The following is a 40547-nucleotide window of genomic DNA, read 5'->3' as shown; positions in this document are numbered from 1 at the left end:
AACACGGCAAAACAAGAATCTGGAGTGCCGGTTTTGATTCAATCAAAACCGAACGCACTCTAGCCGAGCGCTGCCTGCTTCTCTTCGGCGATCCGGTCGAGTTCGGCGCGCGTCGGCTTGGTCGCGGCGCTCTTCAGCTGTCCGCACGCCGCCATGATGTCGCGCCCGCGCGGGGTGCGGATCGGCGCCGAGATACCGGCTTCGAAGATCAGATTGCTGAACCGCCGCACCCGCTCGGGCGTCGAACATTCATAGGGGGCGCCGGGCCAGGGGTTGAAGGGGATCAGGTTCACCTTCGCGGGCAGCTTGTACTGCTTGATCAGCCGGACGAGCTCGCGCGCATCCTCGTCGCTGTCGTTCTTGTCCTTCAGCATCACATATTCAAAGGTGATGCGCCGAGCATTGTTCGCCCCCGGATAGTCGGCGCAGGCCTGCAGCAGCTCCTCGATGCCGTATTTGCGGTTCAGCGGCACGATCTCGTCCCGGATTTCCTTGTTCACGGCGTGCAGCGAGACCGCGAGGTTCACCCCGATCTCTTCGCCCGCGCGCGCCATCATCGGCACGACGCCGCTGGTCGACAGGGTGATGCGCCGCTTCGACAGCGCGAGGCCGTCGCCGTCCATCACGATCTTCAGCGCGCCCTTGACCTCGTCGAAATTATAGAGCGGCTCGCCCATGCCCATCATCACGATGTTGGTCAGCATCCGCCCGTCGGCGGTATAGTGCCCCGCCTCGTCGTCCTCGTCGTCGGCATCGGGCGCCGACGCCATCGTCCCCTTCGGCCATTCGCCGAGCGCGTCGCGCGCCAGCAGCACCTGCCCGACGATCTCGCCCGCGGCGAGGTTGCGGACGAGGCGCATCGTCCCCGTGTGGCAGAAGCGGCAGTTCAATGTGCATCCCACCTGGCTCGACACGCAGAGCGTCCCGCGGTCGGCATCGGGAATGAACACCATTTCATATTCCTGCCCGTCGGCGGCGGCGAGCAGCCATTTGCGCGTCCCGTCGTTCGACACCTGCGCCTCGCGCACCGTCGGGCGGCCGATGATATAACGGTCGGTCAGCCAGGGGCGCATCGATTTCGCGATATCGGTCATCGCCTCGAAATCGGTGACGCCGCGGTGGTAGATCCAGTGCCAGATCTGCTTGGCGCGCAGCTTCGCCGCCTTTGCGTCCAATCCGGCCTCGACCAGTTGGGCGCGGATCGCGTCGCGGGTCAGTCCGACAAGGTCGATACGGTTGCCGCCGCGCAAGGGAACGGTGCCCGTCGTGACGGGGTCGATATGGCCGGGAATCTGCATGATGCGCGGCCATATAGTGGCGAAGCCAGGTTTTCGCAATCCAATCCCCTCCCGCAAGCGGGAGGGGCAGCGAGGCTTGCGAGCTTGCTCGCTAGTCGCAGCGGGGTGGGCCATCTCGACGCCGCTGGCCCACCCCCGGCCCCTCCCGCAAGCGGGAGGGGAGATATTTACAGTGCCGCGAGCATCCCCAGCACCGCGTCGACATTGCCGTTCGCTTCGGCATTGCGCAGCGGCAGCACATTCTGCACCAGGATTTCGGGCGGGGTCGGTTCCTGCGCGAAGAGCGCCATCACCTCGTCGGCAAAGTCGTCCAGCGGCATATAACCCTCGCGCGTCGACTGGCCGGGGGTCAGGTCGGTGCGGACCGCTGGCGGCGCCAGCTCGATCAGTTCGACCTTGCCCTCCAGCTGGACGCGCAGCGCCTGGGTATAGCTGTGCAGTGCCGCCTTGGTCGCCGAATAGGTCGGCGCCTTGGGCAGCGGTACGAAGGCGAGGCCCGAGGTCACATTCACGATCGCGCTGTCCGCCTGCGCCGCCAGATGGTCGACGAGCGCATCGATCAGCCGGATCGGGCCGAGCAGGTTGGTGACGACCGTGTCTTCGGCGGACGAAAGGTCGCGCGCCGCGGTCGCATCCTCATAGCCCATGATCCCCGCATTGTTGACGAGCACGTTGAGCGCCGGGAACTTCGCCACAATGGCGGCGGCGAAGGCTTTGATCGCACCGGGGTCGGTGACGTCGAGCGGCGCCGCGTGCATGTTCGTGCGTCCCGCGACGGCGCTTTCGAGCTTCGCCGCATTGCGCCCGGTTATGATGACGGTGTTGCCCGCGTCGTGCCAGCGCTGCGCGAGTGCGAGTCCGATGCCCGAGCCGCCGCCGCTGACGAGAATGGTGTTGCCGCTGGTCTTCATGATTTCTCTCCTGAGGGGGTAGTGAGAAGGCCAAGATATCCCTATACTCTCCAAAAGGAAGAAGGCACCCGAAAGTGCTATAGTTACTGCAAAGAGAGTTTTGGATTTTCCGCCATGTCGACCCAGGAAAAAATCGTCCACGATCCGAACGCGCCGGTCGATCCGCGCGTCGAAATGCTCGTCAACGACCTGATCGGCCGAGTCGCCGACAAATGGACCCTGCTCGTTCTCGAGGAGTTGGAGGACAATGGGGTGCTGCGCTTCACCGAACTGGCGCGAATGGTTCCGGGGATCAGCCAGAAGATGCTCACCCAGACGCTCCGCGCAATGGAGCGCGACGGTCTGGTCGAACGGACCGTTCATCCGGTGATCCCGCCGAAGGTCGAATATCGCCTGACCGATCTCGGGCACAGCCTTGGCGAGGCCTTTTGCGGCGTCTGGCACTGGGCGGGCGACAATCTCGACCGCGTCGAGGCGGCGCGCAAGGCGTTCGACGACCGCGGCTGACGAATGAAAATCGGGGCCGCGATCCGGATCGGATCGCAGCCCCGAAAGGTGTCGGCGGAGTGCCTGCCGATCGGGTCTAATTCAGTTGCGGATTGACGCGACGCGCAGCGGTTCGCCCTGCGATGCGCCCGCGATCGCGAGGTCGGCCTTGGCCGAGGCGACCTGCATCGTGTCGCGGCGGCACTGGCGGATGTCGTTCTTTCCGACGATGTCGGCGTCCGACGCCGTGCCGCACACGGCGACGACGGCGCGCCACACGCGGTGCTGCAGCGTCCTGGCGCCGGCAGCGGTGTTGAGGTCGAGGTCGCTGTGCTGGACGACCACGGTCTGGGTCACGGGTTCGGCGAAAGCGGGCTGGCCCAGCGAGGTTGCGGCCAGCGCGGCGAGGATCAGAGTCTTTGTCATCTTCTATCTCCATCGGCCGGCTGAAGGAGGGGAGGAAGCCGGTGGAGAACCAGATAATCCATCGCCGCGCGCAATTGGAGCAACGATGTTGCGCGGGCATTCTGCATAATTGCAGAATGCGGCCGCCAGCGTTATTTTGCACAAGGCATCATGTTCGACTGGAACGATCTCAAATCCTTTCTCGCGGTCGCAGAGAGCGGCAGCACGCTCTCGGCGGCGCAGGCGCTTCGCGTCAGCCAAACCACCGTCGCGCGCCGCATCGCCGCGCTCGAGGAGGCGACCGGCCTTGAACTCTTCGAGCGTCGGCAGGCGGGCTATGCGCTGACTCAGGTGGGCGAAGCGATGCTGACGAGCGCGATGGCCGTCCGCGAGGCCGCCGACCGGTTCGAAGATGCGGCGGGCGCACGGTCGCGCGACGCGGGCGGCACGGTCAGCCTATCGACGATGGAAATCTTCGCTGTGACCGTGCTGCCGCCGATCCTCCGCGACCTTCGCGCCGCGCATCCCGGCATCCATATCCATCTCGACACGTCGGATGAGCCGCGCGACCTTTCCGCGGGCGCCGCCGACATCGCGATCCGCAGCACCAAGCAGCCGAGCGGCGCCGGGCTCGTCGGGCGGCGCATCGCCGACAATCCGTGGACCGTCTATTGCAGCCGTGACTATGCCGACCGCCACGGTATCCCGCACACGCGCGAGGAATTGGCGGCGCATCCCTTCATCGGCGGCGGGGGCTATGTCTGGGAGCCCTATCGGGCGTGGCTGAAGCAATATGCGCTCGAGGAGTCGGTGGTGATGCAATATGACACCGCCTCGGGCCTGCTCGCCGGCGTGCGCGCGGGAATGGGGCTCACCATCCTGCCCGCCTTCCTTGCCGATCGCGAACCCGGGCTCATCCGGTGCATCCCGCCCAAGCGTGAAGACACGACCGGCCTCTGGCTGCTGACGCACGAGCGCCTCCGCCACGTGCCGCGCGTGCGGCTGGTGCTCGATTTCCTCGCGGCGGAGCTGACGAAGCTGGGGCGAGCCTAGGAGCCTAACGCCCGTTCCACAGCCGCATCGACGTGCAGCGCCAGCGTGTCGAACAGCGGCACGGCACTGTCGGCCTCTCCGACCAGCAGCATGATTTCGGTGCAACCGAGGATGATCGCCTCGGCGCCGCGGTCGACGAGCGCTGCGATGACTTGCCGATACGCGCCGCGCGATTCCTCGCGGATCACACCCTGCACAAGCTCGTCGTAGATGATCCGGTGGACCGCCGCGCGGCCGGCTTCGTCGGGGACGATCACGTCGAGCCCGGCCTCCGCCATCCGCCCCCTGTAGAAATCCTGTTCCATCGTGAAGGCGGTGCCGAGCAGGCCGACGCGTCGCATCCGCGCCGCCTTGATTGCGGCAGTCACCGGGTCGGCGATGTGGATCAGCGGCAGGGCCGACGCGGCCTCGATCGCGCCCGCGCAGCGGTGCATCGTGTTCGAGCAGATCAGCAGCAGATCGGCGCCGCTGCGTTCCAGAGCAGCGGCGGCTTCGACCATCGCGCGGTCGAGCGCGGGCCAGTCGCCTTCCGCTTGCAGGACGGCGATCGGTGCGAAGTCGAGCGAGTGCAGGACGATATTCGCGGCGTGCAGTCCGCCAAGACGGTCGCGGACTGCCCGATTGAGCAGGCGATAATATTCGGCCGAGCTTTCCCAGCTCAGGCCGCCGATCAGGCCGATGGTTTTCATGACGCAAATCCCGCAGACAAATCGCTGTCCTACATTATCGGACGGGCATAGCGTTTCGACTGATGCGACGCCATGCAACTTTCCCGATCCCCTTCGCGCGCCAAACCGCGCGCGCCATACGATTCCGAGTGACGTTGCGCAGTTTTCCCGGGGATCGCTATGGCCGCATTCGAAAGAGGTGAATCGCGAGTGAAGTTACGCAGAAATCCGCCGTTTTCCGGAATGCCTTCACCGGATGCTGGCGCATCCCAGCGCCGCCGCATCGATCGCGGTGGCGGCCCCGCGCAGGCGATAGGTATCGGCGATCGCGCGGCCGCTGGCGGTGCTGCTCGCGACGCTCATGCTCGGCGCCGATCGCATCGCCGCGATGATCGCGGCGTCCATGCGCGCGTCGCTCGCCCAGCCGTGCGGGCCGTTGCCGGTCAGGATGAAGCGGCGGCTTCCGATGGTCAGGCGCAGTTCGCGCCCCGGCGCGCGCTCTTTGGACAGGCGGACATAGAATTGCCCCCTGATGCGCGACTTCGGCCAATATCCGACGCTGGCATAGGGCTTGATCTCCGGGCGTCCGATCGTCGCCGAGGGCGCCGCGATCGCGTAGCAGCGCGGGGTCGCCGACTCGCGAAACGCGCCCCAGCCCTCGAAAATTCCCAAAGCGGTACGCGGCGCGGCAAGGGCCGTCGCCGGAACCGCCGCCGCGATCAGGAAAAGGAGGGGCATCCGCCGCATTGCGCCCCGTTTGCCCGAATGGAAATGCTTTGCAAGCATGGCTTGCGCGGCGCGACGCGTTCGTTAAGGAAGGTGGACATTTTCGGGGGACGGGATTCGGGGCGAATGGCCCGCTCCGCCGGACTCTCTCAGGGACTTTCCCCTTATCGGTACAGGGATGGCGAATTAGAATGAAAGCGACGATCGAACGCGCAGTGCTTCTGAAAAGCCTCGGCCACGTCCAGTCGGTGGTCGAACGGCGCAACACGATTCCGATCCTGTCCAACGTGCTGATCGAGGCCGACAGCACCGGCCAATTGAAGCTGATGGCGACCGACCTCGATCTTCAGGTCGTCGAAACCATCGCGGCAAAAGTCGAAACGCCGGGCACGACCACCGTGTCGGCGCACACATTGTTCGAAATCGCCCGCAAGCTGCCCGAAGGCGCCGAGGTCAGCCTCGCCGCCGCCGAGGGCAAGATGCAGGTCAAGGCCGGCCGCTCGAACTTCAACCTGCCGACTTTGCCGCGCGACGACTTCCCGGTGATCGCCGAGGGCGACCTGCCGACCAGTTTCGAACTGCCCGTGGCCGAGCTCATCCAGATCATCGACAAGACGCGCTTCGCCATCTCGACCGAGGAAACGCGTTATTATCTCAACGGGATATTCTTCCACGTCGCCGAGGATGCGACCGGTCCGGTGCTGAAGGCGGCGGCCACCGACGGCCACCGCCTCGCGCGCTACACGGTGACGCGCCCCGACGGTGCGTCGTCGATGCCCGACGTCATCGTGCCGCGCAAATGCGTCGGCGAAATCCGCAAGCTGCTCGACGAGGCCGAGGGCAATGTCGAAATCAGCCTGTCGGCCTCGAAGATCCGCTTCCAGCTCGGCAACGCCGTGCTGACTTCGAAGCTGATCGACGGGACGTTCCCCGACTATAGCCGCGTCATCCCGACTGCGAACGACAAGCTGCTCAAGGTCGATCCGAAGAGCCTGTTCCAGGGCGTCGACCGCGTCTCGACGATCGCCAGCGAAAAGACCCGCGCGGTCAAGGTCGGCCTCGACAAGGATCGCATCACGCTTTCGGTGACCAGCCCCGAGAACGGAACCGCCGCGGAAGAACTCGCTGCCGGTTATGACAGCGATCCGATGGAGATCGGCTTCAACGCCCGCTATCTCAGCGACATCCTCGGCCAGGTCGATGGCGACAGCGTCGAACTCCACCTCGCCGACGCCAACGCCCCGACGCTGATCCGCGAAAGCGAGAAAAGCCCGGCGCTCTATGTGCTGATGCCGATGCGGGTTTGATCAGGGTGCGGCGCGTTCGCCGGTTGGCGTTCGGACTCGCAGCCTCGGCGGCGCTTATCGGATTCGCCGGCCCGGCTCAGGCCGCTCCGCCGGGATTCACAGCGCGGGACCGGGACGATGCGATCTGCATGGTGGTCTTTGGCTCGGTTCTTGGCGCCATGCCCGACGGCGAGGACAAGGAAGGCCTATCGAGCGTGCTGACCTATTTCATCGGCAAACTGAAGGGGCGCCATCCGGCGCTCGCCATGACCGAATTGTTAGCGCCCGATTATGTGCTGTCGCTGCACGGCGAAATAGCATCATCGGCGAAGCGCTGCGCCGAAGAGGCGGTCGCAATGGGCCTCGACCTGCAAGAGGCGGGGCGTATCCTCGTCGATCTCGACAAGCAGCCCGCGCCCACGTCCTGACCGTCTGCGGTTCAGCCCGCCTTCGACACCCGCCAGATCGTGTTGCCGGTATCGTCGGCGACCAGCGCGCTGCCATCCTTCGCGACCTTGACGTCGGCCGGCCGACCGCGCGTCGTCTTGCCGTCCTTGGCGAGGAACTGGTCGAGGAAGGTGACGGGCAGGGCGTCCACCGGCTTGCCATTGGCGCCGAACTTGACGAACACGACGTCGTACCCGGCGACGGGCTCGCGATTCCACGACCCGTGCAGCGCGATCAGCGCGCCATTCGCCCAGCGCTCGCCGAGGTCCAGCTTGTCGGTGAAGGTGAAGCCCAGCGGCGCGACATGCGCGCCGAGCCCATATTCGGGGCGCTTCACATATTGGCGGCGATCCTCGGCCTCGGGCGGCACGCGCGGATCGATGAAGCCGCCCCAATAATACCAGGGCCAGCCATAGAAATCGCCCTCGGTCACATCGGTCAGATAGTCGGGGACAAGGTCGCTGCCGAGCATGTCGCGCTCGTTGACCACCGTCCACAGCCGCTCGCTGCCGGGGTAGAAGGCCAGGCCGACGGGGTTGCGCAGGCCCGCGGCGAAAGTGCGCATATATTTGTTCTCGGGCCGCACCTCGAGCACGCTCGCGCGGCGCACCTCGTTGCCCATGCCCTTTTCGCCAATGTTCGAATCGGCGCCGACGCCGACGTAAAGCCAGCCGTTGGGCGCGGCGACGAGGCTTTTGGTCCAGTGGCGGTTGGTGCCCTTTGCGGGCAGATCGACGAGCTTCGCCGGCTTGCCGCTCATCGTCGTCTCGCCCTCGACGTAAGGGAAGGCGAGTATCGCGTCGGTGTTGGCGACGTAGAGCGTCTTGCCGACCAGCGCCATACCATAGGGCGAGTTGAGGCCGGTGATATACGCGGTCTTGACCTCGGCCTTGCCGTCGCCATCGGCATCGCGGAGCAGGGTGATGCGGTTCGCCGATGCGCCGCCGGCGCCCGCCTTGCTCATCATCGACTTCATGATCTTGCCCTCGATCCCGCCGTCCTTGCGTGGCGGGCTCTCGGCTTCGGCGACGAGGACGTCACCGTTCGGGAGCACGAGCATCGAGCGCGGATGGTCGAGTCCCTCCGCAAAGCGCTCGACCTTGAGGCCTGGCGCCGCGCGCGGTGCCTGGCCCGCGGGCCAGCTCGTCGCCTCGGGCACGTTCATCGTCGGGATGGTCTGCGCATTCTGCGACGCCATCACGGGCACCCGGCCGCTGAGTTCGGCGGTCGAGAAGCGCGCCACGTCGGGCCGCGATAGCACATAGAGTATGATCCCGCCGACGACGATCAGGACGGCGAGGGCGATGGCGGCATATTTCAGGATTTTGCGCATGGGATCGGTCTTACACGGCGGCGGGACGACGGCAAAGGGGCGATTGGCAGTGCCCGATCGTTAACGCGCGCGTCGCCGGGATTAACCTTACCCCGGCGTTCATTACGGTTGGGAACGGGGCGGTGACGCGGGCCGTTTAGAGCCGATGCCGGAACATAGGCCGGGAACGACATGCATCTGCCATCACCCTATCTCGCCGATCGCGGCGCTGTCGAGGATGCGAACGCGATGATCCGCGAACATGGGGAGGAAGCCGGTTTCGCCGCAGCCGCCCGCGCCGAGCAGTATCGGGTGCTCGGCAATCACGTCCATTTCGCGCGCTGGCGCCAGATCGAACGGCTGATCACCTATCTGTCGATCGACATTGCCCTCGACACCGTCCACTAGGCGCTCGTTATCTAGGCGCTAGATCCGCAAGCCCGCCGTTTCGGGCAACCCTGCCATGATATTGAGGTTCTGGACACAGGCGCCGCTCGCGCCCTTGCCGAGATTGTCGAGCCGCGCGACGAGGCGGATCTGCGTGCCGTCGGGGCTGGCGTAGAGCATCAGTTCCATCCGGTCGGTCGCTTCGTCGCTTTTCCGCAGCAGCAGCTCGCTTTCGTCGCCTGCGCGGCTCACGCTGACCAGCGGCGACCCGTCGAAATGAGCTGCGAGCGCGTCGAAGGCGGCGTCGGCGGTCTGGGCGTCGAAGCTCAGCGGAACCTCGACCAGCATTCCGCGATAGACGGGCACCACGGCAGGCGCGAACAGCGGCGGATGCACCAGCCCGGCGCCGTGCGTCATTTCGGGCACATGCTTGTGCGCGAGGTTCAGGCCATAGCTGCGAAAGCCGATGTCCTCGTCCGCCTCGAACCTTGCGATCAGCTCCTTGCCGCCGCCCGAATAGCCCGACACCGCGTTGACGCTGAGCCGCGCGTCGCGCGCGACGATCCCCGCGGCGACCAGCGGCGCGACGAGCGCAAGAAAGCCGGTTGGGTAACAGCCGGGGTTGCTGACGCGCTTCGACCTCTCGATCGCGTCGCGCTGCGCGGCGCCGAGCTCGGGAAAACCATAGGTCCATCCTGGCGCAACGCGGTGCGCGGTGGATGCGTCGATGATCCGTACGGCGGGATTCGTGACCATCGTCACCGCTTCGATCGCGGCAGCGTCCGGCAGGCAGAGGATGACGAAGTCGGCGCCGTTCAGTGCCTCGGCACGGCGGGCGGCGTCCTTGCGCTCGGCGTCGGGCAGCGCGACAAGCGAGAATTCGTTCCGCCCGGCGAGCCTTTCGGCGATTTCCAGGCCCGTCGTTCCCGCCGCGCCGTCGATGAAGACCGTCCGGATCATGGCCTTATCGCAGTCTTTTGTAGCTGCTGACGGGCACGTCATTGCCCTTCGCGGCCGACCGCTTCGCAACCTCGGCAAGAGGTTCGACGCGCACCTCCATCCACTGGCGGCTGGCGTGGATGATGTTCCGGCTATCGGCCATGATCCCGACATGGCCGGGAAAGAAGACAAGGTCGCCGCGCGCCAGGTCGGCGGGGCGGATATCCTTGTCCGCACCGAGCGCCGCAAGCTGCAGGTCGCTGTCCCGGGGCAGTTGCACACCGGCCGACGCCCAGGCGAGTTGGACCAGCCCCGAGCAGTCGATGCCCCTCGCGGTGCGGCCGCCCCACAAATAGGGCGTGCCGACCATCGACTCCGCAATCGCGGCAGGATCGTCATGCTCGCTGCCGACCTCGACCACCGCGGCGAGCGGCAAATAACCATGGGCGGTCTTCAGCCATTCGCCCTCGGCCTCGCCCATCACGAGCGCCCCGCGCGGCAGGACGGCAGGTGCCCCGGCGGCGGCGTCGGGCGCCGAGTGCAGCGCCGCCTCGATCATGTCGACGCGGTGCGTCGGAGCGATCGGCGCACCGAGCGCTTCGGCCGCCAAATAGCCGACATAATGATCGGCGAGGCTGTAGCCCCAGGCCCAGCCGCCCGTGAGATCGAGCAATGCGAAGCCCTCGCCGAACAGCAGCTCGCTCGTCTGGTCGGCGTCGAGCGACGGCGACCCGCGCATCACCGCGGCGGGCAGCACGCCGCTCACCATCATTGGCGCGGCGTAATGCGGCGCAAAATGAATGCCCGCAACTGCAATGTCGGCGAGGTCGGGGCGGATTGCGACGATGCGTGGATCGAACGCGTGCGATTTGCCCGTCAGGCCGAAATGATCGCGGCCCTGTCCGGCCAGGCCGGGGCGTCCCATGCGCACGCGGTTTGCCGCTGAATGTTCGCCGCTGTTCGCTGTCACGTCTCGTCCTGCAACTAGTCCCCATCCGCGCTTCGCGGACAGTCGCGGCGCATTAGACCAGCGCCCCCGGCTTTATCAAGGACGATCGCCCTTCTTGCGGCGGTCATAGCGGGCTTGAAGCATCGCCCATGCGGCGCGCAGGCCGAGTGCGGCGCCGCCCTTCGGTCGGCCGGGCTTTGCCGAGGGGCGCCAGGCAAAGGTGTCGAAATGCGCCCAGGGCGTGCCGTCGGGAACGAAGCGCTTCAGGAACAGGGCAGCGGTGATCGATCCGGCGAAGGGCGAACTGCCGGCATTGCCGATATCGGCGATATCGGTTTCGAGAAGGTCGGCATAACCATCCCATAACGGCATCCGCCACAGCGGATCGTCGCGGTCGGTCCCGCCCTTGAGCAGGTCGTCCGCCAGGCTGTCATCGTTGGCGTAAAGCGCCGGAAGGTCGGGGCCCAGCGCTGTCCGCGCAGCACCCGTGAGTGTCGCGAAATCGACGATCAGTTCGGGCTTCTCCTCGCCGGCTCTGGCAAGCGCATCGCCCAGCACCAGTCGCCCTTCGGCGTCGGTATTGCCGATCTCGACCGTCAGCCCCTTGCGGCTCTTGAGCACGTCGCCGGGCCGGAAGGCATCGGCCGAAATTGCATTCTCGGCCGCCGCGACGAGGCAGTGGAGGCGGACCGGCAGACCGCTTGCCATCACCAGTTCGGCAAGCGCGAGCACATGTGCGGCGCCGCCCATATCTTTTTTCATCAGCCGCATCCCCGCTGCGGGCTTGATGTCGAGCCCGCCGCTGTCGAAGCTGATCCCCTTGCCGACCAGCGCGACACGCGGATGATCGTCCTTGCCCCATTCGATTTCGATCAGTCGCGGCGCATGGTGCTTCGCCGCCGCGCGCCCGACCGCGTGGATCATCGGATAGCCCTGTTCGAGCGCTTCCCCCTTGGTCACGGTCAGCTTGGCGCCGTGGGCCTTGGCAATGCGTTCGGCCGCCTTTTCGATCGCAGCGGGCCCCATGTCGGCGGCAGGCGTGTTGACGAGGTCGCGGACGAGCGCGGTCGCGCGCATCTCGGCAACCGCCGGCGCGATCGCAGCGACATCGGTGGTCAGCAGCACGCGCGGTCCCTTAGTCGGCGGGTTCGATTTATACGCGTCGAACCGATATTGTGCGCTCAGCCATCCGAACAGCGCCTTGCCCGGCTGATGGCCCTCAACACGATAGCGCCCCTCGGGCAGGATCTGGGCGAGCTTGGCGAGACACCATGCAGACAGCTCCTCGACTTTCGCCACCGTCGTGACGACCGCCCAGCGCTCGGGATCGTCGCCGGGCAGGATGGCGTGGACGTAGGCGTCCGGCTTGAAACCCACCGCGGCCAGATGCGCGCGCTCGCGGGCGTTGCGCCCCTTCAGCCATTCGTCATAGCCCTTCTTGTCGACGAGATGGATCGGGCGGGCGTCCTGCCCCTTGTCGGGCTGGATCAGGTCGGAATAGTCGGTCATGCCGAGGTGCTAGGCCGCCAGGGATATTTTGTCGATTCCCTGCGTTGTTCGATCATGTCCTACCGAATGACCGCCATCATCCTCCCGATGCTGCTGCTCGCTGCAGGCTGCTCGCAGGATGAGCCGACGAAGGTCGACAAGGCGGTCGCCGCATTGGTCCCGGGCGCCCCGCCCGGCGGAAGCGAGGCTGCGCTGGCCAATGGCGCGCCCGCCTCGGACATAAGGGAAAAGAACGATCTGATCGAATTCGCCTATGCCTACCCCGCCGAGGCGGCACAAATTCCCGAGCTCGCCAGATTTCTCGACGCCGATCGACAGGTCAAACACAGCGCACTGGTCGCGGCGGCGGAGCGCGACAGGGCGGCATCGGCGAAGGGAGGTTTTCCTTATCATGCGCACAGTCATCTGCAGAAATGGCTGCTGGTCACCAATACGCCCCGCTTTCTCAGCCTTTCGGCCGAGATCGGGACATATGCAGGCGGCGCTCATGGGATGACGAGCTTCGACACGCTGCTGTGGGATCGCAACAAAGGTGCGCGGCTGAAACCGGTCGATCTGTTCAGCAGCCCCGAAGCCTTCGACGCCGCGATCCGCGAGGATTTCTGCGACCGGATCAAGCAGGCAAAAGCCGCGAAGGGCATTCAGACCGCCGACGAACCCGGGAGCCCGTTTGCCGAATGTCCGCCCGTGTCTGCGCAGACCGTCTGGGTCGGATCTTCGGACGGCCGCTATCTGGACCGGATGACGATCGCCATCGCTCCGTACGAGATCGGGCCCTTTGCCGAGGGGAGCTACAAGATCAACATGCCCATAACGTCGGCGCTGGTGCGCGTCGTGAAGCCGGAGTTCGCGCGCGACTTCCTGCCCGTCAACTGAAGGAGACCGACTGTGCCGGCCAGATCCAAAGCACAACAGAGAGCAGCGGGTGCCGCGCTCAGCGTCAAGCGCGGCGAAACGTCGAAGTCGAAACTCAAGGGTGCGTCCAGGGACATGCTCGAAAGCATGACCGAGAAACAGCTCGAGGATTTCGCGAAAGGCTCGACCAAAGGAAAGCCCGAACGCCTCGGCTGATTATTCGGCCGCTTCGAGTTCCGCAGCTGCCGCAGCGCGCGTCGCCACCGCGCCGGCCTTGGTGAAGGTCAGCACGCCGTCGGCGATCTCGCCAGTGCGCATGTCGACGCGGTCTTTCACATAATGCTGGTTGAGCCGCCAGGGCAGCGCATCGGCATTCTTCGGCAGGATGTGCAGCGAACGCTGGATATAGCCCGACGAGAAGTCGAAGATATTCTCTTCGGTCAGGCTGTTCGGATCCTCCAGCACCGGGGTTGCTATATCGGCGCCGGCCGCCTTCATGTGGTTGAGCACGCGGCAGACATATTCAGCCACGATGTCGGCGCGCAACGTCCAACTGGCGTTGAGATAGCCGAACACGACCGAGAAATTCGGGACGTTCGAGAACATGCACGCCTTGTAATAGAAATGCTCGTTCCACTGGATCGTTTCGCCATCGACGCGCACCGGTATTTTGCCCGCGACCGCAAGTTTCAGGCCCGTCGCGGTGACGATGATGTCGGCGTCGAGATGCTTGCCCGATTTGAGCTGGATGCCGGTGGCATCGAAGCGTTCGATATGGTCGGTCACCACCGATGCCTTGTCGGCCTTCATCGCCTCGAAGAAATCGGCGTCGGGGACGAGGCAGAGACGCTGCTCCCACGGATTGTAGGGCGGGGTAAAGGCTTCGGGGTCATATTTGTCGCCCAGGTTTTTCTGGAGCTGTTTGGTCAGGAACTTGCGAACCTTCTCGGGCTTGGTGCGCGCCTTGTTGAAGACGATGTCCTGCATCTTCACATTCTTGAAACGGGTGATCTTGTAGGCGAGCTCGCTCGGCAGAACCTTGCGGAGGAAGTTCGCGAAGGCGTCCTTGGCCGGGCGGATCGCATACCAGGTTGGCGTGCGCTGGAGCATCGTGACATGGGCGGCGCCCTTGCCGTCGCCCTTTTCGGTCATCGAGGGAACGATGGTCACCGCGGTGGCGCCGGAGCCGATCACGACGACTTTCTTGCCGGCATAGTCGAGATCCTGCGGCCAGAATTGCGGATGGACGATCTGCCCCCGAAAATCCTCGCGACCCGCAAATTGCGCATCGAATGGCTCGTCATAGTCATAATAGCCCGACCCGAGATAGAGCCAGCGCGCCGTCGTGGTCGAGGCCGCGCCCTTTTCATCCTCCATCGTGACCGTCCAGCGCGCGGCGGCGCTGTCCCAGTCGGCGCCGACCACCTTGGCGTTGAAGCGGATCTTGTCCCGGATACCGCGCTCGTCGACGATACGATTCAGATACTCGAGGATCGATGGGCCGTCGGCGATCGACTTCTCATGCTTCCACGGTTCGAACACGAAGCCCAGCGTGTGCATGTCGCTGTCCGAACGGATCCCCGGATAGCGGAACAGGTCCCAGGTGCCCCCAAGGTTGGCGCGCCGTTCGGCGAGGGCGAAGCTGCGGTCGGGGCAGTTCATCTGCAGGTGCACGGCCATGCCGATGCCCGAAATGCCCGCGCCAACGATCAGGACGTCCTGGTCCACCGGGCTCGCCGTGCCTGCCATCATATCGTCTCCCGTTTGTCTTTGGCCCGCAGATTACGCACCGCGTTGCATTTTGCAATCGAATTGACACGCGTGAAAGTAATGTGCGCGGCAATGTATCATTGCTGCTGTCACAATATTGTCATAGAGGCGTCACCAGTTTGCAATCATTCGCCGCGGGGGGCGCGGTAGGGGGTATTTGGCCAGTTCGATGCGTCAGATCGCAGTTCTTCCTTATCGGTTCGGCGGCGTGGACAAGGATGGTCCGACCGAGATCCTGCTCGTCACCTCGCGAGGTACGGGGCGCTGGGTCATTCCCAAGGGAAACCCGCTCACCGGTCTCGACCGGCACGCCTCGGCGGCGATCGAAGCCGAGGAGGAGGCGGGCGTGCTCGGTGCCGTGTGCCCGACGTCGATCGGCAGTTACGAATATCGCAAGCGCCGCGCGAACGGCGCCGCGATCATGTACAATGTCGAGGTGTTCCCGCTCGCGGTGACGCGCGAACTCGACGTATGGAAGGAAATGGACGAGCGTGAACGGCGCTGGTTCACACTCGATGCAGCGGCCGCGTCGGTCGAGGAGCCCGATCTTCAGGCGATGATCCGGTCGTTCGGCGACCGCGGCTTTCGCGCCGCGGCGCAGCGGTCGGGTGTCGTCTATAATGTTGCCCAAAAGACAGGGGTCAATCACATGTTCGGCTGGTTCCAGCGCCTGCTTCCGAAGCAGGGCAATTTCTTCGAGCTGTTCGAGGCTCATGCGGCGACGCTGACCGCAGGGGCGGAAGCACTCGCACGGATGCTGCAGGGCGGCGAGGGCATGGCCGACCATGTTCAGGAGATCATCGAGCGCGAGCATGACGCCGACGCGATCACGCGCGAGGTGTTGCAAACCGTTCGCCGCACCTTCCTCACCCCGTTCGATCGCAGCGCGATTACCGATCTGATCGCCTCGATGGACGACGCGATCGACGAAATGCAAAAGACCGCAGGTGCGGTCGACCTGTACGACGTCACCGAATTCGAGCCCGAAATGCGCGACATCGCCGGCCTCATCGTCGACGCCGCGCGCCTTACCGCCGAGGCGTTGCCGCTGCTACGCAATATCTCGGCGAACGGCACGCGCCTTCATGAACTCACCGAGCGTCTGGTGCGCATGGAGGGCCATGCCGACGAGATCCACGCCGCAGGCCTCAAGCGCCTGTTCAAGGAACATGGCGAGGCGAACCCGACGCAGTTCCTGATCGCGCGGGAGCTGTTCCGCCACCTCGAACGCGTCACCGACAGCTTCGAGGATGTCGCGAACGAAATCGACGGCCTGGTCATCGACCACGCGTAAGCGGCGGCGCATCCGATGCACGAACTCGCTTTTCCGCTCCTCGTCGGCCTGATCCTTCTCGCGCTGGCGTTCGACTTCCTGAACGGCCTGCACGATGCGGCGAACAGCATCGCGACCGTTGTTGCGACGCGCCTCTTGCGGCCGGTTCAGGCGGTGATCTTTGCCGCTTTCTTCAACTTCGCGGCCTATTTCCTGTCGCTGGCGTTTCCCGAACTGCACAAGGTGGCGGAAACGATCGGCAAGGGGATCATCGACAAGGATCTGGTGACCCCGGCGGTCGTGTTCGGCGCGCTGGTCGGCGCGATGGTCTGGAACGTCGTGACCTGGTTCAAGGGCATTCCCTCGTCGTCGAGCCATGCGCTGGTCGGCGGAATCGTCGGCGCCGGCGTGGCGCACGCCGGTTTCGAGGGGATCGAGTGGGCCGGGCTGAACAAGACGGTGCTCGCGATCTTCCTGTCGCCGATGCTCGGCATGTTGCTTGCAATGCTGGTGATGCTGCTCAGCAGCTGGGCGCTGCGGCGCGCGACCGCGAAATTCGCCGAAAGCAGCTTTCGCACGCTGCACCTCTTCTCGTCGGCGGCCTATTCGCTGAGCCACGGGCTCAACGATGCGCAGAAGACGATGGGGATCATCACCGTGCTGCTCTATTCGACGGGCTATATGACCGGCGAGTTCCATGTCCCCCACTGGGTCGCGATCAGCTGCTATATCGCGATCGGGCTCGGCACCCTGTCGGGGGGCTGGAAGATCATCGAGACGATGGGCGGCCGCATCACCAAGCTGTCGCACCATCAGGGTTTCGCGGCCTCGACCGGCGGGTCGATCGTCGTGTTCACTGCCAGCCTGCTCGGCATCCCGGTGTCGACGACGCACACGATCACGGGCAGCATCATCGGCGCCGGTGTCGCGCGGCGCGCGAGCGCCGTGCGCTGGGGCGTTGCGAGCAACGTGGTCGCTGCGTGGTTCATCACCATTCCCGCCAGCGCCGTTGTCGCGGCGACCTTCTACGCGATTACGCGTCTCTTCTGATCATCTCGTCGGCCGGTAATCGACGCTTGCGGCGCCGGTCAGGCGGACGGGGAGATAGAGTCCGTTGCCATAGGCCTTGATCTCGCCGGTCTCGAAGTCGTCCACACGGGTGCGGATGACGAAGGCACCTTCGCGCCGTCGGTCGACCGCGCGCCGGATCTTGCCTTCCAGTTCGTCGAGGTCGCGGGTGAAATTCTGCGTCAGGGCGTCCGCGATCAGTGGTGCGAAGCCTTCGCTGCGGCCCAGCAGGACCAGCAGGTCGCCGCCGACCCCGTCGGTGTCGCCATTGATCGTGAGGTCGGTGAAGCGGACCTGCGCCGATCCCGGCCCGTTCGCCGGGATTGCGGTCATCCATATTCGCCCGCGCGTCGGCTCGCCGGTCCGCGCCTGCAGCCGGGCCTCGACATCGGCGCCGATCGCGATCCGCCCGCCGGGCGCGCCATAGATGGTCGACGGACCGAAGGTGACGTCCATCGCGCCGAGCTTTGGCAGCACGAAAGGGCGTAGCGATCGTTTGGCGAGAGCGCGGTCGACCACCGGCTGGAGCTGCGCATAGTCGGCGATCACCGGCACGCGGACATCGAGATGTGGGCGCGGCGCTTCATGGACCAGTTTCGGTAGCGGGGTCGGCATCGGATCGTCGGGCCGGCCCGAGACGAATGTTTCGGTGATCCCCTCGATGCCGAGATTGAGGCGCAGGCGCGTGCCATCGAGGCGATAGCCGCCATAGAGGATACGTTGCGGCGTCACGCGCATCCAGACGGGCGGATTCTCTTCGTTGAGCTCCAGCGAGGTGAAGGCCTGCCGCCAGATGTCGGCTGCCTGGCTTTTAAGGTTGATCTTGCCGATCTCGCGGTTCGCCTCGCGCTCGACGCCCGCGATGACGGGCTTCAGTTTCGCGTCGGCCTCGTCGGTGAAGGTGATCCGCTTGCCCAGAAAGTCGATGCCGGGCGGGTTAGTCCAGCCATAGGTGATGCGCGCTTTGCCGCGCAGGCGCCAGTCGGACGCCATGTCAACGCGGATGCGCGCGTGCGCGAGCGCCGATCCGGTCGCAGTCTCGCCTTTCAACACCCCACCGACGTCGCGGGCGGCAACGGTTGCGTTTAGCGGTACGTCGACGACAATCTCATTGCCTTCGCCGCGTAGCCGCAACGCCCCGCGCGTGACCCGGCCGACGATGGTGCAGGGAATGGCGGGCGTAACTTTCACCTTCCTGCCGAACAGCTTGACTCGCTGCGGCGGCACGCATGCCTTTTCGCGTTTGTTGATCGTCCACAGCGTCTTCGGGATCGCGCGTTCGAGTTCCAGCTTGAGCGGCGCGATGCTTGCGTCGATCGGCACCGCGATCAGCGTGACTTGGCTGGGCGTAGGGGCAGTGTCCGTTGCGCGTGGCGGAGCTGCATCGCCGCCCTTCGCCGGGTCGCAGGCGGCGAGCGTCAGCAACGGAATAGCGGTCAGCGCCTTGATGGGATGCATGAAACGCCCCTGATCGATGCCTGCTTCTAACACCGATCGCCAAAGGCTGTTCCAACAAAAAAGATCCGATCAGACGGCGACCACCCCGAACAGGTCGTGCTCGTCGGCGTCCTCGATCGCGACATCGACGATGTCGCCGGCCTTGAGCGTTGCCGCGACGTCGCGGAGATAGACGTGGCCGTCGATTTCGGGCGCGTCGGCCTGCGACCGTCCGGTGGCGCCGATGCTGCCGTCTTCGTCTGCCTCGCCGACCTCGTCGATGATCACCGGCAGCGTGCGGCCGATCTTGGCCTCGAGCTTCGCGGCGCTGATTGCGGCGGTTTTCGCCATGATGCGCTGATAACGCTCTTCCTTGACCTCTTCGGGCACCGGATCGGCCAGAGCGTTCGCCTGCGCGCCGGCGACGGGTTCGAAGCGGAAGGCGCCGACGCGGTCGAGTTGCGCCTCGTCGAGCCAGTCGAGGAGATACTGGAAATCCTCTTCGGTCTCGCCGGGAAAACCGACGACGAAGCTCGAGCGGATCGAGATGTCGGGGGCGGTCGCGCGCCAGCTTTTGAGCCGTTCGAGCACCTTGGCCTCGTTCGCGGGGCGCTTCATCGCCTTGAGCACCTTGGGACTCGCGTGCTGGAAGGGAATGTCGAGGTAAGGCGTCAGCAGCCCCTCGGCCATCAACGGAATCACCGCATCGACATGCGGATAGGGATAGACATAATGGAGGCGCACCCACGGGGCGCGGCCTTCGCTGGTCTTCAATTGGCCGAGTTCGCGCGCGAGGTCGGTCATATGCGCGCGCACTTCGCGACCGTGCCATTGGCGCGGGTCGTGGCGGATATCGACGCCATAGGCGGAAGTATCCTGGCTGATCACCAGCAGTTCCTTCGTCCCCGCGGCGACGAGCTTCTCGGCCTCGCGCAGCACCGCGTCGATACGGCGGCTGACCAGTTTGCCGCGGAGATCGGGGATGATGCAGAAGGCGCAGCCGTGATTGCAGCCTTCCGAAATTTTGAGATAGCTGTAGTGGCGCGGGGTGAGCTTCAGACCGCCCTCGGGCACCAGGTCGACGAACGGACCCTGCGTCGGCGGCGCGGCGTCGTGGACGGCATCGACGACCTGCTCGTACTGATGCGCGCCGGTGACCGCGAGGACGTTCGGAAAGCGCGCGCGGATGACCTCGGCCTCGTTGCCCATGCAGCCGGTGACGATGACGCGGCCGTTTTCGGCCATCGCCTCGCCGATCGCCTCGAGGCTCTCTTCCTTGGCGCTGTCCAGAAAGCCGCAGGTGTTGACGAGCACGACATCGGCGCCCGCATAATCGGGCGACAGGCCGTAGCCGTCGGCGCGCAGCTTGGTGAGAATCCGTTCGCTGTCGACGAGCGCCTTGGGGCAGCCGAGCGACACCATGCCGACCTTCGGCTGGGTGGGGAGGGTTTTGACTGTCATGATTGGCGGCGCCCCTAGTCTATTTTTGGGCGTTTGTCACGCCTGCCAATGTATCCGCGATGATCCGCCAGACCTGCGGGGCGATGCCGAGGCCCAGGTGCGTTGCATCGACCTTTATGTTGCGCGCCTGCGGATTGTAGATGTCGATGGCGATGTCGGGACCGACGATGCCGTCGCGATCCGAATAGATGACGGTCAGCGGCTGGGTCAGACCCTTGAGATTGCGTGCATGGATCTCGCGTTCGATCGCATCGAAGTCGCGGCCCGCAAACCGCTGTGCGAGTGCGGTATATTTCGGACCGCCGATGATCGGCGTACCCATGGTGATGATTTCTCGGACGAGGTGCGGGTAGACGCGAGCGGTCTCGCGCGCGATGACGCCGCCGAGGCTCCAGCCGATCAGCGTCAGCGGCGCACCGTCGGCCGTCACCCATTCGGCCGCCTGCGCGGCGAAGCGTTCGACGTCGGCGGCGACGCGGCCGTTGTTGCGGCCCATGCCCCAGTCGCGGACGTTGTAGCCGAGGTGACGGAGCCATGCCTCCAGCGGCCGCATCGACAGCTCGCTCGCGCCATAGCCGGGGAGGAGCGCGACAGGGCGTCCGTCACCGCGCGGGGCGCCGATCAGCCGATAGCCGCCGAGGCCGAAACGGATGATGTCGAAGGGCAGCGCCAATTCGCCAAGCGTGGCGAGGCGGCTCGGCGGCTTCAGTCCTTCGGGAAATGGAACGTCGCGGGGCATCGCCTTCTTCCTCTTGTCCGCCTATAGCTTGGCCGATTGCAGGCAGTTGGGGAAGGGGACGCGGATGCTCGGTGCATTGGCAGCGATTTCGGCGGCGATGGCGGTGGCGGCGGGCGCGTTCGGTGCGCATGGCGCGGCAGGACCGCAGGAGGCCGAATGGCTGCGCACCGGCGGCGTCTACCAGCTCGTCCATGCGGTCGCGGTGCTCGCGATCATGGGCGTCGCGCGCGGACCCGCGATCATGTTACTGGTCGGCGGCGCGATTTTTGCGGTCACGCTTTACGCGACGGCGCTGGGCGCGCCGAAGTGGCTTGGGGCGGTCACGCCGATCGGCGGCACGCTGTTGATCATCGGCTGGTTCTGGGCAGCCTGGATTTACTGGCGAGGTTAGGGTCAGGACCCATTCATTCGGCGTCCGTCGGGGATTTGACCGATTTTGCCCATGGCTTCATCGAAAGGTCTCGAAGAATCGACACATTCCTTCGCCTTTTCTCCTCGCCCCAAGCAAAATCGCTTCAAACCTCGAACGCGGAATGAATGGGTTCTGACCCTAAGGCCTCCCGCCCTCGCATTCCTCGCAGCGGACGACCTCGACGATCTGATCGCCCGCTTCGAGCTTCGCCGCCTCGGGCTCCCAGAAGCCATAGGGCTTGCCGCCGCGATAGACGCGCAGGCCACGTCCGCCGTCCGCGAGTTGATCGAGACCTCGGCCGATCTCCTCGGCGCTGATCGGGCGTTCGCGGAGCTGGACCTTGCCGCCGATCGACGCGAGGTCGGCCATATAGTCGGCAATATGCTCGCCCTGCGCCGATCCCGCGAGAAGCAGGCCGGTGAAGCTGACCGGGTTGATGACATTCGTTGCGCCCGCCTGCCGTGCGAGCAATTCGTTGTCGCGCGCGCGGATGACGACGCTGATCGGGACGTTGGGCGCAAGATGGCGAACGGTGAGCACGATCAGGATCGAGGCGTCGTCGCGCCCTGCCGAAACCAGCACTGACTGCGCCTCGGCAATGCGGACGTGGATCAGCGTTTCGTCGTTCGATGCGTCGCCTTCCAGCACGTTGCAGCCCATCGCCTCGGCCGCGTTGGTGCGCGCCCGCGCCGGGTCGATCACGACGATGCAAGCCGGATCGGTGCCGCGCGCGATCAGTTCCTTCACCGCCTCGCTGCCGCTGACGCCGAAGCCGAGGACGACGATATGGTCGGTGAGCTTTGCCTGGATGCGGGCCATACGCCATTTTTCCCATGTGCGCTTGATGAGGAAGGTATAGGCCGTGCCCACGAAGATGAAGAGCACGGCGATGCGGATCGGCGTGACGATCACCGCCTCGACGAAGCGCGCCGAATCGGACACCGGGACTATGTCGCCGAAACCGGTCGTGGTGACCGAGATCATCGTGAAATAGACGACATCGAGGAAGCTGATCTTGCCGTCGTGATTGTCGTAAAGCCCGTCGCGGCCGAACCAGTGAATTGCGACGACCAGGGCCATCAGCAGGAAGGCGACCCCCAGCCGCGCCCCGACATCGGCCCATACGGGCCAATGGGTCGCGCGTCGCAGCACGTCGATACCCGGTTGGAAAGTCGGCGGATGTCGCTTGGCCATCGCCCCTATCTTGGCGCGAAGCGCGGTGCGGTCAATGGCTGACCGGGTGGCGGACTAGGCGTAGGCGCTGCGCAAGGCCGCGAGCGATGGATCGTGTGTCAGGTCGAGCTGGAGCGGAGTGACCGAGATAAAGCGGTCGTCGATCGCCTCGAGGTCGCTGTCGTGACCGGGGCTGTGCTCGATTCCGTGCAGCCCGAACCAGTAATAGGGATAGCCGCGCGGGTCGGTGCCTTCGACGATCGAACCGCGGCCATAATCGTGGAATCCCTGCCGGGTGACGCGAATGCCCCGCACATCGGCCGCCGGAATGGCCGGGAAGTTGACGTTGATCAACGTACGCGGCGGCATGTCGTGATCGAGCAACGGGCGCAGCACCTTGGCGCCCCAGGCTTCGGCCGCTTCGAAGGGGACGCTGTCACCCATGCCTTCCCTGGCGTAAACCTGGCTCAGCGCGATCGCGCGAATGCCGGCGAGCGCGCCCTCGATCGCGGCCGAAACCGTGCCCGAGTAAGTGATGTCGTCGCCAAGGTTGGCGCCGCGATTGACGCCAGACAGGATCAGATCGGGCTTTTCGGGCATCAGCTTCCCGATCGCCATCATCACCGAGTCGGTCGGGGTGCCGCTGCACGACCAGCGCCGCTCGCCATGCTGGCGGATGCGCACCGGGCGCGACAGGGTGAGCGAGTGGCCGGCGCCCGACTGTTCCTCGGCGGGGGCGCAGACCCAGATGTCGTCGCTCAGCTGACGCGCGATGGCTTCGAGGACCGCCATGCCGGGGGCGTGATAGCCGTCGTCGTTGGTCAGGAGGATGCGCACTTTCGAGTCTCTCTTTCTTCGTCGTCCCGGACTTGATCCGGGATCCATTGCTTCGCCGGCGTCGTGGACCCCGGATCAAGTCCGGGGTGACGAGTTCAGGACGCAGGCGTCAGCTTCGTGAGGCCGCCCATATACGGCAGCAAGGCCGCCGGAATATCGACGCTGCCATCCGCCTGCTGGTAATTTTCGAGGATCGCGACCAGCGTCCGCCCCACGGCAAGCCCCGAGCCGTTCAGCGTGTGGACGAACTCGTTGCCCTTCGCATCTTCGCGGCGGAAGCGGGTGTTCATCCGGCGCGCCTGAAAATCGCCGCAGTTGGAACAGCTCGAAATCTCGCGATAGCTGTCCTGCCCCGGCAGCCACACCTCGAGGTCATAGGTCTTGCGCGCGGCAAAGCCCATATCGCCCGCGCAGAGCAGCATCTTGCGATAGGGAAGGTCCAGCTCTTCCAATATCTTCTCGGCTGCTCTTGTCTTTCGTTCGAGTTCGGCGTCGCTGTCCTCGGGGCGGACGATCGAGACGAGCTCGACCTTCCAGAACTGGTGCTGGCGGATGTAGCCGCGCGTGTCGCGGCCCGCCGATCCCGCCTCGGAGCGGAAGCAGGGGGTGAGCGCGGTCATGCGGATCGGCAATTCGCTCTCGGGCAGAATCTCCTCGCGGACCGCGTTGGTCAGGCTCATTTCGGAGGTCGAGATAAGCCACCGCCCGTCGGTGGTCTGGAACAGGTCCTCGCGGAACTTCGGGAGCTGCGTCGTGCCGAACGCCGCCTCGTCGCGGACCATCAGCGGGGTCGCGCATTCGACATAGCCGGGCTCGCCGGTCTGCCTATCGAGCATGAACTGGCCGAGCGCGCGTTCGAGCCGCGCCATCTGACCTTTCAGAAAAGCGAAGCGCGCGCCCGACATCTTCGCCGCGGTCTCGAAGTCGAGGCCGAGCGCGGGAGCGAAATCGGCATGTTCCTGCGGCGCGAAGTCGAAGGTTCGCGGCGCGCCCCAGCGCGAAATCTCGACATTTGCGTCCTCGTCCTCGCCATCGGGGACGTCGTCGGCGGGAAGGTTCGGAAGCGCAGCGAGCAGGTCCTGCAAGGCGGCGAGCTGTTCGCGCTCGGCCTCTTCCTTCGCGGGGAGGGTGGTCTTGAGACCGGCGACCTCGGCCTTCAGCGCTTCGGCCCTGTCCTTGTCGCCCTGCGCCATCGCCTGGCCGATCAGTTTCGACGCTTCGTTGCGGCGCGCAAGCGACGCCTGGATTTCGGTCTGAAGCGCGCGCAGCGATGCGTCGGCGGCAAGGATCTGCGCGGACAGAGGGGCGAGGCCGCGGCGCGCGAGGCCGGCGTCGAAGGCTGCGGGATTGTCCCGGATCAGGCGGATATCGTGCATGCGCCGCGCTATGGCGGGGCCGCCCGCGCGGCGCAAGTCCGGTTTAGCGCTCGACCAGGGGGGCGCGTTGGTCGATCGCGGCGCCCCAACCGTCGTGGAAGCCTGCGATAGGGCAGGCTTTGCCGGACCGCCCCAGGCAGCCCAAGCGGCCGATGGTGGTGCATCGATCGGGCGAGACGCCTCAGTTCGGCCTTGTTCTTCACTTCGGCGGCGCCCGGGGCGCTTGGCAATTCGACGCAGGCGCCAGCTCGAAGGGCTCGGCGAGCCGGATTGCCGGCGACCCGCGGAAACGCAGATGAAAAGAGGGCCGTCCTTGCGGGCGGCCCTCAGGTAGGTGGTCGGGTTAGCCCCCTCGACCGCCAGTGGATTCGGTTATGCCGCGTTCGACTCGTCGTCGTTGCGGTTTGCGGCGCGGCGGCGCGCGACGAGCGCGGCGGCTGCGGCGCCGAAGAGCAGGATCATCGGCGGGGCCGGCACCGGGGTCGGATCGCCCGACGAGCTGCTGGTGCTGCCGCCCGAACTCGACGACGACGAAGAAGAGGAGGACGAGCTCGAAGAGGAACTGCTGCTCGACGACGAGGAACCGGTGCTGGTGCTCGTGCCGCCGAAGCTGCTGCTGGTGCTGGTCGCGCCCGAGGACGTCGCGCCGCCCGATGAACTGCTGCTCGACGAAGAGGACGAACTGCTGCTGGACGAGGAAGAGGAACTGCCCGAACCGCCCGAACTGCTGCTCGAACCGCCGGAACTGCTGCTTGAACCGCCCGAACTGCTCGAGCTGCCGCCCTTCGACGAGCTGCCCCAGCCCGACGAGCCGTGCGACGATCCGCCCTTCGACGAGCTGCCGCCGCCTGACGACGACGAACTCGAGGACGAAGACGAGGAGGAAGAAGACGAACTCGACGACGAGCTGCTGCTCGACGAGGTGCTGCTGATGCCGCCGGTCGAGGTCGAGACATTGCCCGAAGACGTGCTGACATTGCCCGACGAGGTCGAAACGTTGCCCGAAGAGGTGCTGACCCCGCCGGTCGAGGTGGAAACGCCGCCCGTTGAGGTGCTGACGCCGCCGGTCGAGGTCGAAACGCCTCCCGTCGAAGTGCTCACGCCACCGGTGGAGGTCGACGTCGAGGTCGAAACCCCGCCGGTCGAGGTCGACACGCCGCCCGAGGTCGAGCTGGTGCTCGACGTGATGCCGCCCGTGGTGGTCGAGGTGACGACGACGCTGCCGCCCCCGCCGCTGCTGCTGCCGCCGAAGAAGCCGCCGAAGAAGCCGCCGCCGAAACCGCCGCCGAAGCCGCCGCCGATCACCGTCACGCCGCCGCCGCTGCTGCCGCCTTCCCAGCCGCGCTGCGGGAAGGGGGCATAGGGAATCGGGGGCAGCGGGATCGTCTGGGTCACGACCTGTTGCTGCGGAGTCGCTGTGCGGATCACGCGCTTGGTGGTCACGACGCGGCGGATGCGCTTCACCGGCTTTTTCGCGGCATGGCGCTTGCGAACGACCTTCTTTGCGCCGCCGCAGGGTGTGCAGGGCTTGGCCGACTGGGCGCGTGCCGCGGGGACGTCGGCGATCTGCATCGCGCCGCTGCCAATGATCGCGCCCCCGCAGGTGCAGGCGCATAGTTTGGCGAGGGCCATTCGAACCGACATAGATTTCTCTCTTTCCCGTTGCGGGTGCGCCCGACGCTTCGCCGCCGTGCCCTCCACTGGATGCAAAAGGCCAAAGCTTTGTGAACGCGGCAATTGCGTTAACCGCGTTTGCCTGTCCGACAGCGGGATTTGCCTCCCGGAATCAACCCTGAACAGCATAACCGTCCCAAATCAGGACGTAAATGGTTTCAAACCGGCCCTATCGGTTAAATTCTAACCCTTGGCGAAGTTAAGTCTCGCCGGGCGGGGGAGGGCCGGTTCAGCTTTGCTTCACCGCCAAATGCTTAGCGGCTGCTTCGGCGCTTGTGTCGCAACCGGCGGCTGGTTATAGGCGCGGCGCATTCCCCGTTCTGTCCGTTCCGGGCGGACGGCGACACGAAAGGACGCGAAAAGCCCTTTATGCCAACCCAGATCGCCGATGTTGGCGCCGACGCGCTTCGCGAAGCCAAATCGAACCTCGATTCGGATTATGTCCCCAGCGAAGACGAAGAGTTTATGAACGAGCGGCAGCAGGAATATTTCCGCGGCCTGCTGCTCGCGTGGAAAAAGTCGATCCTCTCCGAATCCGAATCGACGCTGGCGCAGTTGCAGGACGGGCCGCTTCGCGAACCCGACCTTGCCGACCGCGCGTCGAGCGAGACCGACTGGGCGATCGAACTGCGCACCCGCGACCGCCAGCGCAAGCTGATCGCGAAGATCGATGCGGCGATCCGCCGCATCGACGAAGGCGAATATGGCTATTGCGCGGCGACCGGCGAGCCGATCTCGCTGGCGCGGCTCCAGGCGCGCCCGATCGCGACGATGACGCTGGAGGCGCAGGAGCGCCACGAACGCAACGAACGCATCTCACGCGAAGACTGATCCGCAGCGGGACAAAGTCCCCTGCATTTACGTTTCGGCAATCGCTGCGACCTAGATTCGCCGCCTGACACTCAGCGCGGGGAAAAGGTCGCAATGGAATCGCGTGAACCACTATCGGTGGATGAAGAGGTGGCGGCGCTGTCGCGCAGCGCCGACCGGGACAGCCTGTTCCTGCAGGCGCATGTCCTGATTCCCGGACAGGCCGCGCCGCTCGTCGTTCGCGTCCGCAATCTGTCCGCCGGGGGGATGCTTGCGGAAGCTACGTTTCGCGGGCTTGCCCAGGGGGCGGCGATCGAGGTGGAACTGCGCAACGTTGGCCCGGTTCCAGGGCGAATCGTCTGGGTCGGCGAGGGCAAGTTCGGCATCGCGTTCGACCGTCAGGTCGATCCGCAGGCGGTCAGGCGTCAGGTTGTCCAGAAATTGGAAGTTCCGCCGCATCTGTCGGCGCTGAACAAGGGACCCTTCTACCGCCGGCGCTGATGCGCTCCGCAACGGGAAGCACCAGCGGGCGGTAGCGGTCGTGCGACGGTCAGGCGGTCGCGGCCATTTCTTCCTTGAGCCTCAGCTTCTGCTTCTTCAACTGCGCCAATAATCCCGTATCAGGGCAGGGACGGCGCTCTTCATTCGCAATTTTCGCGTCGAGGTCCGCGTGGCGGGACTTCAGGGCGGAAAGATGCGAGATGCTCATTGGCCATTCTCCTTCGACTCGGTTGGGGGCCGTCGAGTAAATCACGAATCGCCCGCTTTGTCGTGCCGATTCGGCGAGCCGGTTTCGGCCCCGGACAGCCCGTTGCAGACCGCTCGCGATCGTGGCAGGAGGCCGGTGTGAACCCCGAAGACATTGCCCAGCGCCTGGAACTGCTTCGCCTCGAGCATCGCGATCTCGACGCGGCGATCATCGCCCTTGGCGAGGCGACGGTGCCGGACCAGCTCCAGCTCGCGCGGATGAAGAAACGCAAGCTGCGCCTGCGCGACGAAATCTCGTGGTGCGAGGACCAGATCATTCCCGACATCATCGCCTGATTGGAACGGTTTCGCTTCCAAACGGCCCCTGATTCAAAACGGGACGTTGGCGGTGCGATTTTTCATGGTTACCGTCGTTGCCGCGACTGCTTTGAACGTGCCATCTCCGCATCCATGGCGACGGACCCAACAGATGGTATCGCGATCGGACTGCCGATTCACCGCGCGCAGGTCGAGAATCTCTATGTCGAGGCGATGCTGCTCGCCGACGAGGCGCACGCGGCCTTTGCGGCCGAACGCGACCTCGGCGCCGTCCGGGGCGACGCCCTGCTGCAGGTCAGCTTGGCCTGCGAGTCACTCAAGACGACGACGCGGCTGATGCACATCATTGCCTGGCTGCTCCACCGCCGCGCGATGATCGCTGGCGACCCCGGTGCGCGCGCAGGCGACAGCGCGGCGCGGATCGGCGAGCCGGTCGCGGCAGACTGGGGCGTCTGCGTGCGTTTCGAAACCCCGCTGCGCCGGATCGTCGCCGCGAGCGAACGGCTGTTCGAGCGGATCGCCGCGCTGGAGGCCGGCTGGGAAACCCCGATTGCAGTTGCGCCGGTTCAGGCGATGCTCGCGCAGCTCGAGGCGCGGCTTTAGGCCGCCATCCACTCGACCCACGCGCCATGGGCGTGCGCGCGGCCGAGCACCTTCGACGATTCGCTGCCGGGCCAGTAGCGGACGACGAGTTCGTGTTGGTGCAAGGTGCGGTTGGCTTCGAGCGCGATCCACGCGAGCGGTCGGTCCGCGGTCGCTTCGGCGCCCGCTTCCTCCATTGCGGTGGTCACGCGCATCTGTTGATCCTCGGGAACATATTGCCAGACGATCGAGTGCATCAGCACGCGCGTCGTCCCCGTCGCCTGCGGCCTGCGAAGCTCGGCCTCCACGAAATCGGCGGCGTTGGCGCGGACAAGGTTCGGCTTCTGCTGGCGCGCTGCCGCGATCGCCGCCTCCATGCGCTGGAAACGGATCGCATGTTCGGGCCAGATATAGGCCTTTAGGCGCAGCGCCTGTGCCGGATCGGTGAGATCGACCGGTCCGACGTCGCACCCTTTGAGGCCGGCAAAGTCAATCTTGTGCTGCGGTGGGTGGTTGCCGCGCCATTCGGGGGTGAAGGTCATGACTCCGGGTTCAGGGCCGACCTGCACCCCACCAAGGTCATAATGATAGCGGTCGATCATCAGGTTGATTCCCGCGCTGGACCCGATTTCCAGGCAGTCGAAACGCGGCGGCAGGCCTTGTTCGGTCAGCCACAGCATCGCAGCGATGAAGTTCGAGGAGCGCCCCGCCTCGTTGGTCTGCGGCGGCCCGTCGAGCCAGGGAAGCAGCGCGGCTTCATGGCTCGCCACCACCCCGGCAACGATCGCGGCATCGTTGATGTCGTCGGCGTCGGCGTAGATCGGGGCGAGTGCGGGAGACTTGCCCGACAGGTGCAGCGCGTGCAGCCCGCCCGCGGCGCGCAGCGGTAGCGCGTCGGCGAGTGGCGCACCCTCCCACGATATGATGCGGCGCGCGAATTCGGTCGCGGGCTTGTCGAGCAAGGTCGCGAGCGCGGCGACGATCCGCGCCGTGACCGGCGCATCGTTGGCACGGCAATAGGCGACCTGGTTCGCGAACGCGGTGCGCACCGCCGCGGGCCCCGTCTCGGCCATGTCGACCAGTCGGTAGCGCTCGCTCATTGCCCTTTCTCCTCTCGCCGCCTAAAGGCACGGCGCTTATGCCCGAACCGATCATCTTTGCCATCCCCAAGGGGCGCATCCTCGACGAGGCGCTGCCCTTGCTCGCGCGCGTCGGGATCGAGCCTGCGGCGGACTTTTTCGACAAGAGCAGCCGCGCGCTCGTGTTCGGAACGAACCAGCCGCATATATCCTTGATCCGCGTGCGCGCGTTCGACGTCGCGACCTTCGTCGCGCATGGCGCGGCGCAGCTTGGCATCGTCGGGTCTGACGTCGTCGACGAGTTCGACTATTCGGAGCTTTACTCGCCGGTCGACCTTGGCATCGGCCATTGCCGCCTGTCGCTCGCGGGGCCCGAAGGCAGCGCGCCGCCGGGGTTGGGCGAAAGCCACATTCGCGTCGCGACCAAATATCCCGCGACCACGCGCCGCTGGTTCGAGGGGCAGGGGATCCAGGCCGAGTGCATCAAGCTGAACGGCGCGATGGAGATCGCGCCGAAGCTGGGCCTCGCGTCGCACATCGTCGATCTGGTTTCGACCGGGCGGACCCTGGTCGAAAATGCGCTCGCCGAGCAGCAGATCATCAGCGAGGTTTCGGCGCGGCTGATCGTCAATCGCGCGGCGTTCAAACTGCGCTCGGCCGAAGTGCCCGCGCTGGTCGAGAAATTCCGCGAGGCGGCCGGCCATGCGGCGTCTTGACGCCTCCGACCCCGGCTTCGCCGCGGCGTTCGACGCGCTGGCCAACGACCGGCGCGAGAGCGACACCGACGTCTCGACCGACGTTGCCGCGATCATCGCGCGGGTGAAGGCGGAGGGCGACGTCGCGCTCGCCGACTATACCGCGAGGTTCGATCGCTTCGATCTGGAAACGCGCGGGTGGAGCATTTCGAAAGAGGAATGCGCGGCCGCTTATGAGGCGCTCGCACCCGAATTGCGCGACGCGCTGGACCTCGCTGCGGAGCGCATCCGCGCCTATCACGCCGCCCAGCTGCCCGAAGATCGCGACTATCGTGACGGAACCGGCGCACGCCTCGGCGCGCGCTGGCGCGCTGTCGATGCGGCGGGGGTCTATGTCCCCGGCGGACGCGCGGCCTATCCCTCGTCGGTGCTGATGAACCTCTTGCCCGCGAAGGTCGCCGGGGTCGAACGCATCGTGATGATGACCCCGACGCCGGACGGCGAGACCAATCCGGTCGTGATGGCCGCGGCGCATATCGGCGGGGTCGACGAAATATGGCGCGTCGGCGGCGCACAGGCGGTCGCGGCGCTGGCCTACGGCACCACGAAGATCGCGCCGGTGGACGTCGTCACCGGTCCCGGCAACGCCTGGGTCGCCGAGGCGAAACGGCAGGTCTATGGCGTGGTCGGTATCGATATGGTCGCGGGGCCGAGCGAGATCGTCGTCGTCGCCGACAACAAGAACGAACCGCATGTCATCGCCGCCGACCTCTTGAGCCAGGCCGAGCATGATCCGACGAGCCAGTCGATCCTGTTCACCGATGACGGCGATTTCGCCGATGCGGTCGCGGCGGCGGTGGCTGGCATTATCCCGACGCTGAACACCGCGCCGACGATGCAGGAAAGCTGGGCCGACAATGGCGCGGTGATCGTCGTGCCGACCTTGGCCGACGCGATCCCGCTCTGCGACCGGCTGGCGCCCGAACATCTGGAACTCGCGGTCGATCCTGCCGAGGCCGACGCCCTCTTCGCCAAGGTGCGCCATGCGGGCTCGGTCTTTCTCGGCCGCCAGACCCCCGAGGCGATCGGCGACTATGTCGCCGGCCCGAACCATGTCCTCCCCACCGGACGCCGCGCGCGCTTTTCGAGCGGGCTGTCGGTCACCGACTTCATGAAGCGCACCAGCTTTCTCGCGCTCGACGACGCGAGCCTCGCCGCGATCGGCCCGGCTGCCGTCGCGCTCGCGGGAGCCGAGGGGCTTCCCGCGCACGCGCTCAGCGTCGCCAACAGATTGAATAAAGACAGCCTTTGAACCCCAAATTTCGTCATTCCGGCGAAGGCCGGAATCTCGACTTCGCGTCTCCGCGCACCGACGAGATCCCGGCCTTCGCCGGGCTGACGAATTGAGCTAAAGCGAAGAAGCCATGAACAAACGCGCCCAATCCCGTTCCGCCGCCCGCCTTGCAGCCGTGCAGGCGCTTTATCAGCACGAGATGGAAGGCACGCCGGTCGCGCAGCTGATCCACGAATTTCACCAGCACCGTATCGGTGCGACGATCGAGGACGCCGAATATGCCGACGCCGACGTCGCCTTCTTCGACGACATCGTGAAGGGCGCCCTGGCGCGAGCTCGGGAGATCGATGCCGCGATCACCGCGCGGCTGGCGAGCGGCTGGACGATGGAGCGGCTCGACCGCACGATGAAGGCGATCCTGCGCGCGGGCGCCTATGAGCTGCTGGCGCGCAGCGACGTGCCGGTCGGCGCGGTGGTCAGCGAATATGTCGAAGTCGCAAAGGCCTTTTTCGACGGGCGCGAGGCAGGCTTTGCCAACGGCCTGCTCGATGCGATCGGCAAGGATGTACGGAAGTAATTACTTCCTCGCTGCCGCGAAGCGGTGGGGAGGGGGACCGCCGCGAAGCGGGGGTGGAGGGGCTGGCGACGCCTACTCCAAGGCCCCTCCGTCAGCCCTTCGGGCTGCCACCTCCCCATCGCTACGCGACAGGGAGGATTTGCGGTATCTTTTATACCGCTACGGTATTCGCTACGATTTCCCCAATGAGCGAAGCCGATTTCATCGCACGCCTGCGCGCCATCGCGACCGACCCCGCTGCGCGCGGGCTCGCCGACGACGCGGCGGTGCTCGGCGATCTGGTGCTGACCCATGACACGATCGTCGAGGGCGTGCATTTCCTGCCCGACGACGGTCCGCAGGATGTCGCATGGAAGCTGGTCGCGGTGAATCTCTCCGACCTTGCCGCGAAGGGCGCCACGCCGGTGGGCGTGTTGCTCGGCTACAGCCTGACCGGCGATGAGAACTGGAACGCCGAATTTGCGGCGGGCCTCGAAAGCGTACTCCGGCGGTATGGCGTCGCGCTGTTTGGCGGCGATACGGTGCGCGTGCCCGGTGGCGCGCCGCGCAGTTTCAGCCTGACCGCCATCGGCCGCGCGTCGCCCGACGGCGTCCCGGCGCGCAGCGGCGTGCGTCCGGGTGACCAGATCTGGGTCAGCGGCACGGTCGGCAATGCCGGTGTCGGCCTGGCGATGCGGCTGGGCGAGATCGATCCGAACGAGACCTGCCTTGCCGCTTATCGCCGACCGCAACCGCAATTGACGCTGGGGCGGGCGCTGGTGCCGCACGTCCATGCGATGATGGACGTGTCCGACGGCCTGTTGATCGACGCCGACCGCATGGCGCGCGCCAGCGGATGCGGCATGACGCTGATGATGGAGGCGGTGCCGCTGTCGGCGGCGCTGCTCGCGGTGCGCCCCGACGTGCTCGACACGCGCCTCGCCGCCGCCACCGCAGGCGACGACTACCAGCTGCTCTTCGCGGCCGATCCCGGGCAGGCGGCGGCGATCCGCGAGACCGGTGCGGGGCTGGGGGTCGCCCTGACGCCAGTGGGCCATGCCGGGGTGGGCGAAGGGCTCACGCTGATTCACAAGGCGCAGCGGATTGCGTTGCCCGAGCGTCTCGGTTTCACACATTAGGCCGGAAACATACGGAAAATTGCCGAAAAACCGGGCTTGCCCTCGGCTTTCTTTCTTCCCATAACTCGCCCGTCCAAATTTGGGGCGGTCGCATCAGGGGAGAGAGCGAACCGGCAACAATAAGTCGGACGTTCGACTGCTATCTCTGCGTTCGCCCTTCTCAATGGGGAAGGAATAGTCACGCATGAATCCGGTTTTGATCGCGATAGCGTGCGGCCTGTTGGCCGTGCTCTATGGGTTCATTACCTCGCGGCAGGTGCTCGGCGCCTCTGCGGGTAATGAAAAGATGCAGGAAATCGCCGCCGCCATCCAGGAAGGCGCGCAGGCTTATCTCAAACGTCAGTACAGCACGATCGCGATCGTCGGCGTCGTCGTCGCAGTGATCATTGCGGCTACGCTCGGCGGGGTGTCGGCGACGGGCTTTGTCATCGGCGCCATTCTGTCGGGCGTCGCCGGATTCATCGGCATGAACATCTCGGTCCGCTCGAACGTCCGTACCGCGGCGGCCGCGCAGAAAGGCCTGCAGGCGGGCCTGACGCTGGCGTTCCGCGCCGGCGCGATCACCGGCCTGCTCGTGGCCGGCCTCGCGCTGCTCGCGATCGCGGTCTTTTACTGGGTGCTGACGACGCAAATGGGCAAGACGGTCGGCGGCGAAGACCGCACGGTCGTCGACGGCCTCGTTGCGCTGGCGTTCGGTGCGTCGCTGATCTCGATCTTCGCGCGTCTCGGCGGCGGCATCTTCACCAAGGCGGCCGACGTCGGCGCCGACCTCGTCGGGAAGGTCGAGGCCGGAATCCCGGAAGACGATCCGCGCAACCCCGCGGTGATCGCCGATAACGTCGGCGACAACGTCGGCGACTGCGCCGGCATGGCGGCCGACCTGTTCGAAACCTATGTCGTTACCGTCGGCGCCACGATGGTGCTGACCGCGCTGCTGCTGAAGGGCGCAGGCGACATGCTTGGCGGGCTGATGGCGCTGCCGCTGCTGATTGGCGGCGTTTGCATCATCACTTCGATCATCGGCACCTATTTCGTCCGCCTCGGCAAGTCGAACAATGTGATGGGCGCGATGTACAAGGGCTTCCTCGTCTCCGCCGTGCTGGCGATTCCCGCGATCTGGCTGGCAACCGCGTTCGCGCTGACCGGCAACTGGTTCGGGGACATCAACACGACGGTCACCGGCACCGACTTCACCGGCCGCGCGCTCTTCTATTGCTCGCTGCTCGGTCTGGTCATTACCGGCCTGATCATCTGGATCACCGAATATTACACCGGCACCAGCTATCGTCCCGTGCGCTCGATCGCCAAGGCTTCGGAAACGGGCCACGGCACCAATGTGATCCAGGGGCTCGCCGTCAGCCTTGAAGCCACCGCGCTGCCGACGATTGTCATCGTCGCCGGCATCATCATCGCCTACCAGCTCGCGGGCCTGATCGGCATCGCCTATGGCGCGACCGCGATGCTTGCCCTTGCGGGCGTCGTCGTTGCTCTCGACGCTTATGGTCCGGTGACCGACAATGCGGGCGGCATCGCCGAAATGGCGGGTCTCGACGATTCGGTGCGTGAAAAGACCGACCTGCTCGACGCCGTCGGCAACACGACCAAGGCGGTGACCAAGGGTTATGCGATCGGTTCGGCGGGTCTTGCCGCGCTGGTGCTCTTTGCGGCGTACACGACCGATCTTCGGGAGTTCTTCCCCGACCTGAGTGTCAACTTCAGCCTCGAGAATCCCTATGTCATCGTCGGCCTGCTGCTCGGCGCGCTTCTCCCGTATCTGTTCGGTGCGATGGGCATGACCGCGGTCGGCCGCGCTGCGGGCGACGTGGTGAAGGATGTGCGCGACCAGTTCGCGAACGACCCCGGCATCATGGCGGGCACGTCGAAGCCGAACTATGCGCGCACGGTCGACCTCGTCACCAAGGCGGCGATCAAGGAGATGATCATCCCCTCGCTGCTGCCGGTGCTCGCGCCGATCGTCGTCTATTTCGTGATCAGCTGGATCGCGCCCGAAGGGCAGGCGGCCGGCTTTGCGGCGCTTGGTGCGCTCCTGCTCGGTGTGATCGTCGGCGGGCTGTTCGTTGCGCTGTCGATGACGGCCGGCGGCGGTGCGTGGGATAACGCCAAAAAGTACATCGAGGACGGCAATCACGGCGGCAAGGGCAGCGAAGCCCACAAAGCCGCGGTGACGGGCGATACCGTGGGTGACCCCTATAAGGACACCGCGGGGCCAGCCGTGAACCCGATGATCAAGATCACCAACATCGTCGCGCTGCTGCTGCTCGCGGCGCTGGCGGGACATGCTGCCGGCTAAGCCCGCCGAAGCGTGAGAGAAACGCCCCGCCGGAGCGATCCGGCGGGGCCTTTCATGCGAGTTCCGCGACGACCAACCCGCGCTTGTCAATGCCGGGGCGCGCGCCTATCCCTCCGTGACCCTTACCCCGGCGCCCTGACCGGCGCGCACCGTCACCGAAGATATTTTCTGCTGAACCCTGTTCCAGTCACGCCCTACGTCGAACAGCTCAACATCGGGGTGGGGCGCCGCGCGCTCGCCATAAGTCTCGCCGTTCTGATTTCCGCGCTGCTGTTGCTCATGCTGCTGACCTTCGGTTCGGTGGGAAAGCCCGACTCCCGAACCGAACGCGTCAGCATGGTGAGCCTTGAGGCCAGCGGGATTGCCGGCGAAGCGCCCGAACCGAGCGCCGCGAAGGCCGAGCGGAGCAAGCAGCAGCCCGAACCGAAGCCGCAGGCCGAAGAAACCCCGCCAACCAAGGCCAGCGAACCGCCGCCGCTGCCGGCCGTTCAGCCGGCGCCCGCGCCGCCGAGTCCGGCGCCTGTCGTGCAACAGCCGTCGCCGGCGATTGCCCGCCCGGTCCTGCGTCCAGGCATATATGGGCCGCCGAACACTGGCGGGTCGTCCTCGTCGTTCCGCGATTCGGAACGCGTCGGAACGGCGCCCAACGGCGAGCCGCTCTATGCGGCGACCTGGTATCGCCAGCCCAGCGACGACGAGCTGCGCGGCTATCTGTCCACCGCCAGCGGGCCTGGCTGGGGCCTGATCGCTTGCCGCACCGCCCCCGACTATCGCGTCGAAGATTGCGTCGGACTGGACGAATATCCGACCGGATCGCAAATCAATCGCGCCGTTCTCGCCGCGGCGTGGCAGTTCAAGGTGCGGCCTCCGCGGCTCGGCGGCAAGCTGCTGGTCGGCAGTTGGGTCAGGATCAGGATCGACTATGTCATGCGGCGGCAATAGGATGGGCTGCTGGTAGCCTGAACCTGCCGGACCTGCGGGTTCAGGACGCCGACTTGGCTTTCATTTGCTGCGCATAGCCCGCCTGCACCATCGCACTCATCCGGTCGAACAGCGCGTCGGGATCGCCGCGCCGCAGCGCCGGGATCGCGGCCTCTGCGCCCTCGGCGACCACCAGTTCGCGCGTGCCCGCCGCGACCGCATCCAGTATCTGCGTTGCCGCAAAGTCGGGCGACAAGCCGTTGTCGATCGCCTTGTCGCTTTCGCCCCGGGTGCTGCCGTCGGCGTTGAGCGCGTTGCGGCTGACGTTAGTCTGGACCGATCCCGGCGCGACGACGAGCACCTTCAGCCCCAGATGCTCATTCTCGGCGCGGACGCTGTCGTGATAGCCGATCAGACCATGCTTGGCGGCGCAATAGGCGCTGCGCAGCGGCACGCCCGCGATGCCCGCGACGCTGGAAATCGCGACGATCTGTCCGCCGCCCGCCGCGATCATGCGCGGCAACAGGTGCTGGGTGAGGGCGATCGGCGCCAGCAGATCGACGTCGACGATCTTCTGATAGACCGCGAAATCGGTATCGACCGCCAGGCTGCGCTGCGAGATGCCGGCATTGTTGACGAGCCCGTCGATCCGTCCGCACCAGCCCCAGGCCTCGTCGACCAAGGTCGGCAGCGCGGCGTAGTCGGTCGCCTCGAACGGCAATATCATCGTCCCGGGGCCGATCTCCTTTGCCACCGCCTCGAGCGCGGCGACATTGCGGCCCGAGAGAATCAGCCGCGCGCCGCGCGCCGCGAGCCCCCTCGCCAGCGCCGCGCCGATCCCCGACGACGCCCCGGTGACCCACCACACTTGATCCTGCATATCGACATCCTATCTCATCGTTTCGTTGCAACCTGAAACGGGCCTTGGAAGCCGTCAAGGTGCCAAGCCGCGGAATTCCGTGACAGGGGTGGCAATTTTGTTGCGAATCTGTTATAATAAATATCAACGCATCGACAGTTTGCCTCTGCCCGCCGGGTGCAAGGGGAGCTGTGGGCGTCCTGATGGAGCCATATCCCTTGTCACTCTGACTGGCTAGCGCCGCCCAACATCGCCGATCCGCCGTTCAAAAAGGCAGGATAGGATCGGCTTTCTGCGCTTCCCGGTCCATTGGCAAGGCCAAGAAAGGAACTTGCATGTCCGCAAACACGCTCGTCTTCGAAGTCGGGGATTATGTTGTTTATCCGAAGCATGGCGTGGGGCGCGTCATCGAACTGCAGAAGTCCGAAATCGCCGGTATGCAGCTGGAACTTTATGTTCTCCGCTTCGAAAAGGAGAAGATGACGCTGCGCGTTCCTACCAACAAGGCCGAAGGCGTTGGTATGCGCAAGCTGTCGTCGGACAAGACGCTGAAGGAAGCGCTTCAGGTGCTGACCACCAAGCCGAAGGTGAAGCGCACCATGTGGTCGCGCCGCGCGCAAGAATATGAAGCCAAGATCAATTCGGGCGACCTCGTGTCGATCGCCGAAGTGACCCGCGACCTGTTCCGCGCCGACGACCAGCCCGAGCAGAGCTATTCGGAACGCCAGATCTTCGAAGCGGCGTCGAGCCGCCTCGCGCGCGAACTCGCCGCGATGGAAGAAAGCGACGAAAAGACCGCGCAGGCGAAGATCCTCCAGATCCTCAACGAACATGCGCCGAAATATTATCTGGAAAAGGCGGTCTGATCCGTCCGGTCCCGATGACGTGAAGAGGGCGGTCCTGCGGGGCCGCCCTCTTTGATTCAGGGGTATGTCGCCTCGACGAAGTAGAGGCCGTCCGGCGGGGCGTTGAGCCCCAGCGCGCTGCGATCCGCGGCATCGAGCGCCGCCTTCAAATCGCGCGCCGACCATTTGCCCTCACCAACCAGCGAGAGGCAGCCGACCATCGAGCGCACCTGATGGTGCAGGAAGCTTCGCGCCGCGGTCTCGATGATGATCTCGTCGCCGTGGCGGCTGACGCTGATCCGGTCGAGCGTCTTGACCGGGCTTTCCGCCTGGCAATGCACCGAACGGAAGGTTGTGAAGTCATGGCGGCCGACCAGCGCCTGCGCCGCGCCGTGCATCGCTCCGGCATCGAGCGGCTTGGCGAACTGCCACGATAGCCCCTTGTCCCACGTCAGGGGCGCGCGGCGGTTGACGATGCGATACTCATAGGCGCGACCGATGCACGAAAAGCGCGCGTGCCAGTCGTCGGCAACCTCGGCGCAGGCGAGCACCGCCACCGGGGCAGGGCGGAGCTGCGCATTCAGCGCCTCCATCAACCGGAAGGGCTGGATCGCCTTTTCGATATCGACGTGCGCGCGCATCGCGATCGCGTGGACGCCGGCGTCGGTGCGCCCCGCGCCATGCACCGCGGCCTCTTCGCCGGTGATCCGCGTCACGGCCTCTTCGAGCGCTTGCTGGACGCTGGGGCCGTGGCTCTGCCGCTGCCAGCCCATGAAGGGGCGGCCGTCATATTCGATGGTGAGGGCAAATCTTGTCATGAGCGGCCGCTGCGCCCATTCGCGTCACCCCGGACGTGATCCGGGGTCGGCGGCAGCGCTGAAGTCATGAACCCCGGATCAACTCCTGGGTGACGAAGGGGGATAGGCCGGATCATGCCAACCGCGTCCCCATCGGGACCGGCCGTCCGCGCAGCAGCTCGGCGGCGTCCATCGCGGGCTTGCCGGCGCGCTGGACACGCATCGCACGGATCGCACCGGGGTTGCAGGCGATGGTCAGGGCGTCGTCGAGCGTGACGCCCGGCGCCGCGCCCGCGACGGTCTCGGCCGGATGCACCACCTCGGCCGCCAATATCTTGTAGCGCTCGCCGCCGAGTTCGAAGAAAGCCCCCGGCATCGGGTTGAATGCGCGTATCTGTCGCTCGACCTGTACCGCGCTGGTCAGGAAATCGAGCCGCGCCTCGCTCTTGTCGATCTTGGCGGCGTAAGTGACGCCGTCGTCGGGCTGAGGCACGGGCGGAAAAGCGTGGAGGTCGCTCAGCACCTTGACCATCATCAGTGCACCCATTTCGGCGAGTTCGTCGGTGAGCAGGCCCGCGGTCTTGCCCGCGACCGGCGTCGTCTCGACCAGCCGCATCGCGCCGGTATCGAGCCCGACATCCATCTGCATGATCGTCACGCCGGTTTCGGCATCGCCCGCCAGGATCGCGCGCTGCACCGGCGCCGCGCCGCGCCAGCGCGGCAGGATCGAGCCATGGACGTTGAGGCATCCCTCGCGCGGCGCATCGAGGATCGCCTGCGGCAGGATCAGGCCGTAAGCCGCGACGACCGCGATATCGAGGTCGAGCGCGGCGAATTCGGCCTGCGCTTCTTCGTTTCGCAGGCTCTTCGGCGTACGAACGGGAAGGCCATGCTCGTCGGCCCAGACATGCACCGCGCTCTGCTGCAGTTTTTTGCCGCGCTGCGCCGGGCGCGGCGGCTGCGTATAGATGCACGCGATTTCGTGCCCCGCGGCATGAAGCGCGGCAAGCGTCGGCACCGCAAAGGGCGGCGTTCCCATGAAGGCGATGCGCATGGGCTGCGCCTTTGGCGGAGGATGCAGGCTTGCGCAAGTATCCCTCTCCCCCTGCGGGAGAGGGCGGCGAGACTTGGTGGCTTTGCCACCTAGTCGCAGCGGGTGAGGGGGGCTTCGGTCGCAAGGCG

The 40547-nt window shown here is 65.8% G+C and carries 43 protein-coding genes; 22 read left to right on the top strand and 21 right to left on the bottom strand.

Annotated elements, in window-relative coordinates; genetic code table 11:
- Positions 1–59 precede the first annotated feature (59 nt).
- Positions 60–1298, bottom strand: coding sequence for a dual-specificity RNA methyltransferase RlmN (gene rlmN / locus J1N50_RS14840; protein WP_215355057.1), 1239 nt, complete (start codon positions 1296–1298; stop codon positions 60–62).
- Positions 1299–1465: 167 nt separating this feature from the next.
- Entirely contained in the window at positions 1466–2209 is a 744-nt protein-coding gene (locus J1N50_RS14835; RefSeq protein WP_215355055.1) for an SDR family oxidoreductase, read from the bottom strand.
- 114 nt (positions 2210–2323) lie between these two features.
- On the opposite strand from J1N50_RS14835, the gene J1N50_RS14830 reads away from it, so the two are divergent.
- Positions 2324–2716, top strand: coding sequence for a winged helix-turn-helix transcriptional regulator (locus J1N50_RS14830; protein WP_215355052.1), 393 nt, complete (start codon positions 2324–2326; stop codon positions 2714–2716).
- An 81-nt stretch (positions 2717–2797) separates the two neighbouring features.
- Here the strand turns inward: J1N50_RS14830 and J1N50_RS14825 are convergent, their stop codons facing one another.
- On the bottom strand, positions 2798–3121 hold the full coding sequence (locus tag J1N50_RS14825) for a UrcA family protein (RefSeq protein WP_215355050.1): 324 nt from the start codon (positions 3119–3121) through the stop codon (positions 2798–2800).
- A 150-nt stretch (positions 3122–3271) separates the two neighbouring features.
- Here J1N50_RS14825 and J1N50_RS14820 point away from each other — a divergent pair, with 150 nt between their 5' ends.
- On the top strand, positions 3272–4153 hold the full coding sequence (locus J1N50_RS14820; RefSeq protein ID WP_215355048.1) for a LysR family transcriptional regulator: 882 nt from the start codon (positions 3272–3274) through the stop codon (positions 4151–4153).
- Here J1N50_RS14820 and J1N50_RS14815 read toward each other — a convergent pair.
- Both J1N50_RS14815 and J1N50_RS14810 read right to left on the bottom strand, forming a co-directional pair.
- Complete coding sequence (locus tag J1N50_RS14815) at positions 4150–4842, bottom strand: aspartate/glutamate racemase family protein (RefSeq protein WP_215355034.1); 693 nt, start codon at positions 4840–4842, stop codon at positions 4150–4152. The genes J1N50_RS14820 and J1N50_RS14815 overlap by 4 nt on opposite strands.
- A 228-nt stretch (positions 4843–5070) precedes the next feature.
- Positions 5071–5568: a hypothetical protein gene (locus tag J1N50_RS14810; protein ID WP_215355032.1), complete on the bottom strand. Its 498-nt coding sequence runs from the start codon at positions 5566–5568 to the stop codon at positions 5071–5073.
- A 170-nt stretch (positions 5569–5738) separates the two neighbouring features.
- Between J1N50_RS14810 and dnaN the strand changes: the two genes are divergently transcribed.
- Together dnaN and J1N50_RS14800 are read left to right on the top strand one after the other, a co-directional pair.
- Positions 5739–6854, top strand: coding sequence for a DNA polymerase III subunit beta (dnaN, locus tag J1N50_RS14805; protein ID WP_215355030.1), 1116 nt, complete (start codon positions 5739–5741; stop codon positions 6852–6854).
- 128 nt (positions 6855–6982) lie between these two features.
- A complete protein-coding gene (locus J1N50_RS14800; RefSeq protein ID WP_215355028.1) occupies positions 6983–7261 on the top strand; it encodes a hypothetical protein in 279 nt (92 codons plus the stop codon).
- 11 nt (positions 7262–7272) lie between these two features.
- On the opposite strand, the gene J1N50_RS14795 is transcribed toward J1N50_RS14800, so the two are convergent.
- Positions 7273–8613: a PQQ-dependent sugar dehydrogenase gene (locus tag J1N50_RS14795; RefSeq protein WP_215355026.1), complete on the bottom strand. Its 1341-nt coding sequence runs from the start codon at positions 8611–8613 to the stop codon at positions 7273–7275.
- A 171-nt stretch (positions 8614–8784) separates the two neighbouring features.
- Between J1N50_RS14795 and J1N50_RS14790 the strand changes: the two genes are divergently transcribed.
- Positions 8785–9000: a hypothetical protein gene (locus J1N50_RS14790; protein ID WP_156416493.1), complete on the top strand. Its 216-nt coding sequence runs from the start codon at positions 8785–8787 to the stop codon at positions 8998–9000.
- Positions 9001–9018: 18 nt separating this feature from the next.
- Here J1N50_RS14790 and argC read toward each other — a convergent pair whose 3' ends face one another.
- The 3 genes from argC to J1N50_RS14775 form a co-directional block, all read right to left on the bottom strand.
- On the bottom strand, positions 9019–9939 hold the full coding sequence (gene argC, locus J1N50_RS14785) for an N-acetyl-gamma-glutamyl-phosphate reductase (RefSeq protein ID WP_215355024.1): 921 nt from the start codon (positions 9937–9939) through the stop codon (positions 9019–9021).
- A gap of 4 nt (positions 9940–9943) precedes the next feature.
- A complete protein-coding gene (locus tag J1N50_RS14780; protein ID WP_215355022.1) occupies positions 9944–10843 on the bottom strand; it encodes a C40 family peptidase in 900 nt (299 codons plus the stop codon).
- A gap of 120 nt (positions 10844–10963) precedes the next feature.
- A complete protein-coding gene (locus J1N50_RS14775; protein ID WP_215355020.1) occupies positions 10964–12376 on the bottom strand; it encodes a leucyl aminopeptidase family protein in 1413 nt (470 codons plus the stop codon).
- A gap of 66 nt (positions 12377–12442) precedes the next feature.
- Here J1N50_RS14775 and J1N50_RS14770 point away from each other — a divergent pair, with 66 nt between their 5' ends.
- Positions 12443–13252 (top strand): DUF4163 domain-containing protein, encoded by an 810-nt coding sequence (locus tag J1N50_RS14770; RefSeq protein ID WP_215355018.1) that lies wholly within the window; start codon positions 12443–12445, stop codon positions 13250–13252.
- Positions 13253–13264: 12 nt separating this feature from the next.
- Positions 13265–13447 (top strand): DUF3008 family protein, encoded by a 183-nt coding sequence (locus J1N50_RS14765; RefSeq protein ID WP_215355016.1) that lies wholly within the window; start codon positions 13265–13267, stop codon positions 13445–13447.
- On the opposite strand, the gene J1N50_RS14760 is transcribed toward J1N50_RS14765, so the two are convergent.
- Entirely contained in the window at positions 13448–14983 is a 1536-nt protein-coding gene (locus J1N50_RS14760) for a flavin-containing monooxygenase (protein ID WP_215355014.1), read from the bottom strand.
- Positions 14984–15170: 187 nt separating this feature from the next.
- Between J1N50_RS14760 and J1N50_RS14755 the strand changes: the two genes are divergently transcribed.
- Both J1N50_RS14755 and J1N50_RS14750 read left to right on the top strand, forming a co-directional pair.
- A complete protein-coding gene (locus tag J1N50_RS14755; RefSeq protein ID WP_215355012.1) occupies positions 15171–16295 on the top strand; it encodes a DUF47 family protein in 1125 nt (374 codons plus the stop codon).
- A 15-nt stretch (positions 16296–16310) separates the two neighbouring features.
- Positions 16311–17324 carry an inorganic phosphate transporter gene (locus J1N50_RS14750; protein ID WP_215355010.1) on the top strand — a complete coding sequence of 338 codons (1014 nt, stop codon included), beginning with the start codon at positions 16311–16313 and terminating at the stop codon, positions 17322–17324.
- Here the strand turns inward: J1N50_RS14750 and J1N50_RS14745 are convergent, their stop codons facing one another.
- The 3 genes from J1N50_RS14745 to J1N50_RS14735 form a co-directional block, all read right to left on the bottom strand.
- A complete protein-coding gene (locus tag J1N50_RS14745; protein WP_215355008.1) occupies positions 17325–18800 on the bottom strand; it encodes a DUF4403 family protein in 1476 nt (491 codons plus the stop codon).
- 69 nt (positions 18801–18869) lie between these two features.
- Positions 18870–20240, bottom strand: a complete 1371-nt coding sequence (gene rimO, locus J1N50_RS14740) for a 30S ribosomal protein S12 methylthiotransferase RimO (protein ID WP_215355006.1) — start codon at positions 20238–20240, stop codon at positions 18870–18872.
- Between the two features lie 19 nt (positions 20241–20259).
- Positions 20260–20979 carry an esterase/lipase family protein gene (locus tag J1N50_RS14735; RefSeq protein WP_215355004.1) on the bottom strand — a complete coding sequence of 240 codons (720 nt, stop codon included), beginning with the start codon at positions 20977–20979 and terminating at the stop codon, positions 20260–20262.
- A 64-nt stretch (positions 20980–21043) separates the two neighbouring features.
- On the opposite strand from J1N50_RS14735, the gene J1N50_RS14730 reads away from it, so the two are divergent.
- Positions 21044–21370 carry a DUF423 domain-containing protein gene (locus tag J1N50_RS14730; RefSeq protein WP_215355002.1) on the top strand — a complete coding sequence of 109 codons (327 nt, stop codon included), beginning with the start codon at positions 21044–21046 and terminating at the stop codon, positions 21368–21370.
- Between the two features lie 159 nt (positions 21371–21529).
- On the opposite strand, the gene J1N50_RS14725 is transcribed toward J1N50_RS14730, so the two are convergent.
- The 3 genes from J1N50_RS14725 to serS form a co-directional block, all read right to left on the bottom strand.
- On the bottom strand, positions 21530–22585 hold the full coding sequence (locus J1N50_RS14725; protein ID WP_215355000.1) for a potassium channel family protein: 1056 nt from the start codon (positions 22583–22585) through the stop codon (positions 21530–21532).
- Between the two features lie 54 nt (positions 22586–22639).
- The gene (gene surE / locus J1N50_RS14720; protein WP_215354999.1) at positions 22640–23401 is read right to left on the bottom strand and encodes a 5'/3'-nucleotidase SurE; all 762 of its coding nucleotides are present in this window, start codon (positions 23399–23401) and stop codon (positions 22640–22642) included.
- A gap of 95 nt (positions 23402–23496) precedes the next feature.
- Entirely contained in the window at positions 23497–24777 is a 1281-nt protein-coding gene (serS, locus tag J1N50_RS14715; protein WP_215354996.1) for a serine--tRNA ligase, read from the bottom strand.
- 334 nt (positions 24778–25111) lie between these two features.
- On the opposite strand from serS, the gene J1N50_RS14710 reads away from it, so the two are divergent.
- From J1N50_RS14710 to J1N50_RS14700, 3 genes are all read left to right on the top strand, one after another.
- Positions 25112–26140 (top strand): hypothetical protein, encoded by a 1029-nt coding sequence (locus J1N50_RS14710; protein WP_215354994.1) that lies wholly within the window; start codon positions 25112–25114, stop codon positions 26138–26140.
- Between the two features lie 680 nt (positions 26141–26820).
- Entirely contained in the window at positions 26821–27282 is a 462-nt protein-coding gene (gene dksA / locus J1N50_RS14705; protein ID WP_215354992.1) for an RNA polymerase-binding protein DksA, read from the top strand.
- A 93-nt stretch (positions 27283–27375) separates the two neighbouring features.
- A complete protein-coding gene (locus J1N50_RS14700) occupies positions 27376–27762 on the top strand; it encodes a PilZ domain-containing protein (protein ID WP_215354990.1) in 387 nt (128 codons plus the stop codon).
- 49 nt (positions 27763–27811) lie between these two features.
- Here the strand turns inward: J1N50_RS14700 and J1N50_RS14695 are convergent, their stop codons facing one another.
- A complete protein-coding gene (locus J1N50_RS14695; RefSeq protein ID WP_082657693.1) occupies positions 27812–27970 on the bottom strand; it encodes a YdcH family protein in 159 nt (52 codons plus the stop codon).
- 137 nt (positions 27971–28107) lie between these two features.
- Here J1N50_RS14695 and J1N50_RS14690 point away from each other — a divergent pair, with 137 nt between their 5' ends.
- Positions 28108–28305: a YdcH family protein gene (locus tag J1N50_RS14690; protein WP_215354981.1), complete on the top strand. Its 198-nt coding sequence runs from the start codon at positions 28108–28110 to the stop codon at positions 28303–28305.
- Positions 28306–28419: 114 nt separating this feature from the next.
- Entirely contained in the window at positions 28420–28890 is a 471-nt protein-coding gene (locus J1N50_RS14685) for a DUF1465 family protein (RefSeq protein ID WP_246553566.1), read from the top strand.
- Here J1N50_RS14685 and J1N50_RS14680 read toward each other — a convergent pair.
- Positions 28887–29969 carry a DUF2332 domain-containing protein gene (locus tag J1N50_RS14680; RefSeq protein ID WP_215354978.1) on the bottom strand — a complete coding sequence of 361 codons (1083 nt, stop codon included), beginning with the start codon at positions 29967–29969 and terminating at the stop codon, positions 28887–28889. The two genes, J1N50_RS14685 and J1N50_RS14680, sit on opposite strands and share 4 nt — an antisense overlap.
- Before the next feature lie 38 nt (positions 29970–30007).
- Here J1N50_RS14680 and hisG point away from each other — a divergent pair, with 38 nt between their 5' ends.
- From hisG to J1N50_RS14650, 6 genes are all read left to right on the top strand, one after another.
- Positions 30008–30664 (top strand): ATP phosphoribosyltransferase, encoded by a 657-nt coding sequence (hisG, locus tag J1N50_RS14675; protein WP_215354969.1) that lies wholly within the window; start codon positions 30008–30010, stop codon positions 30662–30664.
- Complete coding sequence (gene hisD / locus J1N50_RS14670; protein WP_215354967.1) at positions 30651–31955, top strand: histidinol dehydrogenase; 1305 nt, start codon at positions 30651–30653, stop codon at positions 31953–31955. Before hisG ends, hisD begins: the two co-directional genes overlap by 14 nt.
- Positions 31956–32067: 112 nt before the next feature.
- Positions 32068–32514: a transcription antitermination factor NusB gene (gene nusB / locus J1N50_RS14665; RefSeq protein WP_215354965.1), complete on the top strand. Its 447-nt coding sequence runs from the start codon at positions 32068–32070 to the stop codon at positions 32512–32514.
- A 185-nt stretch (positions 32515–32699) separates the two neighbouring features.
- The gene (gene thiL, locus J1N50_RS14660) at positions 32700–33632 is read left to right on the top strand and encodes a thiamine-phosphate kinase (protein WP_215354963.1); all 933 of its coding nucleotides are present in this window, start codon (positions 32700–32702) and stop codon (positions 33630–33632) included.
- A gap of 184 nt (positions 33633–33816) precedes the next feature.
- Entirely contained in the window at positions 33817–35943 is a 2127-nt protein-coding gene (locus tag J1N50_RS14655; protein WP_215354961.1) for a sodium-translocating pyrophosphatase, read from the top strand.
- Positions 35944–36162: 219 nt separating this feature from the next.
- Positions 36163–36885 carry a hypothetical protein gene (locus J1N50_RS14650; protein ID WP_343227895.1) on the top strand — a complete coding sequence of 241 codons (723 nt, stop codon included), beginning with the start codon at positions 36163–36165 and terminating at the stop codon, positions 36883–36885.
- A 40-nt stretch (positions 36886–36925) separates the two neighbouring features.
- On the opposite strand, the gene J1N50_RS14645 is transcribed toward J1N50_RS14650, so the two are convergent.
- Complete coding sequence (locus J1N50_RS14645; RefSeq protein ID WP_215354959.1) at positions 36926–37744, bottom strand: SDR family NAD(P)-dependent oxidoreductase; 819 nt, start codon at positions 37742–37744, stop codon at positions 36926–36928.
- Between the two features lie 314 nt (positions 37745–38058).
- Between J1N50_RS14645 and J1N50_RS14640 the strand changes: the two genes are divergently transcribed.
- A complete protein-coding gene (locus tag J1N50_RS14640; protein WP_058454935.1) occupies positions 38059–38589 on the top strand; it encodes a CarD family transcriptional regulator in 531 nt (176 codons plus the stop codon).
- A gap of 56 nt (positions 38590–38645) precedes the next feature.
- Here the strand turns inward: J1N50_RS14640 and truA are convergent, their stop codons facing one another.
- Together truA and fmt are read right to left on the bottom strand one after the other, a co-directional pair.
- Positions 38646–39386 carry a tRNA pseudouridine(38-40) synthase TruA gene (truA, locus tag J1N50_RS14635; RefSeq protein ID WP_215354957.1) on the bottom strand — a complete coding sequence of 247 codons (741 nt, stop codon included), beginning with the start codon at positions 39384–39386 and terminating at the stop codon, positions 38646–38648.
- Positions 39387–39498: 112 nt separating this feature from the next.
- Positions 39499–40419, bottom strand: coding sequence for a methionyl-tRNA formyltransferase (gene fmt, locus J1N50_RS14630; protein WP_215354945.1), 921 nt, complete (start codon positions 40417–40419; stop codon positions 39499–39501).
- Positions 40420–40547: the final 128 nt, after the last annotated feature.

The organism is Sphingopyxis soli, assembly GCF_018682675.1.
Taxonomy (GTDB): Bacteria; Pseudomonadota; Alphaproteobacteria; order Sphingomonadales; family Sphingomonadaceae; genus Sphingopyxis; species Sphingopyxis soli.
The sequence above is the reverse complement of the archived record's forward strand: the minus strand, read 5'-3'. Positions and strand labels throughout refer to the sequence as shown.

What these genes read in the sequence shown, in the direction of transcription:
- J1N50_RS14760 (WP_215355014.1), bottom strand. Translation starts at nt 14,983, where the DNA reads ATGATGGCAGGCACGGCGAGCCCGGTGGACCAGGACGTCCTGATCGTT.
- J1N50_RS14825 (WP_215355050.1), bottom strand. Translation starts at nt 3,121, where the DNA reads ATGACAAAGACTCTGATCCTCGCCGCGCTGGCCGCAACCTCGCTGGGC.
- J1N50_RS14745 (WP_215355008.1), bottom strand. Translation starts at nt 18,800, where the DNA reads ATGCATCCCATCAAGGCGCTGACCGCTATTCCGTTGCTGACGCTCGCC.
- dnaN (WP_215355030.1), top strand. Translation starts at nt 5,739, where the DNA reads ATGAAAGCGACGATCGAACGCGCAGTGCTTCTGAAAAGCCTCGGCCAC.
- J1N50_RS14750 (WP_215355010.1), top strand. Translation starts at nt 16,311, where the DNA reads ATGCACGAACTCGCTTTTCCGCTCCTCGTCGGCCTGATCCTTCTCGCG.
- fmt (WP_215354945.1), bottom strand. Translation starts at nt 40,419, where the DNA reads ATGCGCATCGCCTTCATGGGAACGCCGCCCTTTGCGGTGCCGACGCTT.
- J1N50_RS14725 (WP_215355000.1), bottom strand. Translation starts at nt 22,585, where the DNA reads ATGGCCAAGCGACATCCGCCGACTTTCCAACCGGGTATCGACGTGCTG.
- J1N50_RS14815 (WP_215355034.1), bottom strand. Translation starts at nt 4,842, where the DNA reads ATGAAAACCATCGGCCTGATCGGCGGCCTGAGCTGGGAAAGCTCGGCC.
- J1N50_RS14680 (WP_215354978.1), bottom strand. Translation starts at nt 29,969, where the DNA reads ATGAGCGAGCGCTACCGACTGGTCGACATGGCCGAGACGGGGCCCGCG.
- J1N50_RS14810 (WP_215355032.1), bottom strand. Translation starts at nt 5,568, where the DNA reads ATGCGGCGGATGCCCCTCCTTTTCCTGATCGCGGCGGCGGTTCCGGCG.
- truA (WP_215354957.1), bottom strand. Translation starts at nt 39,386, where the DNA reads ATGACAAGATTTGCCCTCACCATCGAATATGACGGCCGCCCCTTCATG.
- rlmN (WP_215355057.1), bottom strand. Translation starts at nt 1,298, where the DNA reads ATGCAGATTCCCGGCCATATCGACCCCGTCACGACGGGCACCGTTCCC.
- J1N50_RS14645 (WP_215354959.1), bottom strand. Translation starts at nt 37,744, where the DNA reads ATGCAGGATCAAGTGTGGTGGGTCACCGGGGCGTCGTCGGGGATCGGC.
- J1N50_RS14655 (WP_215354961.1), top strand. Translation starts at nt 33,817, where the DNA reads ATGAATCCGGTTTTGATCGCGATAGCGTGCGGCCTGTTGGCCGTGCTC.
- J1N50_RS14640 (WP_058454935.1), top strand. Translation starts at nt 38,059, where the DNA reads ATGTCCGCAAACACGCTCGTCTTCGAAGTCGGGGATTATGTTGTTTAT.
- J1N50_RS14695 (WP_082657693.1), bottom strand. Translation starts at nt 27,970, where the DNA reads ATGAGCATCTCGCATCTTTCCGCCCTGAAGTCCCGCCACGCGGACCTC.
- J1N50_RS14800 (WP_215355028.1), top strand. Translation starts at nt 6,983, where the DNA reads ATGGTGGTCTTTGGCTCGGTTCTTGGCGCCATGCCCGACGGCGAGGAC.
- J1N50_RS14830 (WP_215355052.1), top strand. Translation starts at nt 2,324, where the DNA reads ATGTCGACCCAGGAAAAAATCGTCCACGATCCGAACGCGCCGGTCGAT.
- hisG (WP_215354969.1), top strand. Translation starts at nt 30,008, where the DNA reads ATGCCCGAACCGATCATCTTTGCCATCCCCAAGGGGCGCATCCTCGAC.
- serS (WP_215354996.1), bottom strand. Translation starts at nt 24,777, where the DNA reads ATGCACGATATCCGCCTGATCCGGGACAATCCCGCAGCCTTCGACGCC.
- J1N50_RS14770 (WP_215355018.1), top strand. Translation starts at nt 12,443, where the DNA reads ATGACCGCCATCATCCTCCCGATGCTGCTGCTCGCTGCAGGCTGCTCG.
- J1N50_RS14835 (WP_215355055.1), bottom strand. Translation starts at nt 2,209, where the DNA reads ATGAAGACCAGCGGCAACACCATTCTCGTCAGCGGCGGCGGCTCGGGC.
- nusB (WP_215354965.1), top strand. Translation starts at nt 32,068, where the DNA reads ATGAACAAACGCGCCCAATCCCGTTCCGCCGCCCGCCTTGCAGCCGTG.
- J1N50_RS14820 (WP_215355048.1), top strand. Translation starts at nt 3,272, where the DNA reads ATGTTCGACTGGAACGATCTCAAATCCTTTCTCGCGGTCGCAGAGAGC.
- hisD (WP_215354967.1), top strand. Translation starts at nt 30,651, where the DNA reads ATGCGGCGTCTTGACGCCTCCGACCCCGGCTTCGCCGCGGCGTTCGAC.
- argC (WP_215355024.1), bottom strand. Translation starts at nt 9,939, where the DNA reads ATGATCCGGACGGTCTTCATCGACGGCGCGGCGGGAACGACGGGCCTG.
- J1N50_RS14780 (WP_215355022.1), bottom strand. Translation starts at nt 10,843, where the DNA reads ATGGGACGCCCCGGCCTGGCCGGACAGGGCCGCGATCATTTCGGCCTG.
- rimO (WP_215355006.1), bottom strand. Translation starts at nt 20,240, where the DNA reads ATGACAGTCAAAACCCTCCCCACCCAGCCGAAGGTCGGCATGGTGTCG.
- J1N50_RS14700 (WP_215354990.1), top strand. Translation starts at nt 27,376, where the DNA reads ATGGAATCGCGTGAACCACTATCGGTGGATGAAGAGGTGGCGGCGCTG.
- J1N50_RS14775 (WP_215355020.1), bottom strand. Translation starts at nt 12,376, where the DNA reads ATGACCGACTATTCCGACCTGATCCAGCCCGACAAGGGGCAGGACGCC.
- J1N50_RS14730 (WP_215355002.1), top strand. Translation starts at nt 21,044, where the DNA reads ATGCTCGGTGCATTGGCAGCGATTTCGGCGGCGATGGCGGTGGCGGCG.
- J1N50_RS14735 (WP_215355004.1), bottom strand. Translation starts at nt 20,979, where the DNA reads ATGCCCCGCGACGTTCCATTTCCCGAAGGACTGAAGCCGCCGAGCCGC.
- J1N50_RS14755 (WP_215355012.1), top strand. Translation starts at nt 15,171, where the DNA reads ATGCGTCAGATCGCAGTTCTTCCTTATCGGTTCGGCGGCGTGGACAAG.
- J1N50_RS14685 (WP_246553566.1), top strand. Translation starts at nt 28,420, where the DNA reads ATGGCGACGGACCCAACAGATGGTATCGCGATCGGACTGCCGATTCAC.
- thiL (WP_215354963.1), top strand. Translation starts at nt 32,700, where the DNA reads ATGAGCGAAGCCGATTTCATCGCACGCCTGCGCGCCATCGCGACCGAC.
- J1N50_RS14790 (WP_156416493.1), top strand. Translation starts at nt 8,785, where the DNA reads ATGCATCTGCCATCACCCTATCTCGCCGATCGCGGCGCTGTCGAGGAT.
- dksA (WP_215354992.1), top strand. Translation starts at nt 26,821, where the DNA reads ATGCCAACCCAGATCGCCGATGTTGGCGCCGACGCGCTTCGCGAAGCC.
- J1N50_RS14795 (WP_215355026.1), bottom strand. Translation starts at nt 8,613, where the DNA reads ATGCGCAAAATCCTGAAATATGCCGCCATCGCCCTCGCCGTCCTGATC.